Origin of the sequence: Paenibacillus sp. NPDC056579 (genome assembly GCF_042793215.1) — a bacterium.
GTDB lineage: Bacteria > Bacillota > Bacilli > Paenibacillales > NBRC-103111 > Paenibacillus_S.
This window is the reverse complement of sequence record NZ_JBHTVD010000019.1, coordinates 1-57,671: the sequence shown is the minus strand read 5'-3', so window position 1 is coordinate 57,671 and position 57,671 is coordinate 1. Positions and strand designations below refer to the sequence as shown.

Annotated in this window: 47 protein-coding genes, 12 tRNA genes, 1 rRNA gene, 2 pseudogenes and 1 riboswitch (1 of these 63 running past the window's edge); of the genes and pseudogenes, 8 read left to right on the top strand and 54 right to left on the bottom strand. The window is 50.1% G+C overall.

Annotated elements, in window-relative coordinates; translation table 11 throughout:
- On the bottom strand, window positions 1–438 hold the 5' portion of the coding sequence (locus tag ACFQ88_RS37805) for a DMT family transporter (RefSeq protein ID WP_379462916.1). The gene continues 507 nt to the left of window position 1, outside the view; the window shows 438 of its 945 coding nt (coding positions 1–438); the start codon lies at window positions 436–438; the stop codon falls past the left edge of the window.
- 209 nt (window positions 439–647) lie between these two features.
- Between ACFQ88_RS37805 and ACFQ88_RS37800 the strand changes: the two genes are divergently transcribed.
- The gene (locus ACFQ88_RS37800) at window positions 648–1,532 is read left to right on the top strand and encodes a LysR family transcriptional regulator (RefSeq protein ID WP_379462914.1); all 885 of its coding nucleotides are present in this window, start codon (window positions 648–650) and stop codon (window positions 1,530–1,532) included.
- 577 nt (window positions 1,533–2,109) lie between these two features.
- Here ACFQ88_RS37800 and ACFQ88_RS37795 read toward each other — a convergent pair.
- The 15 genes from ACFQ88_RS37795 to ACFQ88_RS37725 form a co-directional block, all read right to left on the bottom strand.
- Window positions 2,110–3,294: a response regulator gene (locus ACFQ88_RS37795; RefSeq protein WP_239631035.1), complete on the bottom strand. Its 1,185-nt coding sequence runs from the start codon at window positions 3,292–3,294 to the stop codon at window positions 2,110–2,112.
- A 2-nt stretch (window positions 3,295–3,296) separates the two neighbouring features.
- Entirely contained in the window at window positions 3,297–5,156 is a 1,860-nt protein-coding gene (locus ACFQ88_RS37790) for a cache domain-containing sensor histidine kinase (protein WP_379462912.1), read from the bottom strand.
- Window positions 5,157–5,538: 382 nt separating this feature from the next.
- Entirely contained in the window at window positions 5,539–6,408 is an 870-nt protein-coding gene (locus ACFQ88_RS37785) for a carbohydrate ABC transporter permease (protein WP_239635262.1), read from the bottom strand.
- Window positions 6,409–6,500: 92 nt separating this feature from the next.
- On the bottom strand, window positions 6,501–7,391 hold the full coding sequence (locus tag ACFQ88_RS37780; protein ID WP_379462910.1) for a carbohydrate ABC transporter permease: 891 nt from the start codon (window positions 7,389–7,391) through the stop codon (window positions 6,501–6,503).
- Window positions 7,392–7,521: 130 nt separating this feature from the next.
- Entirely contained in the window at window positions 7,522–8,823 is a 1,302-nt protein-coding gene (locus tag ACFQ88_RS37775; RefSeq protein WP_379462943.1) for an extracellular solute-binding protein, read from the bottom strand.
- Window positions 8,824–9,477: 654 nt separating this feature from the next.
- A complete protein-coding gene (locus tag ACFQ88_RS37770) occupies window positions 9,478–10,476 on the bottom strand; it encodes a globin-coupled sensor protein (RefSeq protein WP_239631032.1) in 999 nt (332 codons plus the stop codon).
- A gap of 237 nt (window positions 10,477–10,713) precedes the next feature.
- Window positions 10,714–11,826, bottom strand: a complete 1,113-nt coding sequence (locus ACFQ88_RS37765) for an oligogalacturonate lyase family protein (RefSeq protein ID WP_379462907.1) — start codon at window positions 11,824–11,826, stop codon at window positions 10,714–10,716.
- Between the two features lie 37 nt (window positions 11,827–11,863).
- Window positions 11,864–13,663: a hypothetical protein gene (locus ACFQ88_RS37760; protein ID WP_379462905.1), complete on the bottom strand. Its 1,800-nt coding sequence runs from the start codon at window positions 13,661–13,663 to the stop codon at window positions 11,864–11,866.
- Between the two features lie 115 nt (window positions 13,664–13,778).
- Window positions 13,779–15,341 carry an extracellular solute-binding protein gene (locus ACFQ88_RS37755; protein ID WP_379462903.1) on the bottom strand — a complete coding sequence of 521 codons (1,563 nt, stop codon included), beginning with the start codon at window positions 15,339–15,341 and terminating at the stop codon, window positions 13,779–13,781.
- A gap of 40 nt (window positions 15,342–15,381) precedes the next feature.
- A complete protein-coding gene (locus tag ACFQ88_RS37750; protein ID WP_239631028.1) occupies window positions 15,382–16,278 on the bottom strand; it encodes a carbohydrate ABC transporter permease in 897 nt (298 codons plus the stop codon).
- Between the two features lie 11 nt (window positions 16,279–16,289).
- Window positions 16,290–17,261 (bottom strand): ABC transporter permease, encoded by a 972-nt coding sequence (locus ACFQ88_RS37745; RefSeq protein WP_379462901.1) that lies wholly within the window; start codon window positions 17,259–17,261, stop codon window positions 16,290–16,292.
- Window positions 17,262–17,285: 24 nt separating this feature from the next.
- A complete protein-coding gene (locus ACFQ88_RS37740; RefSeq protein ID WP_275590446.1) occupies window positions 17,286–17,420 on the bottom strand; it encodes a hypothetical protein in 135 nt (44 codons plus the stop codon).
- The gene (locus tag ACFQ88_RS37735) at window positions 17,407–19,704 is read right to left on the bottom strand and encodes a helix-turn-helix domain-containing protein (RefSeq protein ID WP_379462899.1); all 2,298 of its coding nucleotides are present in this window, start codon (window positions 19,702–19,704) and stop codon (window positions 17,407–17,409) included. Before ACFQ88_RS37735 ends, ACFQ88_RS37740 begins: the two co-directional genes overlap by 14 nt.
- A gap of 342 nt (window positions 19,705–20,046) precedes the next feature.
- Window positions 20,047–20,361 (bottom strand): metal-sulfur cluster assembly factor, encoded by a 315-nt coding sequence (locus tag ACFQ88_RS37730; RefSeq protein WP_379462897.1) that lies wholly within the window; start codon window positions 20,359–20,361, stop codon window positions 20,047–20,049.
- Window positions 20,362–20,559: 198 nt separating this feature from the next.
- Entirely contained in the window at window positions 20,560–22,386 is a 1,827-nt protein-coding gene (locus ACFQ88_RS37725) for an APC family permease (RefSeq protein WP_239631024.1), read from the bottom strand.
- Between the two features lie 171 nt (window positions 22,387–22,557).
- Window positions 22,558–22,730, bottom strand: a riboswitch (cyclic di-AMP (ydaO/yuaA leader).
- Between the two features lie 273 nt (window positions 22,731–23,003).
- On the opposite strand from ACFQ88_RS37725, the gene ACFQ88_RS37720 reads away from it, so the two are divergent.
- Window positions 23,004–23,360 carry a group I truncated hemoglobin gene (locus ACFQ88_RS37720; protein ID WP_239631023.1) on the top strand — a complete coding sequence of 119 codons (357 nt, stop codon included), beginning with the start codon at window positions 23,004–23,006 and terminating at the stop codon, window positions 23,358–23,360.
- Window positions 23,361–23,990: 630 nt separating this feature from the next.
- Here ACFQ88_RS37720 and ACFQ88_RS37715 read toward each other — a convergent pair.
- From ACFQ88_RS37715 to ACFQ88_RS37655, 13 genes are all read right to left on the bottom strand, one after another.
- Complete coding sequence (locus tag ACFQ88_RS37715) at window positions 23,991–25,838, bottom strand: sensor histidine kinase (RefSeq protein WP_379462894.1); 1,848 nt, start codon at window positions 25,836–25,838, stop codon at window positions 23,991–23,993.
- A gap of 3 nt (window positions 25,839–25,841) precedes the next feature.
- Window positions 25,842–26,945 (bottom strand): response regulator transcription factor, encoded by a 1,104-nt coding sequence (locus ACFQ88_RS37710; protein WP_379462892.1) that lies wholly within the window; start codon window positions 26,943–26,945, stop codon window positions 25,842–25,844.
- Between the two features lie 130 nt (window positions 26,946–27,075).
- The gene (locus ACFQ88_RS37705) at window positions 27,076–27,972 is read right to left on the bottom strand and encodes a carbohydrate ABC transporter permease (protein ID WP_239631020.1); all 897 of its coding nucleotides are present in this window, start codon (window positions 27,970–27,972) and stop codon (window positions 27,076–27,078) included.
- A 30-nt stretch (window positions 27,973–28,002) separates the two neighbouring features.
- Entirely contained in the window at window positions 28,003–28,917 is a 915-nt protein-coding gene (locus ACFQ88_RS37700; protein WP_239631019.1) for an ABC transporter permease, read from the bottom strand.
- Window positions 28,918–29,019: 102 nt separating this feature from the next.
- Window positions 29,020–30,660, bottom strand: a complete 1,641-nt coding sequence (locus ACFQ88_RS37695; RefSeq protein ID WP_239631018.1) for an extracellular solute-binding protein — start codon at window positions 30,658–30,660, stop codon at window positions 29,020–29,022.
- Window positions 30,661–30,867: 207 nt separating this feature from the next.
- Entirely contained in the window at window positions 30,868–33,021 is a 2,154-nt protein-coding gene (locus ACFQ88_RS37690; RefSeq protein ID WP_379462890.1) for a stalk domain-containing protein, read from the bottom strand.
- 232 nt (window positions 33,022–33,253) lie between these two features.
- Entirely contained in the window at window positions 33,254–33,514 is a 261-nt protein-coding gene (locus tag ACFQ88_RS37685; protein ID WP_239631016.1) for a metal-sensitive transcriptional regulator, read from the bottom strand.
- A 70-nt stretch (window positions 33,515–33,584) separates the two neighbouring features.
- The gene (locus tag ACFQ88_RS37680; RefSeq protein WP_239631015.1) at window positions 33,585–34,064 is read right to left on the bottom strand and encodes a DsrE/DsrF/DrsH-like family protein; all 480 of its coding nucleotides are present in this window, start codon (window positions 34,062–34,064) and stop codon (window positions 33,585–33,587) included.
- Between the two features lie 117 nt (window positions 34,065–34,181).
- Window positions 34,182–34,409 carry a sulfurtransferase TusA family protein gene (locus tag ACFQ88_RS37675; protein WP_239631014.1) on the bottom strand — a complete coding sequence of 76 codons (228 nt, stop codon included), beginning with the start codon at window positions 34,407–34,409 and terminating at the stop codon, window positions 34,182–34,184.
- 12 nt (window positions 34,410–34,421) lie between these two features.
- A complete protein-coding gene (locus ACFQ88_RS37670) occupies window positions 34,422–35,561 on the bottom strand; it encodes an MBL fold metallo-hydrolase (protein ID WP_379462886.1) in 1,140 nt (379 codons plus the stop codon).
- Window positions 35,562–35,665: 104 nt separating this feature from the next.
- Entirely contained in the window at window positions 35,666–36,238 is a 573-nt protein-coding gene (locus ACFQ88_RS37665) for a sulfurtransferase TusA family protein (protein WP_379462884.1), read from the bottom strand.
- Between the two features lie 32 nt (window positions 36,239–36,270).
- Entirely contained in the window at window positions 36,271–36,591 is a 321-nt protein-coding gene (locus ACFQ88_RS37660; RefSeq protein ID WP_379462882.1) for a rhodanese-like domain-containing protein, read from the bottom strand.
- Window positions 36,592–37,670: 1,079 nt separating this feature from the next.
- Window positions 37,671–38,765 carry an L-dopachrome tautomerase-related protein gene (locus ACFQ88_RS37655; RefSeq protein ID WP_379462880.1) on the bottom strand — a complete coding sequence of 365 codons (1,095 nt, stop codon included), beginning with the start codon at window positions 38,763–38,765 and terminating at the stop codon, window positions 37,671–37,673.
- 354 nt (window positions 38,766–39,119) lie between these two features.
- On the opposite strand from ACFQ88_RS37655, the gene ACFQ88_RS37650 reads away from it, so the two are divergent.
- Window positions 39,120–39,530, top strand: a complete 411-nt coding sequence (locus ACFQ88_RS37650; RefSeq protein WP_379462878.1) for a CBO0543 family protein — start codon at window positions 39,120–39,122, stop codon at window positions 39,528–39,530.
- Between the two features lie 479 nt (window positions 39,531–40,009).
- On the opposite strand, the gene ACFQ88_RS37645 is transcribed toward ACFQ88_RS37650, so the two are convergent.
- On the bottom strand, window positions 40,010–40,291 hold the full coding sequence (locus ACFQ88_RS37645) for a hypothetical protein (RefSeq protein WP_063184920.1): 282 nt from the start codon (window positions 40,289–40,291) through the stop codon (window positions 40,010–40,012).
- Between the two features lie 189 nt (window positions 40,292–40,480).
- Here ACFQ88_RS37645 and ACFQ88_RS37640 point away from each other — a divergent pair, with 189 nt between their 5' ends.
- From ACFQ88_RS37640 to ACFQ88_RS37620, 5 genes are read left to right on the top strand one after another with little or no spacing between them, the layout of a single operon-like run.
- The gene (locus tag ACFQ88_RS37640; RefSeq protein WP_379462875.1) at window positions 40,481–40,723 is read left to right on the top strand and encodes a spore gernimation protein GerQ; all 243 of its coding nucleotides are present in this window, start codon (window positions 40,481–40,483) and stop codon (window positions 40,721–40,723) included.
- A gap of 12 nt (window positions 40,724–40,735) precedes the next feature.
- Entirely contained in the window at window positions 40,736–41,122 is a 387-nt protein-coding gene (locus tag ACFQ88_RS37635) for a spore coat protein (RefSeq protein ID WP_379462873.1), read from the top strand.
- Entirely contained in the window at window positions 41,119–42,255 is a 1,137-nt protein-coding gene (locus ACFQ88_RS37630; protein WP_239631007.1) for a zinc-dependent alcohol dehydrogenase, read from the top strand. The genes ACFQ88_RS37635 and ACFQ88_RS37630 overlap by 4 nt, the downstream gene beginning before the upstream one ends.
- A gap of 31 nt (window positions 42,256–42,286) precedes the next feature.
- Window positions 42,287–42,490 carry a hypothetical protein gene (locus ACFQ88_RS37625; protein ID WP_239631006.1) on the top strand — a complete coding sequence of 68 codons (204 nt, stop codon included), beginning with the start codon at window positions 42,287–42,289 and terminating at the stop codon, window positions 42,488–42,490.
- 14 nt (window positions 42,491–42,504) lie between these two features.
- Window positions 42,505–42,801 carry a spore coat protein gene (locus ACFQ88_RS37620; protein ID WP_127462733.1) on the top strand — a complete coding sequence of 99 codons (297 nt, stop codon included), beginning with the start codon at window positions 42,505–42,507 and terminating at the stop codon, window positions 42,799–42,801.
- 772 nt (window positions 42,802–43,573) lie between these two features.
- Here the strand turns inward: ACFQ88_RS37620 and ACFQ88_RS37615 are convergent.
- The 24 genes and pseudogenes from ACFQ88_RS37615 to rrf form a co-directional block, all read right to left on the bottom strand.
- A complete protein-coding gene (locus ACFQ88_RS37615) occupies window positions 43,574–43,684 on the bottom strand; it encodes a helix-turn-helix domain-containing protein (RefSeq protein WP_379462941.1) in 111 nt (36 codons plus the stop codon).
- A gap of 245 nt (window positions 43,685–43,929) precedes the next feature.
- Window positions 43,930–45,759 (bottom strand): glutamine--fructose-6-phosphate transaminase (isomerizing), encoded by a 1,830-nt coding sequence (gene glmS / locus ACFQ88_RS37610; protein ID WP_379462870.1) that lies wholly within the window; start codon window positions 45,757–45,759, stop codon window positions 43,930–43,932.
- A 597-nt stretch (window positions 45,760–46,356) separates the two neighbouring features.
- Window positions 46,357–47,697: a phosphoglucosamine mutase gene (glmM, locus tag ACFQ88_RS37605; protein WP_239630991.1), complete on the bottom strand. Its 1,341-nt coding sequence runs from the start codon at window positions 47,695–47,697 to the stop codon at window positions 46,357–46,359.
- Window positions 47,698–47,727: 30 nt separating this feature from the next.
- Window positions 47,728–49,050, bottom strand: a complete 1,323-nt coding sequence (locus ACFQ88_RS37600) for a CdaR family protein (protein ID WP_379462867.1) — start codon at window positions 49,048–49,050, stop codon at window positions 47,728–47,730.
- Window positions 49,047–49,853, bottom strand: a complete 807-nt coding sequence (cdaA, locus tag ACFQ88_RS37595) for a diadenylate cyclase CdaA (RefSeq protein ID WP_239630989.1) — start codon at window positions 49,851–49,853, stop codon at window positions 49,047–49,049. Before cdaA ends, ACFQ88_RS37600 begins: the two co-directional genes overlap by 4 nt.
- Before the next feature lie 137 nt (window positions 49,854–49,990).
- On the bottom strand, window positions 49,991–50,599 hold the full coding sequence (locus ACFQ88_RS37590; protein ID WP_379462865.1) for a zf-HC2 domain-containing protein: 609 nt from the start codon (window positions 50,597–50,599) through the stop codon (window positions 49,991–49,993).
- Between the two features lie 79 nt (window positions 50,600–50,678).
- Window positions 50,679–51,245 (bottom strand): RNA polymerase sigma factor SigW, encoded by a 567-nt coding sequence (gene sigW / locus ACFQ88_RS37585; protein WP_239630987.1) that lies wholly within the window; start codon window positions 51,243–51,245, stop codon window positions 50,679–50,681.
- A gap of 317 nt (window positions 51,246–51,562) precedes the next feature.
- Window positions 51,563–54,355: a phosphoenolpyruvate carboxylase gene (gene ppc, locus ACFQ88_RS37580; RefSeq protein ID WP_379462862.1), complete on the bottom strand. Its 2,793-nt coding sequence runs from the start codon at window positions 54,353–54,355 to the stop codon at window positions 51,563–51,565.
- 202 nt (window positions 54,356–54,557) lie between these two features.
- Window positions 54,558–55,343: a class B sortase gene (srtB, locus tag ACFQ88_RS37575; RefSeq protein WP_379462860.1), complete on the bottom strand. Its 786-nt coding sequence runs from the start codon at window positions 55,341–55,343 to the stop codon at window positions 54,558–54,560.
- A gap of 34 nt (window positions 55,344–55,377) precedes the next feature.
- Window positions 55,378–56,145: pseudogene (locus ACFQ88_RS37570) on the bottom strand (ABC transporter ATP-binding protein).
- A pseudogene (locus ACFQ88_RS37565) lies at window positions 56,135–56,406 on the bottom strand (iron chelate uptake ABC transporter family permease subunit); the annotation flags it as partial. The pseudogenes ACFQ88_RS37565 and ACFQ88_RS37570, both read right to left, overlap by 11 nt.
- A gap of 98 nt (window positions 56,407–56,504) precedes the next feature.
- Window positions 56,505–56,578: transfer RNA gene (locus ACFQ88_RS37560), tRNA-Gly, on the bottom strand.
- Between the two features lie 11 nt (window positions 56,579–56,589).
- Window positions 56,590–56,666 (bottom strand) — tRNA-Pro (locus ACFQ88_RS37555).
- 55 nt (window positions 56,667–56,721) lie between these two features.
- A tRNA-Arg gene (locus tag ACFQ88_RS37550) sits at window positions 56,722–56,798 on the bottom strand.
- Window positions 56,799–56,805: 7 nt separating this feature from the next.
- A tRNA-Gly gene (locus ACFQ88_RS37545) sits at window positions 56,806–56,880 on the bottom strand.
- An 8-nt stretch (window positions 56,881–56,888) separates the two neighbouring features.
- Window positions 56,889–56,968 (bottom strand) — tRNA-Leu (locus tag ACFQ88_RS37540).
- Between the two features lie 15 nt (window positions 56,969–56,983).
- Window positions 56,984–57,059 (bottom strand) — tRNA-Lys (locus ACFQ88_RS37535).
- A 5-nt stretch (window positions 57,060–57,064) separates the two neighbouring features.
- Window positions 57,065–57,139 (bottom strand) — tRNA-Gln (locus ACFQ88_RS37530).
- 20 nt (window positions 57,140–57,159) lie between these two features.
- Window positions 57,160–57,235, bottom strand: a tRNA-Thr gene (locus ACFQ88_RS37525).
- A 7-nt stretch (window positions 57,236–57,242) separates the two neighbouring features.
- Window positions 57,243–57,318, bottom strand: a tRNA-Val gene (locus ACFQ88_RS37520).
- A 16-nt stretch (window positions 57,319–57,334) separates the two neighbouring features.
- A tRNA-Glu gene (locus ACFQ88_RS37515) sits at window positions 57,335–57,409 on the bottom strand.
- Between the two features lie 6 nt (window positions 57,410–57,415).
- Window positions 57,416–57,491 (bottom strand) — tRNA-Thr (locus tag ACFQ88_RS37510).
- A 3-nt stretch (window positions 57,492–57,494) separates the two neighbouring features.
- Window positions 57,495–57,570, bottom strand: a tRNA-Asn gene (locus tag ACFQ88_RS37505).
- A 6-nt stretch (window positions 57,571–57,576) separates the two neighbouring features.
- A 5S ribosomal RNA gene (gene rrf / locus ACFQ88_RS37500) occupies window positions 57,577–57,671 on the bottom strand; the annotation flags it as partial.

Below are 57,671 nucleotides of genomic sequence, written 5' to 3'. Positions count from 1 at the left end.
GGTACCGGGCTGCAGGCTCAAGTGAAAGCCGAACGTGAAGGCGACTCCGATAAAACCGACGGCTACTCCCAGCCACTGCAGCCACCGGTACGATGCGCCGGCGAACATCGTGCCGAGCACGATAACAAGCAGCGGGTTCGTACAGGTAAGGATGGACGATTCGCCGGACGTAATCCAATGCATGCTGTAATAAGCGCAGCCCATGACGCCTGCGGACTGAAGCAAGCCGATGGCAGAGACCTGCAGCCATTGCTTTGCGCCGCGGGGTCTCGGCCTTCCCGCTACGATGAGAGCGAGCACGCTGCCTGCCAGCACAAAGCGGATGCCCATCAGCAGAAAAGGCGGGGCATAGTGCATCCCGATTTTGCCGACCGGAAAGGCAAGGCCCATTAAACAGGTCGTAAAGAGGATCAGCGCGACATAGCGGAACCTACTCATAGGAATCCCTCCGTTACTGTTGTTCTATAGTTCTGTTGCTCTGTAGTTCTGTTTTGCTGCTCTGAGCTTCGTGATGAACTCTATTGTAACGGAGCTTTGGTTTTATGTATAATGAACACTAATGATACTCGATATCATATTTTGTGATACCAACGAAGGAAATGGGTAGTATGGATTCCGGATTTCAAATGAGAAGGAGGCGAATTCAAATGGAAAGCACAGACTTGCGCATCTTCCAAGCGGTTGCCCGCGAGGGCTCGATTACCAAAGCGGCTGCGCGCCTCGGCTATGTCCAATCCAATGTGAGCGCACGAATCCAGCAGCTCGAATCGGATCTGGGCACGATGCTCTTTCTTCGCCATAACCGCGGCATGACGCTCTCGTCGAGCGGTCAGACGCTGCTCGTGTACGCCGATAAAATCGTCGGCCTCCTGGACGAAGCGAGTCGGGCTCTTGCTTCCTCTACGGAGCCGAGCGGACCGCTCAGGATCGGTTCTACTCAAACGGCGGCGGCGGTAAGGCAGCCGAAGCTGCTGGCCGTCTACTACGAACGGCATCCGAGCGTCGTGCTGTCGCTTGCAACCGGACATACGCAATTTTTGATCGATAAAGTGCTGCAGTATGAGCTCGACGGAGCCTTCATCGGAACGCAGTGCGATCATCCCGAGCTGCAATCCATCCCTGTGTTTGACGAGGAGCTGGTGATCGCAACCGCACCGCCGGTGGCCGATCTGGAGGAGGCATTCACGAAGCCGGTCCTTGTGTACAGCATCGGCTGCTCTTACCGCGATATACTGGAGAGATGGATGCAGGGGCAAGGCGTCCGGCAATCCGTCATTATGGAGTTCGGAACGCTCGAGGCGATCGTCGGCGGCGTATCCGCGGGACTCGGCATTTCGCTGCTGCCGCGAACCGTCGTCGCCAAGCACGCCGCGGAAGGAGCCGTCCGTGCGCACGAGGTTCCGGAATCGATCCGGCATATGAGGACGGAATTCATTACGCGGAAAGATTCGTTCATCAGCAGCGCTCTGCATGCGCTCATCGACTTGATGCCGCGCGCCTCCGCGCAGACGAGCACAGATATGGTTCAGTGATTGTGAACGGTGAAGCAGCGTGCAGAGATACGGAGCTTGCTGCAGCATGAAGCCAACTGCATGTGCAGGACACAATAAGAGGCGGTCCCCTAGGAGATTCAATCTGCTTGGGGGACCGCCTCTATGTTTCATTAGTCAGGTCAAAACCACTGGGCCAGAAGTCAACTTTCTTATAATTAGGCAAACCTCAAGCGAGGCATTAATCGACCTTAAAGCTTGGCTTAGGTATAACTCGCTTCATAGAGAAAGGCAGGCTTTATTGCCGCATAGAATCTTGCATCCGATGACCTCGAAATCCAATGAATTCTATTGCCCAATCATTCAATGACTTTTTGGGGCAGTCTCGTTTTTCTCAAGGTGAACTCTAACCTGTTCGGACAGGAGATCCGTTATCGCCTCAAAAGGCGCATTTACCAAGCACGATCGGACACACGATCCGTTATTGGACGTTTTTGCCCTCAACTACCTCGAAATCAGAGCGAATAACGGATCTATGGTCCGATCATCGCTCCGTTCACGGGATTTTTCGACCAATAGCGGAACCACGGTCCGATCGGTGGAATACCACCTGGTCTTACTATTGGCCCTGCATCTCCTGAACCTTAATGCTGCCCCGGTACTCCGTCGGCGTAATGGAAAATTTCTTGCGGAACACTTGCGTGAAATGCCGCATGTCCTGATAGCCGATTCGCTCGGCTACGTCCGCCAGCTTCAGCTGCGGATTGTGCAGCAGCTGCTTCGCCTGCTCCATGCGCAGCTGGATCACATATTCCTTGAATCCGAGCCCCGTCTTCTGCTTGAACAATTGGCTGAAGTAGACCGGGTTCAAAAATACTATGGAGGCTACCTTCTCCAGTGACAGGTCCGCGTGAAAATGCGTGCGGATATACTGCAGCGCGACTTCAATCGCCGTATCGCCGCCGCGGGCGTAATGCTCGTAGACCTGTGTCGTCGAAGCCTGCCTCAGCCGCTGCACCTGCTCGGGCACCGTGCGGAAATCGTCGACGAGGCCCGACGTCATAATCTGAAACGGTACTTTCAGATACGTTTTCAGATGGGTTTTTAGCTCATTCGTCAACGAGTCCAGGCTTAATGGCTCGCGCAGCGTAATAAGCCCGAGAAGGCTCTGGCTGTCGTAGCTGACGACAAAGCCCTGGCCGTATTGCTCTATCAGCTCGGAGAACACATTCTCGATGATGAAATGCTCAAGGTGGACCTTGCGGTCGCTCTCCATCTTCACCATGACCAGATGAAATTGGGGATGACTCTCGATAAAAGGCTTCAAATCGATGCGGCCTATATCAAGACCGGACGCCCATCTCTGAAACACCGCTTCGCGCAAATATTTCAGGTTCGCCTTCAGCAGCTGCGCCTCCTGGGTGCTCTGCGTCTCCTTCTGAACCTCCTCGTGCAGCGTGCGGATCAACTCCGTCAGCAGCTCCTTGCCGATAGGCTTCAGCAGATAGTCTCTCGCCCCCAGCCGAACCGCTTCTTGAGCATAGGCGAATTCGGAGTGTGCGGAGATGACGACCCACTTCACATGCGGATGCCGCTTGCGCGATATGCTCATCAGCTCCAATCCCGTCATGCCCGGCATGAGAATATCGGTCAGCACCACGTCGATGGATTGACTTCGAAGCACTTGTACCGCTTCCTCCGGACTTGTCGCCAAATGCACCCGGAACGACGGGAAACGGGCGTTAAGGGTCCGCTTCACCCCGTCGCCTATAATCGACTCGTCGTCTACGATTAGGATATTCATCGTTACGTGTGGCCTCCTTCCGCTTGCAGCGCGGGATGTTCCGTACACGGCATCGTGATGATGACCGTGGTTCCCCGCCCGGCTTCGCTCAATACTTTCACGCCATACGCATCGCCGAACATCAGCGCAAGGCGACGGTGCACGTTGGCGAGGCCAATGCCTCTGCGCGGCTTCGGCTTCGCAAATGGAACCGCCCGGGTCATGTCCGTGCTCTCCTGCTCCCGCAAAGCCGTCCGCGCCTCCTCGCGCAAGGAGGCTGTCAAGCGCGCGAGCGCCTCGGGCTCCATCCCGCAGCCGTTATCCTCGATGATGATTTGCAGCTCCTTCCCGGTCGATGCCGTTCGGACCTGCAGCAAGCCCGGGCGGTCCAGCGGCTCCAGACCGTGCTTAACCGCATTTTCTATGACGGGCTGCAGCGTCATCTTGGGAAGCCGGAAATCGAGCCACCGCTCCTCGATATCGATAGCCATCGTAAGCCGCCCTTCCAGCCGGACTCCGATGATCGTCAAATAATGCTTCATCTGCTCCTTCTCCTCGCGAAGCGTGACGACGGACTCCTCTTCCCACTGGCTGCTGTACCGGAACATGTGAGAGAGGGAGAGAACCACTTTTCCAAGCCGGTCGTTCTCCTTCTCATCGAGCATCCAGTAAATCATATCCAGCGTGTTATACAAAAAATGCGGATTCACCTGGGACTGCAGCGCCTGCAGCTGCGCGTTCTTCTCGCTGATGGATGAAAGCTTCACCCGCTCGATCAAATCGTCCATCCGGTTCACCATCTGGTTGAACGACGCTACGAGAATGTTGATCTCCTCGTACGATTTTACATGCAGCAGGCCGCGGAAGTTGCCGATTTCCACCTGCTTCATCTCGCGGATCAGCCGCTTTAGCGGTGAAGAAATGGAACGCGACACCGCTGTCGCCAGCACCGTCGCCACTACAACCAGCACCGAGACGACGATGAGGAAAAATTGCTTCGTCTGGTTCAGCTCCACATTCAAATCTTTATCCGGCGTAAGGCTGATGACGGTCCAGTCGGCCATCTCCGGCCGCGCCGCCACCGCCAGCCGGCCGGGGCGTTGATCCACCACCACGTCCCCTTCATAAGAAGGGCGGGGGACGTCGCCAAGTGAAGGCGGCTGCGTCGGAGCCGCCTCCACGTCGCTGTTCGCCGAAGCGATGATGCGGCCGCCGGGCGAAACGATGTACACTTCGCTGTGCGGACCCAAGCTCAAATTCGACAGCGCCGAGAGGATCGGCTGCGGGTTGGATTCGATCAGCACGATCCCGATAGGCCGATGCTCGGACAAGTCGTACAGCTGCCGGCCGTATGCAAAAACAGGCCGGCTCTCCAGCTGATCGATGACGGACCGGGGATACACCCCGAGCCATCTCATCTCCCCGGTGGAGTCGCGCAGCTCCTGGAACCAGGACGAATCCATGTATTCCGGGTCGATCACATTCATGGAATTGCCGTAGCTGTAAATCGCACCGGAATAGGAAATCACGTGAATCCCGATCAGGTCCTCACGTGAATAATAGATAGCCCCCAAAGTGTTCGTTATGGTGCGCTCATTAATATATTTGACCGCCGAATCCTTCGGCGTCGTATCGGCCAGCAATCGCAGAAGATCGAAGTTGCCGCTGATCGACTTGGACATGCTGTCGTATCCTTTGAGCAGCAGATCGAACAGACCGACGGTCTGCGATACGTTTTTGCGGGCGATGTCGCTGATTTTGCTCTGTACCTGCTCGGTTGTCCTAATGTAATAGACAGCGCTTACGATCAATACTAGGCTCAGCATGCCGAAGAGGAAGAGCAGGAACAGACGGTTATGAATTGTATGAAAGCCTCGCGCCATTCCTTCCCTCCTTCCACTTCGCGGCGTCCTTTCTGTATGCTCATCATATCATATGGATTTCCGACGTCACAGAGGATTTGTAAGCTAGAGTCGGCCGGGCACCGCGCGGCAGGTAAGACAAAGCCATTCTGCAGCACCACTAACCGCTACTTCCTCTTCTATCCCGAGAAATGGAGCCTTCCCTCAGCAATCTGGCCGCTTCCTGGTTGCCAGACCAGATGCCGACGGGGACGGAATAACCACTGGCTTCGCCGCCAACAATGGAACTTTTTTTGAAATCAAGCGGGCAATTTTCGCGCTGACAAGGTCACATCGTTTGTAGGCTTCAAAAAGCAACAGCCGACTGGAATGCTTTGCTTGCACTCTTTCCAGCATCGACTGCCTATCCTTTCACGGCACCGGCGACCATGCCCTTCGTAATTTTTTCCGACAGCAGGAAGTAAATGATGATTACCGGCAGCGCCCCCATCACAAGGAACGCCCCGATAGCCCCGTAATTGACCGAATATTGGCTGACGAAGCTGTACACGCCGAACGGCAGCGTCTTCAGCTTTTCCGACGAAATGAACGTCGCCGCCAAGATGTATTCGTTCCAGATCGAAATGAACGTCAAAATGCACACGGTCATAATCGGCGGAACCGATACAGGGAGGATGATGCTCCGGAACGTGCGGTAGACGCTGGCTCCGTCCATGATCGCCGACTCCTCTATCTCATGCGGAATCGACTTCAAAAAGCCGCTCAAAATGAACACCGCAATCGGTGTGGAGAAGGCGATATAAGGCAGGATGAGCGCACCGTGAGTATTAAGGATGCCCAAATGCTTGAAAATAATCATCAGCGGCAGCAGCGTCGATTGGAGCGGAATCATCATACCGATCAGAAAGACGAGCATAACGGCCTGGCCATAGCGCCAACGAAAGCGGGAAATCGCATAAGCGGCCATCGCGCTTAATATGATGACGGCTATCATCGTGACCGAGGTTACAAAAAAGCTGTTAAACAAATAGCGGAGATAATTGCCCGCTTCGTAAGCATCCTTGTAATTGCTCCACTGCGGTACACTGGGAAGTGAAAAGAAGCTGCCCGAAAGAATCTCTTCGTTCGTTTTTAAAGAATAGGTCAACAACCATATCAAAGGATACAGCTGAGTGACGAACAGCACGGAGAGAAACAGAATCACGATCCATTTGACCGGAGACAGCCGCTTCGATGCGGTGCGCACGGCCGATGTTCCTGCAGTGACATTCATAGCTGAATTCATATCGGCTTCCTATCTCCTTTCCTTATCATTAGTAAGTACAAGTGATTTCAAACAAGTACGGCTCCGCCTTTATCCTGAATCTAAGATACTTTGGCTTCCAGCCGGCGGAAGAAAGCATTAATGATCAGCGTAGCTCCCAAACACAAAATTACGAGGATGGTGGCGAGCGCGCTTCCGTAGCCGTATTTCATGGAAAGGAACGACATGTTGTACATATGGGTCGAAATGACGTCCGTTGCGTGTGCGGGTCCTCCGCCGGTCATTACCATGATCATGTCAAACGCCTGCAAGGAGCCGATAAAGGCCAAAACAATCGATATTTTGAAAATCGGAACAACCATCGGGAGCGTAATGTAGCGATCCGCCGTGAAGCCCTCCGCCCCGTCGATTTTCGCCGCTTCATAAATTTCGGAAGGAATGTTCTGAATGCCGGTAAATTGAATCAGAACGTGGTAGCCCAAGTACTGCCACAAAGCTACGATATACAGCGCATAAATAGCGATAGACGGCTCGGTGAGCCATGATTTGGTCCAATCCGATAACCCCATCGCAATCAAGATTTGATTTAGCATGCCTCCGAGCGAGGCCGGATTATAAATCGTTTTCCACAATTGTCCGATAATAACTACCGATAGAATAACGGGCAAGAAATAGCTGGAGACGAAAAAGTTCGGCTTCCTAATATAACGGTTCAATAAAACGGCGACGAACAGAGCTATGGGGATTTCAACCATCGAAAAGACGGCGAACATCAAGGTGCGGCGCACCGCCGGCCAGAAGACCGGATCTGCCGTAAAAATTTGCACGAAATTGTCCAAACCGACGAATTTGGATTCACCGATCCCGTTCCAATCCAACAGTCCGCTGTACATGGACACCAGGATGGGGATAAACACGAGGCTGACGTAGAGCAGCAGACATGGCAGCACAAAGACGGCAATCGTTCTGCCGGGAACCTTCAACACATTCACTTCATGGAGCCTCCTTCACTATCCTGTCTTGAGGCATAAATCATTAACCTCATGAACTATCACGTTCGGTTTCTATTGGAGAGAAAAGGGGACCTGCAACAGTCCCCCGTCTCCCGCCCCAGTCCGGGGCTTATTTATTGTTTGCCTCAAAAGCGGTTTGATGCTCTTTCGCGACATCCTTCGGATCCTTCTTCTGAACGAACAGATTCTGAATGCTGGTCAGGTGTGCTTGAGCCGTTCCTGGATTCATCGTGTTATCGAAGGCCAGATCTCCGCCCTTCACGCTTTTGAACAGCTCCAGAATGTCCACGGCGGTCTGGGAGTAACCCGCGGCTTTGAAATCGCCTTCCACTTTTTGAGCCAATCCTACGGCACCCTTCAGCTCGAACGCTACTTTCGGGAAGTTCAGCATGAAATAGTTCAGGAAATCCTTCGTTTCTTTCAGATGCTTGCTGTTCGCCGAAATCGCGAAGGCGCTGCCCGGCGCGAGCATGAATTCGTCCGGATTGCCTTTGCCGCCTACGGTCGGGAACTTGAACACGCCTACTTTGCTTGCTACCGACGAAGTCTCGATGCCGCCGCTGGCCCAGGAGCCCATATAGTACATCGCAGCTTTACCCGTCTTGAACAGGTTCTCGCCCGCATTGTAGTCAAACGATGTTGCGCCTTCCTGGAATGCCCCCGCTTGAACGAGATCCTGGAATTTGCTGACGGCCTCGGTAAAGGCCGGATCGTTGAACGTCTTTTTCTTATCGACGACATCCTTCAGGAAGTTCGGTCCGCCGTTCGTGCGCAGCAGGATGTTCATGAACAGGAACGATCCGGTCCAGGAATCCTTCTCTCCGATAACCATCGGCTGGATGCCTTTGGCCTTCAGCTTCTTGACGACCTCAATCATGTCCTCGAACGTCTTAGGAATTTCTACGCCGCCCTGCTGGAACAATTCCTTGTTATAAAAGACGACGCCGATATTATTGCCGTCCGGCAGCGCATACAAATTATTGTTGAAGCTGTAGTTGTCCAAAATCCCGCTTTGGAACGTTCCTTTGAGCCCGTTCTGCTCGACCATGTCATTGAGCGGGGCAAATAACCCTGCATCGACAAAAGGCTTCATCTGCGCCGACGGGTTGACGACCGTAATGTCCGGAACTTCCTTGGACGCGGCTTGCGTCTTCAGCTTCAGCTTCTGCTGGTCGGTATTCAGCGAATCCAGCTCGATCTTGATATTCGGATGAGCCGCCATGTAGTCGGCTACTACTTTTTTAAGCAATTTATTTTTGGGATCCGTTGCATCAGGGTATATATTTTGGAATGTAATCGTAATGGCTTCCTGCTTCTTATCCTTGCCGGTGTCCCCCGCCGCTGCTCCAGTCCCTCCGGAAGGTGTGCCGCTGTTCCCTCCGCTTGCACATGCAGCCAGACTCAGTGCCATGGTCCCCGCCAATGCGGCAGTTACGGATTTTCTCCATTTGGCCAACTTCATTTCCCCCTCATTCGTTGTATAGCCTTATTATGATGTAAACGCTCTATATCAACAATGCGGGAAATTAAGGAGTGAGGTTTGCTTTTTTAAGGTAAGCGCATTCCCTGAGGATCTTTCCGAGAAATAAGCTCAGTGATATAATTGTAAAATAATGTAATTTATCTGTGATGAATTCATTTCAATCCGACTCGGGTGATAAACTTGTTCATATTGAGCGATAACAATCCGTTGCTTAACCTGTTCCATTTCCTTTTAGTCTTCTTTGATCACGCCCTAGCTAAATATGTGTTCTCTGCCCTAGCATCAATTATTTTTACCTTAATTTTTTTCAGGAATAGATCATATGGGGAAGAGTCACCCAGATTTAAAGATGCGGAGTATGTAGCTGAAAAAGTGGTTAAAGTTCTTGAGAAGCTCCTAATTAGCGGTGCTATAGGATTTCTAACTATCCAGTTAACACGTATCTATTTGCTGCGTTAGTGCACAACCGTCTATACTTTCTCATACCTCTAGCCGCTTTTCTCCAATCCTTTTCACTAAGCGCTGCAAGTAAACAAAAAACAGGCACCGTCACATCGGACAGCGCCTGCTTTACGATTACGATTATTTCAAGTTTTCCAGCTCGATCGTAACATTTTCGATCATTTTGACGAACGAAGCCAGCTGCTTGGAGCTTTCCACCTGATTTCGCGAGTAGACGGACGTCTGCTCCGAATCCTTTTGGACCTTCTTTAGCGTTGTATGAATGTTTTGCAGCTTATCGTCGATCGTTTCCAGCGAATCTCTTGTATTTTGGGCCAGCTTGCGAACCTCGTTCGCCACAACCTCGAAGCCGCGCCCGTGCTCGCCGGCTCTTGCCGCTTCAATAGCAGCATTCAAACCGAGCAGATGCGTCTGATCCGCCACTTCCCTCATAATGGCGCCGACATGGTGAATGGAGTCGACCTCTTTGGCCAAATACATCACGTTCTGGTGCGTCTGATCCTGGAACTCGGCTGTTTTGCTCGCCGAATCGGCTACCGATTCACTGCTGCCGCTAAGCTGCACCATCATGGCTACAAGGTCTTGTACCGCTGCGCTCACACCGGATAGCAGCTGATTTTGCTTATCCACGAGCCTTTCTATTTTAGCCTTCTCGTCCGCTTCATAGGCTTCCAGCACAAGCTGAGAATCGAGGTTGAACATTTTGGACAATGCGTGAATGACCGGCATCCAGTTGTCCGGGATCACAGCGGCCAAATGGGCTGCAGCAAGATCGAGATACAGGACGTAGGTTCCCAAATACCAGTTCGTAGTCAAGCCGATACGTGAATGGACTTTGCCGATAAAGAGCCGCTTCTCGATAAAGGCTTCGTCGATCACCCCTGAGGTCATGGACATGAAATACCACCGCTGCGTTTCCTTTAACCGGTCCAGCGTACTGTGCCGCTCAATAATTTGAAGAAGCTCCGGGTTATCCGTCAGCTGCGCATACAATTCATCCACAAGCCGGTTGACGATGATCCCGAACTCCTTCTCATGCTTGCTCAATAACTGCAAATCGTTATCCGTGATGCCGATAAAATCGATTTGCTTACGACGCGATAATCCAAGATTTATCATAAGAACAGCAACCTTCTCGTTGTGGAATTTGAAAACGCTGTTATAAGCCTGTGATAAATATCATTGCACTTCGGCTGAACAGAGTTTCTAGTTATATCGGCATAACCTGGGCGAGATAATATAGGTACTTTTTCCTATTACTAATTCGGCCTGTTCCCTTGCACAGGGCAAAAAAAGAAGAAAGCCGCGAAGGCATCTCTGCCTTACGGGCTTCCTTTTGTTAAAGCAACTCCACTACTAAAGCATGACCCGATAAATGCACGGCTTGCCCGCCATATCGGAGGTGAAGACGACGAAGGAGCCGTCCGGCGAAAAAGCCGGATGCGGATGGGCATCCTGCGTATTGCCGTAGCTTCGCCAGCTCGTGCCGTGCGAGCAGAGCTTCTCTTCGCTGCGCTTCCCCACATCAACGAGGTAGATGAAATGCTCCTCCTTCAGCTGGCCGTCTCCAACAATCCGGGTATTGTCATGATTGGAGATAAAATGACAATATTTCGAGCATTCCATCCACACTTCCTCGTGTAAGGTTACCGGATCCATGAAGCGGATGCTTTCGCGAGGCCCGCCATCCTGGCTGCGGTACACGAAAGCGAACCGCGAGCCGTCGGCGAGCCAATATTCGTGGGTGATCAGCTCCTCATGCGTCTGCAGCTTCGCGCAGCGCAGATTGGAGCCGTCGGACTGCACAAGCCACAGTCTTGCATCGATCCGGTTCCACGGACCTTCATGGCAAAACAGGACCGTGTCAGGGTCGCCCGGCCGCAGCTGCGGATGGCCCAGCCAGCAATGCGGCTCCTCATGGACGACATGGCTGGACTTCCGCTCGATATCGACATAGACGATCCGACAGTGAGGCTTGGCGGCCCATTGCGGCTCGAAGGTCGACCAATCGCCGCGGCTCGGGACGACGTCCCGCTCGTTCGTTTCGACCAGCACCAGGTAGCGGTCGTCCGAGCTCAATCCCGGATTCGCATTCGGCACCCAGCCTGTCGGCGATTCATAGAACGGCTCCTCGGCTAGCGTCACCATGTCCATGCGGATGATCTGCCGGTCCCGGCAGTAGATCAAGTACCGGTCATCGCTCGTGAGCGAGCAGCTGAAATCGTGCACTCCCGTTCCTTCCGTCAGCTGGACAGCCAACCCGCTCTCCAGATCCATCTTGTACAGATTGCGCTGTCCGTCCCTGTCGCTCGCATAGATCAGATACCGGTTGTCATTCGTGATCATCTTGTAATAAAAGTAAGGATGATGCTGAATATGCTCCGGCGTCGTCAGACGGGTTACCGTTCTGCCGGTGTAAGGATCCTCGAAGCTGTGAAATGCGTTCTCCACTACCGTACCCTTGGCCATAGTCTCTTACGCTCTCCTTCCCGCTGCTCCACTCGCTCTATCGCAGCATCTGCTGCTTCGCCGCCGGCTTCAGCGGCAAGGTCAACGTCAGCACGCTGCCGCCGGCGGTCCGGTAAGCTGCGTGTACTTGCGGGCCATCCGCTTCGGCCGTCTCCTCCGCCAAGGTGCCGCTGCCGTCAACCGCGGACGAAGCCTCCGTCACTGCTTCCCCGACCGCACTGCTTCCGGCGGCGATCCGATCGGCCGACGCCTCCAAGGCTGCGCCTTCTCCGCCGCCCAGCCGGAAGGCAAGCACCAGCAGCGCCTCCTGCAGGCTGCGGAAATCAAACTGCTTCGCCTCTCCGGCGTAGACGACATAATCGACGTTGAGTTTTTCCCCGTCTCTTGCGATCTCCCATCGCGGCGTCTCGCCGTCGAAGGCGGCGAACAGCACCTCCGCCTGCATCGCAAGCGCCCCGCCGTCCAGGCTGACGCGAACCGCTCCCGCCTCCTCAGCGAGGCGAGCCTCCACTCCTTCCAGCCTGCCGCCGATTTCGAACCGCAGCCGGAGATCGGCTGCCTCGAGTGTGCCGTCTATCGGGTCGAGCCCGATATGCGTATCCCCGCCGTCCGTGCAGAAGCCGATGCCGAACAGGGCATCCGCCCCCTCCTGCCGGCAGGAGAACACAGTCGATGAATAATCGTATCCATCGTGCAAAAACCGCAAGTGGATATAGCTGAAGCTATCTCCGTTCGGGACATAAGCCAGCAGGTTGCGGCGCTGGTTCCACATGACATCCTTGCTGAACGTCCCGAGGCTCACCCGCTCGTCCTTGTACGTCGTGGCGGTATTGACCGCTCTTCCATCGGCAGCCCGATGGATAACTTGGCGGTATTCGCCGCCTCGCCCATCATGGAATGCCGCCCTGTAGTCCGGCGGGCATTGAATATCGTTGCCGTACCAGTCCAGACTGTACGTCATGGTGTCCTCGGGCTGCAGTGTTACAGCGTCGCCGCATGCCATCTGCAGGAACGACCGTACGGAATCGGTCATGACCGTACTGTAGCTGCGGCTGTGCGGACCGGACCATTGGCCGGTCGGCGCATGATAATGCTCCGCAATCATGCGCCAAGCCACATCCAGCATGTCGGCGCTGAGCCGCTTCGCCTCGGGCAGCTGCGTCGACGTATGAATGCTCGACAGCTCTTGGATGGCCACGACCGTATACGTCGGGCTGTTGAACTCCTGGAACGTCCCCAGTTCCCGGGTGTAGTCACTGAACTTGCGCAGCCGCTCCAGCCCGTAGTCTACATACCGCTCCTCGCCGTAGACTTCTCCGGCTATCAGCGTCACGAACGCCCCCATGATGGCTATATTCGTATAGCCGGGGCCGACATTGCGCTTGATGATCGCGTCGCACGCGCAATAGACCGCGTTGCGAATCTGCTCGCGCAGCGCAGGCGACAGCCGCTCGCCGTGCCTTTGCTCTGCCAGCACAAGCCGCTTGCCGCAAAAATCCGCCCAGTTCCAATCCGGCGGCGACATCATCGTGAGCGGCTCCTCCATGAACCACGACCAGATGCCGAAGGTCGCATGGTCGCGGTTTTGATCCTGCAGCCCGATCACCTTCTGCAAAATGTCCGACGCCCGCTCCGCATAGGCTTCCTCGCCGGTATCCAGAAGCGCCAAGGCATAGATGCAGGCAGCCAACGTCGGGTGCGTATGCGTCACTCCCTTCAGCGTCGTGTGATATCCTGGCGAGCTGAACGGCCTTCTTACCATATGCAGCTCGGCATTGTAGTCCTTGTGCCAGCTTTCCAGCTCTTTCATCAGCATGATTCGGTGATCGATCGTCACGGGATTCGCTCCTTTATCTCATGAAATATTCATGCCATGAAGCAGGCATGTTGAAGAGCGTCTCTGCTCCCTCTTTCCGGATGAGAAATACGGGTCAGGACGCTCCCGCTCCTGGTTAGTTCGTTTTCACATTTTTTTGGTACCATTCCTGGGCGAGCTTGTCGACGTTATCTCCGCCTAGACGCTTCCACTCCTTGCGAAGCTGCTCCACTCCCCATTGCGGCGTATACTGCGCTCCGCCCGTAATGACCTTCGTCTCGATTTCCTCCGACAACGGGGCGAACGAAGTCGTGATTTCGCTTAATTCCGGGAATGTCGGGTTGAACGGAATGTCGCGGCGGAACTTATTCTTCATCGCTACCTTCAGCGATTCGCCCTGAACCTTGGCGTATTCCTGCGATATTGCGTCCGATGCCGCCATGATGGCGAAATCCTCCGGCTTCGGACTGTATTGATCCAATACGGCGTATTCCCCCGCATACCCGATTTCCTTCTTGTTTTTCTCCGCATCGATCGCTTGCGGCACTCCGTTGACGAGCTTATAATGAACCCCTTCCTGGCCGAAGCGTACGTCGAACCAGTTTTTGTCGATCAGCCAATCCAACAGCTTGATGGCCGCCTTAGGATCCTTCATATCTTTATTGAATACAATCAGCCGGTTGGCTGGCGGCTCCTGGAACAACCCGAACTTGCCGTATTTCGTAGCTACCGGCTCGAACGGAACCAGCTTCGCGTCAGGCACATTTTGCTTCAGCTCGCGATACTCCGACGGAATGTTCCAGCTCGAGAAATAGATGCCGGCTTTGCCTGTAACGAACAGCTGCCGTTCCTTCTGGAAGTTTTTATCCGTAATGTATTCCTTATCGATGAGCCCTTCTTCAAAAAACAATTTCAACGTTGTCAATACATCGGCATACCGGTCGGTAAAGTTGCCTTTGACGATTTTGCCGTTCTCCAAATACCATATTCCGCCTTGCGCAGCAAATAATGCCTGAATGATGCCCGTATAGTTGAAGTTGAATGCCGCGCCCAGCGTGTCCGCCTTGCCGTTGCCGTCCGGATCCTTCTCCTTGAACGCCCGCATGACGGTTATCATCTCATCCATCGTCGTAGGCATCTTCAAGCCGAGCTTATCCAGCCAATCCTGCCGAATCCACATTGCATGGTTGGCTATGGCGTCGATACCGCGTGCGCTGGTAGCCATATACGTCTTGCCGTCAAACATCGTGTACGGCTTCAGCTCTGGATGCGCTTGCAAATATGCCTTGTAGGAGGTGCTGTATTTCTCGATGTATTCGTCGATAGGCTGAATCGCCCCCTGATCCTTCAAGGTGGACATGTAATCCCGCCCGAATTCCCACATCAGGTCCGGCGCTTCGCCTGCCGCAATCAGCGTATTGAGCTTTTGCGTCGACTGCGTCCGCAGGACAGGCACCCATTTGACGTTGATACCCGACTTTTCATTAATGTACTTCGTCACCCGGTTGCTCTCATAGGTCCCTTCATCGCTTGCCACCTGTCCCCGGTCGAGGATCGAGATGCTGACCTCCAGCTTTTGGTTATCGTTATTGCTCTTCGTGTCGCCGCTCTTGCCTTCTTCACCGCCGGAGCAGGCCGCCATCATCGTCGTAGTTAAAGTAATCCCAAGCAGCACAGCAATAGGCTTGCGTTTTTTCATCAACTTTTCCGCCTCCTCAATTTCCTGTACTAGGTATTCCTCAGCCTTTCAGCGAACCGATCAATACGCCTTTGACGAAATATTTTTGCAGGAACGGATACACACACAAGATCGGAGTGACCGAGATGATGATCGCCGCAGCCCGCACGCCTTCCGGAGACAGCAGCGTTTGCATGGTCGCCCCTTCGCCGCCGTTCGTCGCATTGGCGTTCAGCAGACTCTGGCTCGTCGTGTCGATCATTTGCAGCAGCTTCACCATTAGCGACTGCTTGCCCGAGCTTGTGATGTACATCAGCACGTTCATATACGAATTCCACCAGCCTACGGCGTAGAATAAGGTCAGCGCCGCGATGATAGGAAGCGACAGCGGAAGGATGATTTTCCAAATGATGTACAGATCGTTCGCGCCGTCGATGGATGCCGATTCCTCCAGCTCCGCAGGCAGATTCTCAAAGAATGTTTTCATGACGAAAAAATTGTAAGTGCTGAGCAGCCCCGGCAGCCATAACGCCCAATACGAGTTCATAATGCCGAGCGATTTGATCAAAATGTAGTTCGGAATCAAGCCGCCCCCGAACAGCATCGTGAAGGTGATAATCATCAGGATGAAGCTGCGTCCCTTCAGCCGTCTGCGGCTGAGCGGATAGGCCGCCATAATCGTCGAAACGATATTTAGCGCCGTCCCCACCACCGTAATGAGAACCGTGTTTTTCATCGCTACGAGCAGTTGTCCGTCCTCGATCAAATTTTGAAACGAGGTGAACGTCACATCCTTCGGCCACAGGAACACTTCCCCGGAGCTGATTGCCCGTGAGCCGCTCATGGACGTAGCCAGCACGTTGACGAAAGGAAACAGAGTCAGTACGGCGAGAAACGCCAGAAATACATACAGCAAACCATACAGCAGTCTTGATGACAATGTGGAACCGCCGTTCATTCGTCTCCCCCCTACCATAATCCGTTTTCGCCAAGTGCTTTGATGATTTTGTTGACTGAAACGACCAATATCAGTCCGATCACCGATTGAAACAGCCCGAGCGCGGTCGTATAGCTGTATTGGGAGCCTACCAGACCGACGTTGTACACGTACGTGCTGATAACGTTCGATACTTCATACACCGCTTTGTTCTGCAGGATAAAAATATGCTCGAAGCCCACATCCATCATCTGGCCGACCCGCAAAATCAGCAAAATCGCGATGGTGCTGCGAATGCCCGGAAGCGTCACATGCCAAATGCGCCTAAGCTTGCTGGCTCCGTCGATTTTGGCCGCCTCGTACAGCTGGGGATCGATACCCGCCATCGCCGCCAAATACAAGATCGTCCCCCAGCCGGCGCTCTGCCAGATACCCGACAAGATGAACATGATCGGCCACCAGAAGTTGCTTGCCATGAAGTAGATCGGTTCCAAGCCGAGCAGCTTGATCACCGTGTTCACAATCCCTGTCGATGGCGACAAGAGCGCAATCACGATCCCTCCCAGCACGACCCAGGAGATGAAATGCGGAATATAGAGCAAATTCTGGATCGTCCGCTTGTACCACTCGATCCGTACCTCATTGAGTAAAATCGCCAGCACAATAGGAACCGGAAACGCAAACACGATGCTGTATACGTTAAGCAGCAATGTATTTTTCAATACGTTGAAAAAATCCGGGCTCGTAAACAATCTCTCGAAATGCCTCAGCCCGACCCACTTGCTGCCCCAGATGCCGTCGGCAAACCGGTAGTTTTTGAATGCAATGATTTCCCCGAACATGGGCGCATACTTGAAGATCAGATAGTAGGCCAAAATCGGGACCAGCAGCAAATATAAGTACTTATCCCGCTTGATGTATTTCCAGGCCGCCTTCGTCCGCAGGGCCAGCGCCGATTGCTTCACCCCGGTCTGCCCCGCAGCATCGCCGATTTGCGAATTCATAGCTCCACCTCCCCTCTTTTCGCTTCAGCCGATTTCACCGCTATCGTATACGCTGCCTGCACGTTTTGGATATATTCTCTTTTTACGCTCTTCACTTTTTTTAATTGCGGCTTGGTTTACGCGCCATGCACCGGATTTAATGTATTCACCTTTTTTCATCTGCCGGGTTTTCCCTGTATTCTCCGGGCGTTTGGCCCGTATACTTTTTGAATATGCGTATAAAGCTTTGCGCGTTGTTATAGCCTACCTGCTCGGCTATCGCGTTGATCTTGAGCCTCGGGTCAAGAAGCAGCTGCTTCGATTTTTCCATCCGGATCTGAATCAGGTAGTCCATGAAGTTCATCTCCATCGTTTCCTTGAACAGCTTGCTCAAATAAGGCACGCTTAGATTAAAGTCGGACGCGATCAGATTGAGCGACAGGTTGCTGTCCATATAGTTGCGCTCCAAATAGTCAATAATTTGATGGACTGTATCGTTCGGGCTCCTGCTCTCCCGCCTCTCCTCCGTCCGGATGATCAGCTCCTGAAGAAAAGAAGAGATGTAGTGTCGGATATCCTCCACATTGGCGCACGAATCGATGCGGAAATAAATATTTTCCTTCGGATCGAGAAACTGCTTGATATCGAGGCCTTTGTCCGATATCGCCTTGATGGACTTCATAATGAGCTGGATGCACATTTGCTTGATCATTTCCGGCGGCACGTTGCTCTTGATCGTCTCATCGAACAGCTTTTCGAGCTGGAGCTCCAGCTTCGATTTATCGGTGTCGCGGATCAAGCCGACAATCGTATCGCTCATAGCCCAAATCCGGTAAAATTTATCGTTATGATTGCCTGCGACATCGTCGATGGAAATGACCGTATTGTCGCCCATGATCAGCTTGTATTTCAGCGCGTTCTGCGCTTCCTTGTACGATTCGTGGATGCCCTCGAGCTGAAGGTGCGGGCTCCCTACGCCGATGGTGACCGTCTGCTTGAAATGTTCAGCGACATAGTTTCTCACGAGATCGGCAATTTGCAGCGCCTGAAGCTGATTCCCCTGCGGGTCGTCCTCCTCGAAGCTCATAATGACGGCCACGACGCCGTCGTTCACTTCTACCGACACTCCCCTGCACACGCCCGCTACCAGCTCCTCGGCAACGTTGCTGATCGCATAGGTGAACAAATATACGTCGCGGGGCGAGGCAATATGCTGCTTGCGGTCCAGTTCCATGACCAACACGACGAAGCGCGAATCGTTGAAATGAATGCCGAGCATGTCGAAATATTTTCTCATCCGGTTATAATTCGTCCTGTCGGCCATGAGCAGGCTCATAATCAGCCGCCATTTCAGCGCAGGCAAGCTTTCGTGCATTTGCTTTTGCAGCGATTCATTGTCGGACATCATCTGCTTGAAAAACTTCTCAAGGTACGTCAGATCGTCGTGGGCACCGAGCTTTTTCCCGGCGAATGCTTGAAAAAAACGCTCCAGCGGACGAAACGTATAGCTGCTGACTGCATACACGAGAATGATGGCGACTACAAACATCCCGGCGGCGAAGGACAACAGAATGTTGCGCACCACTTCCAGCGGACGGTTCATGACCGGGTCCGGTACGATGCTTATGTATTTCCAGCCGTTATATTGCGAGGACACATAGAAGGTAGTAAAGCTGCCGTCCCCGATATCCTTGGTGATATACCCGCTTCCCTGCAGTTTGTCCAAGTCGGGGGCCGATTCGATGCTGCTTAGAGGCTTATACAGCTGGTCCTTGTCTTTGGAGGAAATGATCATGCCCCGGTCGTTAATGACCATCGTCTGCCCGAGCCGCTGTTTATCGACATCCTCCATCAGGTTTGCCACGGTGCGTTCGTCGATGTTCACAATAATGGCGCCTTTGCGGAATTGCGGGTTGCTGATCAAGGGGAATTGACGGACGAGCGAAATGACGTTCTTATCCAGCTGCAGACCGGAGCTGACCGTAGTAATTTTGCGGACATCCAGCCACTGGTGGTACCGCTGCATATTATTGAAGGCGGGCAGCCAATCCATATCGTAAAAATCGGCTTCATCGGCAAACGTATTGTCCGTCAGCATGCTCTTGTTCTGAAGCGAATACAAGTAGAAGGAGGAAATGTTGCCGTTCGCATTCATTAACACCTTGAACTTCGTATTCAGGACGTTAAAGTGGTTGAAACGCAAATCGTCATTCGCATACCTCCCGTTCAAGAAGAAGGCGACCTCCGGCTCCTGAATGAAATTGATCGTGTTCGTGTCGATTTCGCGGAGGATCATTTCGATTTTTTGCTGAACCAGGTGAAGCAGCGCGATATTCGTATTTTTCAGCTGCCCTTCAAGACTTCCCTTGGAGCTGAGATACGATAGCCAGGCCGTGGTAGAAATGATCAGCAGAAATACGATCCCGTAAATCATCTTGAATCTTGCAGAAATGGTTCCTTTCAACAAGCTCGATCTCCCCTTTTTTTGCTGGTGCCGGATGGTCAGGAGTCCTTGGAGTCCCTCACCTTTTTCATTGAAAGCGGATACATGAATCATTTCGTTTACGGACATCATTTCCTTTGCTTACAAAAGCATACCACACATCCGGCAGGCACATAGTGCAAACAAGCGACATCGCTCATGGAAAAAATAAAAATGCAGCTCAAGCCCCGGACCCGGGACCCGAACTGCGCTGCTGGCGGAGAGGAATGGATAGCTTTTTGATCAGGCCATGATCTGCTCAGATCTCTTGTAACTTATGTATGAAATACAGCCCGCACGAAGGCGGGCCGGTTCGTTCTTCTCTTAAGCCATGGAATGCCGGGCTCGGATCTGTTCCTTGGCTAGATCATTCATCTTCGCCGGACTCCATTTAGGTTCAAAAACTAGCTCAACGTCTACCTTATGAATCCCCTCTGCTTTTAAAGCCGCTTGCTTCACATTGGATACAATCTCATCGGCCAGAGGACATTCCGGGATCGTTAACGTCATCTTAATGCTCGCGGTTCCTTCTTGATCTGCCTTTACCTCATAAATCAGCCCAAGATCGACTACATTTACACCAACCTCCGGATCAATAACCTCTTCCAGCTCTGCTAAGATAAGATCTTCCTTGCTCAAGAGATCACCCTCCGTTCTATATTGGTTTCATAAGGGGAATTCATGGACACGATGCATCAGGATAGTTCATTTTCGTTACTTATTTTGTTCAAACCTTACTTATTCATACAGAAGATCAATACAATCCATTTCTTTCCGAAAATTCTGCCGCTTGCAGCAAAAAAGCATCCCCTTTCGCAGAGAATGCTCTTGTCTTGTTTATTTCTTTAAATGATATGGAACCGTCGAAATAATAACGTCTCTCCGAAACAGCAGATGAGCGCGAATCAACAGGCTCGATTGGTTATGCAGGATGTTGTGCCAGCCTTTCTTGGGAATAAACTGGGGGATCACTACGGTAACCTGGTAATTCGATTCTTTCGCTTTGCGCTGAACGGTATCGATAAATTTGGTCAACGGATTAATGATGCTGCGGTAAGGGGAATGCAGCGTGACCAATCGGATATCCGGCTGCCACTTCTCCCATTTTTCCTCAAAAATAACTTCATCTTCTCGCTCAAAAGGTACATACACCGCAATAATCTGCTCGGGCGAAAGAGATTTGACGTAGTTTAAGGAATTTTCTACGACATGAGTGATGCCGGCTACAGGGACAATGAACACATTTCCTTCTATAGGAACAACCGGCTCGCAGGTGGACAGTCTTAGCTGGTCGCCGACGGCCTCGTAGTGCTTTCTAATGCGATGGAACAAATAAATGATTAATGGCAGAAAGATTAGAACAGACCACACTTGCGCGAACTTGGTTAAGAAGAACATCATGGACACGATAAAGCTGATCGCCGCACCGATTGTATTAATGATCAGCTTCGAAATCCAGCCTTTGGGCTTTTCCCGGATCCATTTGACGACCATCCCCGTCTGTGACAATGTAAAAGGAATAAACACGCCGACAGCATAAAGCGGAATGAGGTGCTCCGTCTGCCCTTTAAAGGCGGCGATCAGGATAATGGAACAGAAGCCCAGCATAATAATCCCGTTGGAATACCCGAGCCGGTCTCCCCGGACCGTAAACATTCTGGGAATAAATTTATCCTTGGCTAGATTCACCGCAAGCAAAGGAAATGCGGAATACCCTGTGTTAGCAGCAAGAATCAGTATCAAGGCCGTCGTTCCCTGGATGAAGAAATACATGAAGCCGCGGCCAAAGGTCTGTTCGGCGATTTGGGAAACCACCGTTACTTCTTCTCTCGGCGAAATCCCGTAGTAATAGGCCATATACACAATTCCGGAAAATAATAGTGCCAGTAACGTCCCCATCGCCATTAATGTCTTGGCGGCGTTATTAGGTGCAGGAGTCTTGAAGTTCGGAATAGCATTTGAAATGGCTTCGACTCCCGTCAAGGCGGAGCTTCCGGATGCGAATGCTCTTAACAATAAAAACAGGCTGATCCCCGCCACCGGTGTACCGATCGGAGCATGCAGTTCAGGCGGAACCTGCCCCGTCCCAATTTTGAATATCCCCACGCAGATAAGAATGAATAACGCAAAGACAAATAAGTACACGGGATACGCTAAGATGGACGCCGATTCCGTTACGCCTCTCAGGTTCAGGATCGTAATCAGGATAACAAACGTAATGGCAATAGCTACATTGTGGGTGTGAAGGCTTTGAAACGCTGACGTAATGGCATCCGTTCCCGCCGATACGCTCACGGCAACCGTTAGAATGTAGTCTACGAGCAAGGAGCCTCCGGCGATAAGTCCGGGGTACATGCCCAGATTTTCCTTGGAGACAACGTACGCTCCGCCGCCATGCGGATATGCAAAAATGATTTGCCTGTAAGATAAAATGAGGGCCGCCAGCAGAATCAATACTCCTATTCCGATAGGAAGCGAGTACCAGAAGGCCGTTGCTCCAACCGTAATTAACACCAGCAAAATTTGTTCCGGACCATAAGCAACGGAAGATAGCGCGTCGGAGGAAAGAATGGCCAGCGCCTTCGTTTTATTAAGCTTTTGTTCACCTAGCTCGTTGGATTTTAATGGCCGCCCAATTAAAAACCTCTTCAAGGAAGTAAACATTGCATTCACCACCAGTGATTTATAAAAGTAGATTACCCTATTCGCAGAAACAAAAATCCCGGCAGATGACAGCGGTTATAAGTTCCCTTAATGCCTCTCTATCCCTTGAAAAGCAGCAAAAACCACAGGTGCATGCAGCCCTGCGGTTCCATTTAGAACACAAGCTTCACCCTCTACTCTCCAATACGCTTACGAGGTTAGCTGACGGATTCGGGCATGGTGAGTTGCCCTACCAGAAGCATTCCTGGATTCACCCCAAGTGAAAAAGAGAGCCGCTTGCAGCCCGCTTTCGACCTGTTTGGTTCCCCCGCTCTTCATTTCTGAAAACTCAGCGATATTAGAATAGAAACTGTATATATGGATTTCACAAAAATGAATGATACGCCTTTTGCCTCAGGCTGTAAAACTACAATGGGAACAGAATAGGCGAAATGGTTTAATGATAGAAAGTAAAATCGCTCTTTTCTCGGAAATACTTCATTCTGCTTACTAAATCGCTCATTCTCTTGCATTTTACTTTGGACAGGGCAGGTAATCATTGCATGACATTCCCCTTTTCGGGTAACCTAACGTTAAAATGGTGAATCCATCATGAAACTTAATTTAAGGGGATGCACATGAGCACGTTATATGAGAAATTCGGCGGAGAAGAGACGATTGGGAAAGTCGTCGACTATTTTTACGATTTGGTATTGGCGGACGACACTGTAAATCACTTTTTCGAGCATACGGATATGGAGAAGCAGCGCAAGCATCAAACGAAGTTTATCAGCTATGCGCTGGGCGGTCCCAACCAGTATTCCGGCGGAGCTATGTCCAAGGTTCACGCGGGGATGAATCTGCAGCCCGTCCACTTCGATGCCATCGTTAGACATTTGCGCGCTGCGCTGGAGCATTTTGGTGTCGGTGAAGAGGATATTACTGCTGCATTGCAGAAGGTAGCATCGCTGCGGGAAGATATTCTGTACAAATAGCCGAGGAGCAAGCATGTCATGGCTGCTTGTGGGGATGGTGGTGGTAGGCGCGATGAACGAAGCTGTCCAATTGGATGAGCGTAGCTTGGGCAGTTGTACAGTATGCAACACCATTACGTGTCCCGTCGATTTTTCCTAAATCGTGCTTGATGTTAGAGCTCCAGATTCGGATCGGACACTGGTTCCGTTATTTGTGCAAAAAGACCGAAATGGCGAGTTCATCGGACACCAGATCCGTTATTCGCTTCATTTCGGGCCATTTTATTGAGAATATCGCTCAATAAGCGCATCTGTATCCGATAAGGTACCCATTTGGCTGCATTTCATTGAAATAGCGGATTGCCTGTCCGATCGCTCGTCCCGTTCGGAGAGTCATAGCCCGGGTAGTAATACGGATTGTTGTGCACAAGGTACACATGCTTACAGCGTGACGTTAGGCAGTAATTCGGTATGTTATGCTTCAGTTACTCCATTACCTGTCCCGTCGGTTGTTCCTGATTCATACTTGACGCTAGGGTTCCTGATACGGATCGGACACTGGTTCCGTTATTTGTGCAAAAAAGCCCGAAATGGCGAGTTCATCGGACACCAGATCCGTTACTCGCTTCATTTCGTGCTTCCGCCGCTCATCTATTCCGCGGGAAACGTCATCCTGACGAATGCCCCGCCTCCAGGGTTATTGCCGATGGCCAATTTGGCGTCCGGCCGGTTGTAGCGCATGTTCAGCCTGTGTTGAATGTTGAGCAGTCCGATTCGGGTAAAATCGGCATTCTGCTCCTCCGCTTGACCGATCCGCTGCGTCAGCTCCGCCAGCCTGTCCGGATCGAAGCCCATGCCGTCGTCGGCTATGTACACCTCGACCCATCCCGACTCATTACGCAAGATTCGTATCGTCAGCTTCAGCCGCTTCGCCTTCATCTCGAAGCCGTGACGAACGGCATTTTCCGCAATGGGCTGCAAAATGACCTTCAAGCAGTGCACTTCCTTACATGCGTTGTCCATGGTCAGCGTATATGCGAAGGCGTCTCCGTACCGGATCTGAATAATTTGCAAATACCGTTTCAAATGCTGGACTTCCTGCTCCAGCGTCACGTCGGTTTGCCGGAAATTGGCCGTGTAACGGAACATGTGGGCGAGCGAGATCGTTATTTGCTCAATGTCGTTATGGCGAATTTTCGTAGCCATGGAGTTTATAATTTCCAATGTGTTGTACAGAAAGTGCGAGTCGATCTGGGATTGCAGCGAGAACAGCACCGCCTGCTGCTCGGCAAGACGGGCTTCGGCCAGCCGCTTAATATGCTGCTGCAAATCCGACAGCATCTCGTTGTACGACTGCGCCAGCGCCGAGATCTCATCCTCGCCCTCGACCTCTATGGGGGCATCGATATTTCCATGCCCTGTCTGCTTGATCCGCTGCTTGAGCACGCTGATTCGCCGGGTCACCGAGGTGGAGACCAGCACGATGAAAATGCCCGAAGCAGCCAAACAAATAGCGGCTGTCACCATGATGATATTGCGAATTTCGTATACGCTTCCCGCCACTTCAACATAAGGAATGACGATAACGGACTTCCAATCCGTCCCATGGATCGACCGGTATACGACAATCTCGTTCGTACCCGGATGAATGAACGAGCCGCTGTCGGCTTGGCCGATTCGCCGCTGCATATCTGCGTCCATCTGCGTCTGCAGCAGCTCCCGCTTCGGATGGGCGACGATCATCCCGCTGCCGTTCGTAATGAAGCCGACGCCGTTTTTGCCGATATTCATTTCGTTCAATATGCTCTGCATCAAATCCGGCTTGATATCGAGTTTAATATAGGTAGCGCCGTTAAAGCCGACCCGCTTGATTATGCTGATGACGGGAAGCCGTACCTCGTTCAGCTGCGTATCGACGTAGTCCGAAGTAATCTCGGCAATATACGTTGCCCGCTGTATCGGGTTAATGCTCTGGAACCACGGTTCGTCGCTCATCCGGTATCCGGGCTTGATCCCGAGCTCCGTCGTGATATAGGCCTGGTTGCCCAGCTGATGGAACAGCACGACCGAGATCATCTCCGGGTGCGAGTTGACGAAGGGCTTGATGAAATCGCTCTCCAATACATAAAAAGGGACGACCGACTGCTTTTGCCGGTCGACGCTTAAGCTGCTCCATGACTGCAGCTGCTCGCTCGAGCCGAGTGTAAGCAGAAATCGCTCATACTCTCCCAAGTACCGCTCCAAATTCAAATTGGCCTGCTTCAGCACCAGGCTGCTGAATTTCATATCGTCCTCTTGAATTTTGAACGCCGCTTCCCTGCTGACGAAAAAGCCGATCACCAGCAAATTTGCGAACACAATAAGGGCAAAAATGGAAACCAGCTTCCATTTAAAAGACTTCCGCCAAAACGAAAAGGCCGACCTCAGCCTATCGGCGCATCGTCCCAGCCTATCGATAACTGCGGCACGCTGCGGCGTGCCTTTATTTAGCTTCGGCATCGGCTATACCTCGACCGTCATGCCCATAAGCCTGCGGTATTCCTTCGGTGTAATCCCCCAATGGTCCTTGAACAGCTTGGCGAAATGCTCCCCGTTCTCATAGCCGACGCGGTTCGCCACCTCATAGACCTTCGTCTGCTGGTCGAGCAGGAGCAGTTTCGCTTTATTCATGCGAACGTCGGTTAAGTACGACGAAATGGTCGTTCCCGTACCTTGCTTGAACCGCACCGCCAAGTAGGAGCGGCTGATCGGGATTTGATCGGCCAGCTCGGCGACGTTGATTTTCTCATGATAATGCTGCTCGATGTAGTTTTTCACCTGGTACACGAGCTTGGCGTTTTCCGATCCGAAGTCGTTCTTCATCCGGTCGAACAGGCTCAGCACGCTGTTTTCCAAGCGGTGTACTGCTGCAAGCCGGAAATAGACGCGCTCCTCCTCATGGAGCAGACATTCCCGGTCGAAGCCAAGCTCCCGGTCTATAATCTCTGCACAGCCCGGAACGGTAAGCTTCGCCTGCTTGGCCACCATATCGATCCAGGCCGCCGATAAGGAGTCGAGCATATAATACTCGTGCTGAATCCAGCTTTCCATCATCAGCAGCGTATCGACAACAAGCAGCGGATATTTATCCGCCTGCCGGGTTTGGATCACGTCGACCCAATGCTGCATTAGCCCGTGAGACTGGTTCAGCCGTTCGGCGACAATTTTATGCGCACGGTCAAGCCGTTCCCGGAATAGACCGCCTCTGGCATCTTTCACTGCTTCTCGCAGCATCTCCCGTTCTACCGGCTTCAATATATATTCGGAAACGTGCAAAGCCATCGCCGTCTTCGCATAATTGAAATCGTCATAGCTGCTGACGATAACGCTTTTCATCCATGGATACCGTTCATTGATATGGCGGATCAGCTCAAGACCGTCCATGATCGGCATCCGAATGTCGGTGATGCAAAGGTCGGCATAATGCCGGCCGAGCCAGTCGAGCGCTTCTTGGCCGTCCGACGCCTCGCCGCAGACAGCAATCGAGCTGTCGCCGCACTGCTCCAGCTTGGCCCTGATGCCTGAGCGAATATGCAGCTCATCGTCGACTATCAGAACACGCAACATGCAGGTCACTCTCCTCCGTAGCTAACATCCTAAGTAAGTTCGCAATACAGCCGTAATCTGTATGACTCGTTCTTATTATAACGGAGGGATAGCCTGATGCAACCAGGGTCGTTTCCTTCCAATTTTCGGATTAACCTTTAATCGAGCCGATCATCACGCCGCGAACAAAATGCTTTTGAATGAAAGGATACATCACCATCAGCGGCAAGCTGGAAAAAATGATGAGCGAATACTTCAAAAGCTCGTTCAAATACAGACGCTGATTTTGATCGGCGATGCTCGTCGTCAATTGATCGGCCGTATTCATCGTTAAAATTTCGCGCAAATAAATTTGCAGCGGGAACATCGACTTTTTGTTCAAATAGAGCAATGCGCTGAAAAACTCGTTCCAATGCTCAACCGCATAAAACAGCGTAATAACGGCGATAATCGCTCCAGAAACCGGCAGCACGATGCTGACGAGAAAGCGGAAGTTGCTGCAGCCGTCGATTTTGGCCGATTCGAGCAGCTCGTCCGGAATATTGGAGCGGAAAAACGTCATCGTCATAACCACATTGAACACGCTCATCGCATTAGGAATAAGCAGCGCCCAGCGCGTGTTCAGCAAGCCCAGCTCTTTGACAAGCAAATAGTTTGGAATCAAGCCGCCGGAGAAAATCATTGTAAACGCGAACGTCATCATTATAAATTTGCGTCCGGCAAAATCTTTGCGCGACAGCGGATACGCCGCTGCAATCGTCATGACGACGTTAATCAGCGTACCGACGACCATATAAAAAATACTGTTCGAATAGCCGACCCATACGTCCTTGTACTGCAGTACCGCTTTGTAGCCTTCGAAACCGAAGTCGACAGGCCACAGCCATACTTTACCGGCAACGAGAGCTTGCGGGGAGCTGAAGGAAGCGCTGAGCGTGTACAGTATCGGGTAGAGCACCAGCAAAAAGATAATAAACGTTACGGCATAGACCATCCAAGTAAACAGCTTGTCGGCCCCGGAGTCGCGGATCAGTCGGTTTTCGTTCATGTCATTCACCTCAGCTTGTTAATTGGATGTCTACCAAAGACTCGTATCGTTCACTTTGCGTGCAATTTTGTTGGCCGTAATGATCAGAATAAGACCGATCAGCGATTTGAACAGCCCGATCGCCGTAGCGTAAGAATAGTTGGGCATCCCGGTAATGAAGCCGATTTTGTACACGTACGTGTCGATAACCTCGGAGGCGTCGACGTTCATCGGATTTTGCAGCAGGAGCACCTTTTGGAATCCGACCGTCATGATTTTACCGAACTCCAGAATGAGCAGCATGACAATCGTCGGCATTATGCTCGGAATATCGATATGGCGGACCCGCTGCAGCTTGGATGCTCCGTCCACGATAGCCGCTTCATGCAGCTGAGGATCGACGGATGACAAGGCGGCCAAGTATATGATCGAGCCCCATCCGATATGCTGCCAGACGCCGGACCAGACGTACAGCGATTTGAAGTAGGCCGGATCCCCGAGCACATTGATTTTTTCGCCGGTCAACCATGTAATCAGTTGGGAAAGGATGCCCGTCAGCGGGGAAAACATCTGAATGACGATCCCGACAAGAACGACGACGGAAATGAAATGCGGCGCGTAGGTGACGAGCTGAACCGCTTTTTTGTAATGCTCGTTGCGGATGTAATTGAGACAAAGAGCCAAAGCGATTGGCGCGGGAAAGCCGACCACCAGATTATATAAATTAAGCAGCAGCGTGTTTTTCAACACCAATATAAACTCATACGAGCGAAAGAAACGCTGAAAATGGTCGAAGCCGATCCATTCGCTCCCCCATATGCCTTTGACGATATTGTAATTCTTGAAAGCGATCTGAATGCCGAGCATCGGTACGTAGTGAAAAATAATGACGTAAAGAAACGGAATCGCAACAAGCGCATATAACTGCCAGTTTTCAAGGATTTGCTTACGCTGTACTTTGATCATAGTTCTCATCCCCTTCCGGTGGTTTGTGGCAAAAAAAGAAAAACCGGGCATCGCAATTGTCGAATTCCGAATGACCCGGGTCTTGCGGGCTTTCAAGCCTGATTACTTTTTCGTTTTTTCATAGTTGCTTTGCAAAATTTGAATGTATTGCTGCAAGCCTGCGTTATCCAGCTCTTTCAAATACTTGTCCCAATCCTTGTCCAGATCGAGGTTGCCAGTAATGAATTTCAGCATGAACTGCTGAACGGTGTTCTGAATGTTCTTCGTCACGTCGCCATACTTGGTCAGATCATCACCCGACATGAACATGAACGGTACGTGGCTGTCCGGCTTGGCGAACGGCTTATAGTACTTGTTCGTAATGTCCAGCAATTGCGACTCCAGCTTGCTGTCCGGAGTCACCACTCCGCCCTCTTGAACGTCGCGCGCCGTAAAGCGTGCGGCCGTCTGGCCCCAGCGGATGTTCGTTTTCGTTCCGAACGGCACGATCGGTTCGACCAGCGCCTGCTTGCCGTTCAAGCCGAGAACGCCTTGAGCAGGTCTTTTCCAGCCTTGGCCTTCAATCCCCCAGCTGGACGATGCGCCCTCTTGAATGCCCGTACGCTCATCGTACAGCCAGTCAATCCAGCGGATGGCGGCAACCGGATTCTTCGCATCCTTCGTGATGACGAAAGATCCCGGAAGCGGCGCATAGCCGCGGTCGTAGCCGTAAGCTTCGCCGTTAGGCCCTTTCAGCACCGGTACAGGCACGTAGTCTTTGTACCGTCCGCTAGGGCCGTTATCTACCGTGAACTGTCCCCAGTACAGTGCGGATGCCGCACCGAGACGCGAGCCTGCAGGGTCTTCCGCCAAAGCGGTCAGCGCCTTGCGGTCCTGAATGAACGCTTCCGGCTGCATCAGCCCTTCCTGAACGAGCTTTCTCATGAAAGCAAGTCCGGCTTTAAAGCCCGGCGTATTGGCGGAAAACTGGATTTGTCCATCCTTCACCTCAACGTAAGTTCCACGCTCATAATAAGTGAACGCTTGCATGAGGGCGCCGTCGATCTCATTGTTCGCCTGGTTCGCTCCGGAGAGCGGAACTATTTTCGGATCCATCGCCTTAAATGCTTTCAGCACGTTGTACAGCTCGTCGGTTGTAGTAGGAACCTGGAGACCGAGCTTGTCCAGCCACGCTTTGTTGATCCACAGCTTGCGAGGCATCGTGGAGTGAACCACTTCGCCCATATTCGGCAAGCCGTAAATGTTTCCGTCCTGCGCGTAAAAATACGGTTTGGAATACGAAGCCGTTTCTTCCATAACCCGTTTGATGTTCGGCGCATATTTATCGATCAAATCGTTCAACGGCAGGAAGACGCCTTGAGAGCCCAGAGCTACCAGCTGGCTGGAGCTGATGCCCGCGTTCATGAACACGTCCGGCAAATCGCCTCCGGCCAGCGTCACCTGCAGCTTCTCATCCTTGGCCGTCGTCGGAACGACCGTCCAGTCGACATGAATGTTCGTTTTGTTCTCGTACCATTTCGTAAATTCATTCGTGTTCAAATCTTCGATGTTCGGATCGCCGACGTTATACACCTTTAACGTTTCTTTGTCTTTCACGATCGGGAATGTGCCGGGCGGCGATACTTTTTCCGCTGCCGCTTTGCTATCCGCCTGGGCCTTTTCGTCTGCGCCGCCGCATCCGGTAAGAGCCACGGTGGTGCCCAGCGCAACGACGAGCGAGGCTGAGATTACTTTCTTTTTCATCGAAAATCCTCCCCCTGTATGTATCTGTATAGGACTTAAGTACATCTATTATTATGTGGAACCGGGTCCGGATTCACAATCGGGGAATCGTTTAAAAACCATAGTGATTGTTCGAAGTTTGCGGATGATGTCGGAAAATGAAAAAAAGCCGAGCCAACAGCAGGACCATCGTCCCGCTTCAGCTCGACCTTATCATGATTAAAATTCCTATAACTCCACTAGCGGCCAGAAACGCTCATTGCGTATTTTAGCCAGCTCTTGCTCGTTAAGTACCGTTACAAACGCAGATTGATCCATTACAACTACCGCAAATTGATACCCGCTGCCGGCAATCTTGGCATTAATCTTCTTGACAATCCCGACATCGATAAAGTCGTTCAAGTTTTGGGGATAGAGAGTAACCTCTTCCCCGTTTAACGTAAATGTAACCTTGACCGGTCCGTTTTGGCTATTCCATGTCTCCTCAATGTTGGTTGGCTGGAAGGCTCCCCGCGATATTTTCGCCCAATCCTTCAGCACTCGGACGTAGACATTATTGCCTTTGCCGACATCCGCCTCCGTATCCTCCATCCAAACCCGGCTTTTGTCGTGCTCCAGGATGAACAGGTCGGCGAACACTTGATAGTATGTATGGTCCCGGTACGGGTCATATTCCTCGTCCACTGCAAATTCTTTGGCATAGTTATCGAGGAAGGTCTTCTCCGCAGCGCCTGCATCCACCGATTGGAAAAAGCCCATTTGCTTATAAAAGGCAAAGGTCTCGCGAATCCGCTGCTCCGCGCTCATTCCTTTGAACTTCTCCGCTACTTTTTCTTGGGGTGTCGGAAGTTCCCGGAATGTTTTTGCTATCTCCATGAGCTCGTTGGAGTAATCATCGAAATCTTTTTCTAGTGATCCAATTCCGAGTCTGTAGAATCTGTGCTTGCCTTGGATAATGATCATATGAACTTTAGCCTGATTATTAAGTGACTTTGTAGTGAAAAATACTTCTATTGCATCCAGCCCATTAATAGAAAATGTCTTGGGATCTGATATAAGAGTGATACCTTCATAAGCATCATACTTATTGATTGCTTCAACGTATTCGTTTAAATTCTGGGCTGGCGAGTACTTATCCTCGAAAAAAATGAATTCAGCTTTATTGAATACGGCATAAACATCAACATAATATCCAGGAGGTTGGGAACGAGAAAGATCTTTCCACTTATGACTTGCCTTAAATGACCAAGTGCGATCATCACTTGCAAACTCTTGCCATTCAGTATACATATTTATCGTTTTGGTAACTGCATCCCACACGACATCATAATGTAACGCTTCGCTAATAAACCGGACGGGGACGAACGCATTACCGTTAATGATCATAGGGGCTACCGGCAGCATTTGTTTCACACCGTTAACCGTTGCCGTGGGATTGTTCATCTTAAGATCGATTTGCAGCCCCTGCTTCTTGCCTGTAATCTCTTGTTTGGATTCGTCCCACTCAATCTGTACTCCAAGCGCTTCGAACAGTGGGTGAAACTGCACCATCGTGCTTCCTTCTACAATTGTTGGATTCTCATTGAACACTACACGTTGGCCATCAACTTTTACCGTTATATCTTTCGGTGCTTTTGTACCTGACTGCATTTCGTTTATAGTAACTCCTCGTGCCGTCAATTGATCAATAATCGGCTTTCCTGCATCCTTCAGAGGATTATCTTTAAGAACTACCGTTTTTAGATTCTTGATTGACGTAAGGGGGCGAATATCCTGAATGTTATTGTTGTTAAGGTAAACTGTCTCTAAGGTAGCATGGTCCTCCAACGGCTGAATATCCGTAATCTGATTATTTTCGAGGCCAACCCATTTTAAAGGCAGGTGTGCCAGCGCCGTTATATCTTGAACTTTGTTTTTACCTATTAATAAATCCGTGAGATTGTAATTTTGCGATAAGCAGTCGATGGATTGGATGTTATTTCCTGAGATCACCAACTGCTTTAACTCGTACATATTTGCGATGGGACAAATATTTTCGATCTGATTACTGTTTAAACCAAGCCTAGCAATACTTGTTAACTTCTCAAGAGGAGCAATATCCTTTATTTCCTGGTTAGGCAAGTATAGCCCTGTAAGATGCTGCGCATATTCCAGCCCTTTCAGACTCCGGATCTTCCCCTCCCCCTTCGGATACAAGGATGTCAATTGAAGCAAGTGCTCCTGGGTAAGCTCTGCGTCTTGCGTAAGCTTCAGTTCCTGCTTAATAGCTGCTTCCAATACCGGGTCTTCGATAAGCTTCTCTTCGGCGTATCCATTGCCTGCCGGGAGCGATAACCCTACTGCTATCCCGAGGATCAAGGTAAGCCATGTCCATCTTTTCATTTCTCTAATTCCCTCTTTTCTCTGTCTGCGTTTGAAGTTCCAGTCAGCCACTACGGACTAGTCCGTTAGTCTTATTCCACAAACATTGGAAATTTTCCTTTTTTCGACAATATTAAATTAATTGCGCTTCTATGAATAAACAAAAAAATCATTAGCTGACGAAGCTAATGATTTCTAAATAATTGAGCCTCCACAAAAAAGGGAGGCTCATCTGCAGTATGCTTTTATAACATCAACGGCTTTTCACCAACAGCTCTACGGCTTGCTGAACGATTTTGCTGCTGTCTCTTCCCGCTTCCATTTCCTCCTTAATGCACTGCTCCAAATTGACGGCGACGATATAGGCTATAGCTTTATCTGCGGCGCTTCGGACAGCGGACAGCTGGCTGACAACGTCCTTACAGGGCTGTTCTTCCTCCATCATTTTCAGCACGCCGCGAATTTGTCCCTCTACCCGCTTCAGTCTTCTTTTTACATCATCATCGTATTGCATCCTATAACCCCCATCCATGATACCGGTATAGGTATATTATTGCTTATCCAAACGGTGAAAACAACCTGCTTTATATAAACAAATTGACCTTAGCTTCGGTGGCATCTCCCAAATACGCTGCAACTCCTGCATATTCAATCCCATCCAGCAGTTCTTCCTTCTGCAAGCCAAGAAGATCCATCGTCATCGTGCAGGCGACCAATTTGACTCCTTGCTCCTGAGCCAGCTCGATTAATTGCGGCAGCGACAAAGCATTGTGCTTCTTCATCACATGCTTGATCATCTGAGGCCCCATGCCGCCGAAGTTCATTTTGGACAACCCCATCTTGTTCGCACCGCGCGGCATCATTTTGGCGAACATCGTTTCTAGCCAGCCTTTTTTGACAGTTATGGGTTCATCTTTACGTAGAGCGTTTAATCCCCAGAATGTAAAAAAGATCGTCACCTCATGATCATAAGCAGCTGCGCCGTTGGCAATAATAAAAGCCGCAATGGCTTTATCCATATCCCCGCTAAAAAGCACTATCGTTGTTTTCTCTTTCTCAGCCATGAAATCAGCCCGCCTTTCCCAAATTACCTATACATGTATAGGTATATAAAATCGTTAGAATGCCCCCTTAAAAAGAAGGAAACCACAGCACCGAACATCGTTGTTCCCTACCGATCGCTACGCCTTTTTAATCCAAAACTTGAATACACCGTCTTCTGCCGTATGGTTCAGCAGCTCGTGACCCTGGCTTTTGGTCCATGCCGCAAGATCGCTTTGGGAGCCTTTATCCGTCGCATGGATTTCCAGCACTTGACCCGATTGCAATTGGTCCATCAATTTTTTCGTTTTTACAATCGGCATCGGGCAGGCTAATCCTTTGGCATCCAGCAGTTTATCGCTATTCATCGTAGTTCCTCCTTATTTATCGTGAACGGCGCACCGATTCGGACCGATTTCCATTTCGCGCTGTTCCCCTTCATTCGGATTGATTTTTCCCATATTCGTTTGACGAATTTCCTGATACGCATTGGGCTGCGGAGGCAGGTTTTCGGTAACCGTTTTGCGGAATTCTACCTCGTCATGAAGATTGAGCCCCGGATTATGCTGATACAGCTTCCCTAGACGAGCAGCCACCAGTCCGCCTTCTCCAAGCTCGGAACTATTGCCGAAATGGGCAGGGAGCACAAGCAAAGCCTCCGATAACTCGGCGAACCGCGTATACAACGTTTCCCGCAGGTCACCTACCCAGTCTTCCGCCATACCCGCCAGATCCGGACGACCGATCGATTCGACAAAAAGAATATCGCCGGACAGCAGGTAAGTATCGTCGATAATGAAGGAGGTGGAACCAATCGTATGCCCAGGCGAGTAGATTGGCTGGACCTTGATCGCTTGTTTTCCGACGTGAATGTCCTTGCCTTCCTCCAGCTTCTCATAATCAAAGGTCACTTCCGCTGCGTCTTTTGGCGGCAAATGGTATAGGGCTCCATGCTTCTCTGCGAGCGTTCTTCCGCCCGAGATATGATCGGCATGAAGATGCGTATCGATAGTGTGAACAAGCGTGACTCCTTTTTCCTTCATGAAGTCTTCATACTGCTCCGTCATGCGGCTTGCGTCGATAATTGCAGCTTCCCCGCCTGAGAGGACCATGTAGGATAGGCAGCCTTTCCCCAAGCGAACGAACTGGTACAGCTCCCCGTCTCCCGAGAGGTCGGCTACCTTCACCGGCTCAAGATGCTCGCTCCAAGCTTTCATCCCGCCTTGCAAATAAAAGATATCGCTCCTTCCCGTCGCGACGAGTTGTTCTGCAACGAATTGGGATGAGCCTTCCTTGGCGCACACCACGACAACGCTTTGCCCGCTTGGAATCCGGTCGAGCGCCGGGTCGACTCCGTCCAATAATTCGAAATAAGGAACATTGGTGATCTCTACGCTTTCCCCTTCGATTCTCCAATTGTTGTAATCCGCTTCGTTTCGGACATCGAGGATGAACAGCTTTTCTTTCTGGAGAATCTTTCGAGCGATTTCTTTTGCCGTTATAATTTGAGCCGATTCCATGTCAATGTAGACCTCCTTCTGTTAGTATGTTTATGTGCTTAAACGCGGCTATCGATGAAGATGAGTGCATTGAAATCCGATATTCTAGATTCCTCGACCTATCGTTACTCTTTCTCCATTTCGCCGGTCCAGCCGCTCATTCCAGGCACAACATTTTTTACTTGCTGGAAGCCCTGTTCATTCAACATCTGGCACACCATGTCACTGCGGGTCCCCGTACGGCAAACTACGAAATATTCCTGATTCGGGTCGAGTTCATGAATTCTGTCGCCAATCTCACCCGCAGGAATCGATACCGCTCCGGGAATTCGGCCAAACGCATATTCGGCAGGCTCACGGACATCGATAAGGTGCAGCTTCTCTCCAGCAGACAACTTAGTAAGGATTTCTTCGTTGGTTATCGTATGTGGATAGATGACTTCCTTCTTCGTTTCCGAAGCGTCCGCTTTACGAATGAAATGTCGAAACACGCCGTCCTCTTCTTTCAATCCAATGTATTGGTGCCCTGTTCGCTTCGCCCAGCTCTGCAGGTCGGCAACCGAGCCTTTGTCGGTAGCTCTGACTTCCAGCACCTCGCCGGATTTCATTTCATCCATCGCTTTTTTGGTTCGAACTACTGGCAGCGGGCAAGCCAAACCTTCACATTCCAATACTTGATTCACATTCACAGTGTTCATTAGAATAAACCTCCTATGTTAGGTGCACCCTATTATTTGCCGTACTCGACCGGGCCAGACCATTGACTCATGCCGCCGGTCATATTCACTACGCTATAGCCGAATGAAGATAAATACTCGCAAGCTTTGCCGCTTCGATTCCCGCTCCGGCACACGATAATCGCTTCTTCCTTTCTATCGAGCTCGTTCATCGCTCTGGCTATTTGGCCCAGTGGGATATGTTTGGCGCCTGGAATATGCCCTGTTTCCCATTCATCGGATTCACGCACATCAATAAGTGTCACTTTCTCTTGTCGAAGGATACGCTCTTGAACCTCCTGCGGAGGCAGTTCTTTGTAAAATGCCGCACTCATTTGGATCATCCTTTCTTTGGAAAATAGAATGGTAATGTAAACATGATAACGGACTTGATTTGATCAAAAGGGCCGTAGCTATTGTTTCTCTTAAGCTCCGATCGGTGAAGCAAGTGTTCTGGTAGGTTAATCATTGCTTCAGGTACCGGAAGCCAGTACCATCATACCCCATAGGGTATTATTTCAAGCAAAAAAATAACCTCAAGACAGTTAGTACTTTCGGTGTTCGCGAACATACACATACCCCTATGGGTATATAACTACTATAATAATTTCATTCTGTTTCGTCAAGCCTTGCTTATCGATACGGGCATGCCAAATTGTGTGTTTTTAGGTATAACGCCAGAGTGCAACAATATCTATAGCGCAGGTAAATACTTGAATATAATGCCTCGTGCCGTCACTTTCGCACATCCATTTCTCAGTAAACGCATTTTCACTCAAGCTTCACTGCCCATCGCTTCATTAAAGTCACACCCCGTACTTCGGTTTGTTTGATCAGGTACTTCCTCAACTCCGTTCCATATCAGTGTTGCCAACAGCAATGCCGGCTAATTATTCACTTGATTTTTCGGGATATGTAATAATGGTTAAGAAGATAGGTGATCGGGAAATAAGCGCTGTGATTGGCTCCAGGTTTGGTGGGTTCCTAGCTGATCGAATCGGTACCACTCGTATGCTTTTCGGCACAATGTCTTTCATGTTCTCGCCCTCATACTGCTATCCATCATCTCTGGTTCGTTAATGGTCTCTATCACATTGCTCATAATCTGGATGATTGCTGCATGGTCGTTCGGGGCGGTACAGAATTATAACGTTGTCTCTCTTGCTCCGGAAGCGCCCGGTATTATGGGTAAACAGCTCTTTTACCCAGCTTGGCATTGCCGAGGGCGATGGTATCGGGGGATTGCCGCAAGGAGCTCATCGATGCTGGCGATTACTTGGGTTGGGGCTTCAACTAACGTTCCCCGATAGCTGAACAGGCTGCCGAGCGGCAGCCTCCAAATTCTTAATAACCCTAAAGTCATAAAATACATTTTCTATGCAAATAGAGTCAACTTTGTAAAGCGAAATATTTACTAAAAGGTAGGAGCAGGCGGTTCGTCTATTTTCATACGGAGTAAACTATAAGGCTTCTGCCGCAGGTCATTTCCATAATGAAATCTTGCCTGCCGATGTAATTGGTTCACGATGAAATATAAGTATTGATCTGGACCAATTGAAAAAGTATCCGGCCATAAAATCCTCGGATCATGTGCAATGGTTTCCATTATTCCATTCGGCAATATCTTTCGAATACTATTGTTTTCATAGTCTCCAGCATAAACGTTTCCTTTTGCATCGGTGATCATTCCATCTGAAGCACCTTTTTCTCCCCAATACTTCACGTGATCCTGTAAATTCATATCCGGTATCGTTCGGTCTCTTAGGGCTTCCGTCGAAATCGAGTACAGATGACGACTGGAGAGAGGACAAAAATACAACATCTTGCCGTCCGGGGAAATCGCTATACCATCGGATGCCAATCTAAACGGTGAAGTAGATCCGTCTTTGTTTCGATTCATCAGGATTTTACCTTCAACTTTCGGTAAGAAAAAGAGATCGGGCGAGGTTGAATTTGCTCCGTTTAACCGTCTCCAGGCATAGCCCGTTTCTAAATCAACGACAATAATGGCTCCTGGTCCTCGGGAAGACGAATCCGTTATATAAGCATAACCTGCTTTACCAACTCGAAAATCAAATCGGACATCATTCAGATATGTGGTTGGCAAGACAACATCTTCCGTAAATGTATATACACTTCTTATGGTATTTGAATTTAAATCTACAGCGACTAACTTAGCCCCCCCTTTGATGGGTTCTGAGAAATTAGGAGCCCCCGTATCCAGTACCCAAAGCGTTCCCTTTCCATCAGCAACGACACTTTGGACACTAATGAAGGACGTTGTGATATTCGATTGGCTTACCAAATTAGCGTCTAAACTAGGATAAGGCTGTAATGTACCGCGAACGATTTCAGCCACCGTAAATTTAACATCGTCTCCCCATCTTGGAAAGCAAATAAAAATGCGCCCAGTTTCAGAAACAGTAACGCCTGTAGGCATGGCTCCGTAAAATAAAAAAAACGCCTCAAACTTACCGAAATACTTTTCACTCGGTAACATCACTTGCATAAAATCCTCCTCAACAAGTTCGAACTGCTATTACCTATTTATATGACTGAATGTGGTTCAAGTGCCTGGATAATATAATATTTTTACGGGAACCCCGAAAGTTCGTGTATACCGACTTGGTGGATTATGTACATTTTCACTGGAGTTTGATGGCGATCGTGTTATCGATTATATTCCTATCCGTCCACGGCCTAGCGGGTTGGTTCTTTAGGGATCGCAAAGTTTTCAGGAAGGAAGCGAGCGAGCGATAAGTTTGCTGCTGCAATACGGCATTATCGTTTCAGTGTGGATCCTTTCATTGTTATTGATTCTCATCATCCCGCGGCAGAAACGTCGATTGGCGATGGTCGTTTATTGTTCAAACAGTGTATTACGTGTATTTTCGGTCATGCCGTGGTCGAGCTCAAACTTCTCGCCTATCCCGTAAGGGAGCTTGCCGACGTTAGCCGGACGAGCTTCACCTACGAATATATGGCCTATCCGATGACATGCGCGGTGTTTAACGCGTATTATCCGAGCCATCGGAGTGGCTGGATTCAATTCGGCTATTACGTGTTATTCACTACTGTACTGACGATAGTTGAGGTGCTGCTCGTACAATATACCGATCTGATTCGGTATGTTCGTTGGAACTGGTTTTGGTCGTGGGCTACGATTTTCCTCACATTCCTGATGACTCGAGCGTTCTGCGTGATCTACTTCGGAACCATGACACGAGTGGAAACGGCAAAACAAAAGAACGCATCCAGTACGACACGTTCCTAAATGTAGGGCTATGCTACGCTGGCCGCGCTCCTGCTGCCGCCGCGCGTAGTGCTGAAGAAACATCGGCATTTTAACGACCAATCCGTAATAATAGGAAGCAGAAGAAAGAGGGAGGGCGCCTTAAAGGGCCTCCCTTCCGCTTGTCATGATTCGCTGCGCTGGTCCGCCAAATCAAGCGCGTTCGCCGACGTACAAAAGTGTCTCATTGAAAGGGGGCAATTTCCGTAGTCTGCTATTATCCACTTAAAAATATGCTCTTCAACATTAAGAGGTTAATTACGGTGACTCTCCGCGTCTATGGCAAATACGTTCCTCCAAGCGTCAACGCAGTTCATTTGCCGGAGAGTATCGGCGTAAATTCGGAAAACATCATACGCAGCGTCTACATAGACAGACGACCATACCTCGACATTAGTGAGCTTGATTCCACTTGTATCCGACAAAGAAGGAGAATCTCTGCCACTACCAAAGCTACCGTTTTATTGTTGGTCCGGCAGACGTAATGCGTTTGCTGAAGTTTGCGCTTGATCTAAAAATTCCTCTGCTTGGGTCAATTGCTGCCGGGCTGTCTCCAAAGCTTGTGAATTTGTTGCCGCATTAGATTCACTTATTGAGCTTATCGCCTGATTTAAAGCCGTTTGCGCCTCAGAAACCGCGTTAGATGCATGCTGCTCTAGCGTATTGCCGCTCGAGTGAAGTGTACCTTCTGCCGGTTTTCTTGCATTTTCGGTGGCTAGATCAATTTTGTTTTCATTGGGCAAGGTGAGTCCTCCCTCCTTAGAGCAAAGATCAATAACTTAAACAGAAATAAGTATGCGGTTGAGATTTTGTTTATATTCTTACGACTGCATGGGAATATTCGGACCCCAGATTTTCGGCAATCCATTTTAGTATAGGATCCAATGCGTAGGAAAGTCTAACTTTGATGAAAGAAAGGAGATAATTACTCAATGAATACGCCAACGCTAGCGCCGCACGAATCGATGGAACTGCATGAAGCGTTAAACTTCAAAACGCTCTGCCTCGCTAAGTCAAAACTTATGCAAGGCTTGGTCTTTGACCAGGAGCTGAAAGCGTTAATGCAGAAGGACGTCATTCTATCCACGCAACAGATCGCCGAGCTCCAGGCCATCTACGCAAGAGCTCCATTCCAAACGCCTGTTCCGAATAGCCCGACACCTATCACTCATTAAAGGGGAGCGCCAATGAACACCGATTATTTAGACCCGATTAATTCGTTAAATATGCCGGAGATGGCAGATATGACATTTGCAATGGACTTCCTTATTCGTGCCAAGGAGGGTGTGCGAAATTTGTCCATCGCCCTGACGGAAACGGCTTCTCCCGATGTAAGAGCGCTGCTGCGAAATCATCTTATGCAGGGGATTGCACTGCACCAAGAAATCACGGAGCTTATGATTCGCAAAAAATGGTTCCATCCTTGCGAGCTGAACGAACAGTACCAACTCGACCAGCTTTCAGCGAAAAATACGGTGATGATCGGGCAGATGAATTTGTTCCCGGATGATACGTCGCGTAAAGGGATGTTTGATCGGACCCCAGATGAACATATTGGAGGACATAAAGCATGAAGGCGGTAACGTATCAAGGGATTAAAAATGTCGTGGTCAAAGAGGTGCCGGATCCGAAGATTGTGAAACCGGACGATATGATCGTAAGAGTCACCAGTTCCGCCATTTGCGGTTCGGACCTTCACCTGATTCACGGGATGATCCCTAACCTTCAGGAGAACTATGTCATCGGGCATGAACCGATGGGGATCGTAGAAGAAGTAGGTCCTGGAGTGACCAAGGTAAAGAAAGGCGACCGGGTGATCATCCCTTTTAACATCGCATGCGGGGAATGCTTTTATTGTAAGAATCAGCTGGAAAGCCAATGCGACAATTCAAACGAACACGGGGATATGGGCGCATATTTCGGCTACTCCGGAACGACCGGTGGTTACCCTGGCGGGCAAGCCGAGTATTTACGAGTTCCGTTTGCTAATTTCACCCACTTCAAGATTCCTGAAAACTGCGAGCAACCGGACGAAAAGCTAAGCTTGATCGCCGATGCCATGACGACGGCATTCTGGAGCGTAGATAACGCCGGTGTCAAGAATGGAGATACGGTCATCGTGCTCGGCTGCGGTCCGGTCGGACTTCTGGCCCAGAAATTCTGCTGGCTGAAGGGAGCAAAGCGAGTCATCGCCGTTGACTATGTCGATTACCGCTTACAGCATGCGAAGCGAACAAACAATGTGGAAATCGTAAACTTCGAACAGGATAAGAATATCGGCAACAATCTCAAGGAAATGACCAAAGGCGGCGCCGATGTCGTGATTGATGCGGTAGGAATGGACGGCAAGATGAGCGATCTCGAATTTCTAGCCAGCGGTTTGAAACTGCAAGGCGGCACCATGAGCGCATTTATCATTGCGTCTCAGGCTGTCCGCAAAGGCGGGACCATCCAAGTCACTGGGGTATACGGCGGACGCTATAACGGATTCCCCCTCGGCGACATCATGCAGCGCAACGTGAATATCCGTTCCGGACAAGCCCCGGTCATTCACTACATGCCGTATATGTACGAGCTGGTAACGTCGGGCAAAGTAGACCCTGGAGATATTGTTACGCACGTCATTCCGCTTAGCGAGGCCAAGCACGGCTATGAAATGTTCGATACGAAAACGGACAATTGCATCAAAGTCATCTTAAAGCCCTGAATATGGGTAAATACAGGGGAGGACAATCCGAATGAATTCCAATTACGCTTTGCATGAGATGCTGGAGGTTCATGAAATGGCTGCGTTCAAGACCGTTTGCATGACCAAATGCAAAACCATGCAGGCTCTGGTAACCGACCCGGAGCTCAGGCAAATTTTGCAGCAAGACGTGCAATTATCACAGCAGCAGCTTCAGGAGCTCGGTGGAGTGCTGTCTAAAGTGACCCTAACCTAAAAGGAGATAGAAACATGAACACCCTATTAGAACACTTGACAGGGCTTCATACGCTGACCGACGACGTGATCGCAATGGATTTTTTGATGAACGCCAAGAGCGGAGTCAGAAACTACGCCATGGCCGTAACCGAATGTGCCACCCCCGAAATCAAGCAAATTTTGATGAAACAGCTCGACGAAGCTATAGACTCCCATGAAAAGATAACAAACTACATGATGCAGCGGGGCCTATACCATCCCTACCATATTCCGGAGCAAATTCAGCTCGATCTGAAAAATATTCAGACCGCTATGAACATCCCGTCCTGACACCGTATTTCGTCCGACAAAACGCGCAAAGCCACCATGGTTCAGGCGCGTTTTTTGATTTTAGCCGAAGACTTGAGAGAATCAAATATTCCCCGTGTCAAGAATCCAACAATACAACAAGGGCAGACACGCTCCGCACTTTTTTTGGCTTCGTCACAAACACACTTAAACAAGCGTTCCTTCGTTTGTTTTGCTTCAGACTGTCATCACCACGCACTCTGTGCATCTCTGCTCTCCCGTCTCTTCTCTATAGGCATTTTTTTGTTTACAATTCTTTCCAGGTAACGTCTGATTTGTGATTTTAAAATACTCAATCCCCCTGGCATTCTGTAGAATTAATTGAACTATTCTGCTAGTTTTCTTAAGGTCCCTGCTGATGTTTTGTCCGCTTATGAACGGCGGGAGTTTGAGTAACTATACTGCCGGTTAGCGTAACGCCGCAGTCGGTCTAGTCCTTTATTTTCTGAGTCTATACCTTTATTTTCATAGTCTACAACTATTTCCGAGTCTATCACTTTATTTTGCAGGGACAGCATGAGCTATGAATATTAATTTGACGAAAGAGTTTCTTTGCCAAAGAGCTCATTTTTATTTGTTTATTTAGCTCATTTGTTTTTCTACAAATACAAAAATACCGTTCCACGGAAAGTTTCCGTGAAACGGTTTGCTCATTTGGTATGTAGCATGTAAAAAACCACTCGCTTGGGACCCACTAATTAATATTAGCTTCGTTTTATTGATCTTAATCTTTCTTTAAGTTGCATTATCTCAATTATTTCATTCTTGTTATAGATATAAGTGTTTCCGCAAAGGGATTACTAATTCCCATTTCAATTTCACTCAGGCTTCCTTGTGATATGCCTATACTTTTTGCAAACTGAATTTAGTTTTAAATTATTCTCTTTGCGGATACATTTGATTCTATGCCAATGTCACTCATCAATTTCACCACCGGTCTTGAAGTTCTCTGTAAATCAACTTAAACGCAATTTAAAAGGGAGCACCGAATTATTCCTCTCGGGCTCCCTTCTTTTACTGGTTCCATAGATCTTTAACTGGTTCCAGACATCTTCCACTGGTTCCAGACATCTTTATCACCGGACACTATCCCCCACAAAACAGACAACCTTACTCTACCGTCACGCTCTTAGCTAAGTTACGCGGTTTATCGACATCGTTGCCGCGCGCCAAGGAGGCGTAGTAGGACAGAAGCTGCAGCGGAATCACGGACAAGGCCGGTGTCAGCAGCGGCAAGGTGCGAGGGATCGTGAATACGCCGTCCACTGCTTTGCCGAGCTCAGCTTGCCCTTCGGACTGAAGCCCGAATACATGAGCGCCGCGGGCACTAACTTCCTTGATATTGCTGATCGTTTTTTCCAATAGGTCTTCTTGCGTGCCGAGCGCAATGACCGGAATGCCATCTTCGATCAACGCCAGCGTACCGTGCTTCAACTCGCCTGCAGCATAAGCTTCGGAGTGAATGTAGGAAATTTCCTTCAGCTTCAAGGAGCCTTCCAGTGCAACTGCGTAATCAAGACCTCTACCGATAAAGAACAGGTTGCTGTGTGTCGAAATTTGCTCAGCCCATTCTTTGATGCTTTCGGATTGCTCCAAAATTTGCTCAACCTTCTCCGGAAGCAGCTTCAGCTCGGAAATCACATTCGCGATAAAGCTTGCTTCTTTCGTTTCCAGCGTTTGAGCCAGATACAGACCGAACAGATAGAATGCGATCAGCTGTGAAGTATAAGCTTTCGTAGAAGCAACGGCAATCTCCGGACCGGCCCATGTTACGATAACATGATCGGCTTCACGAGCAACCGAGCTGCCTACTACGTTAGTAATGGCAAGAACCGCAGCACCGTTACGCTTGGCCTCGCGAAGTGCAGCCAGCGTATCGGCCGTCTCCCCGGATTGGCTCACTACGATAACCAAAGTGTCTTTGTTGATGATCGGTTCACGGTAACGGTACTCAGAAGCAACATCGACTTCCACAGGGATTCTAGCCAGCTTCTCAATGACGGTTTTTCCAACCAGACCTGCATGATACGCGGTACCGCATGCGATAATATGAACGTTGCGGATCGAGAGGATCTGCTCAGCCGACATATTGATGTCATCCAGAACGACTTTGGTTCCGGACGCATCCAGACGGGATCCCATCGTATCGCGATAAGCCTTCGGCTGGTCATGGATCTCTTTCATCATAAAGTGATCAAATCCGGCTTTTTCCGCCGTCATAATGTCCCAATCGACATAGAATAATTCCCGGGAAATAAAATTCCCCTCCAGTGTCATTAATTCGACACCATCTTTCGTCAAAACCGCCATTTCTCCGTCATTCAAAATATACACATTACGCGTATAGTCCAAAATCGCGGGAATGTCCGAACCGATGAAGTTCTCGCCTTCGCCTACGCCGATAATCAACGGGCTAGACAAACGAACGGCTACCAGCTTCTCCGGCTCATATTCGGTCAAAACACCAAGTGCAAAAGCGCCTTTCATGCGGGTAACAGCTTGCTGTACCGCTTTAACAATATCGCCTTGATACAGGCTTGCAATAAGGTGCGAAATGACTTCCGTATCCGTCTCCGATACGAATACGTGTCCTTTGGCAATCAATTCTTCTTTCAAAGAAATATAGTTTTCAATAATGCCGTTATGAACGACGGAAAATTTATGCGAGTTATCCGTATGAGGATGAGAGTTAATGTCCGAAGGCTTGCCGTGTGTAGCCCAGCGGGTATGGCCGATACCGATATATCCGTTCAGCGGCGCTTCTCCCAGCTTCGACTCCAGGTTCGCAAGTCTGCCCTTCGATTTTTTCACTTCCAACCCGTTCTCGGTAAATACAGCAACACCTGCGGAATCATAACCGCGATACTCCAGTTTCTTCAAGCCTTCAATCAATATATTCTGAGAATTACGTTTTCCAACGTATCCAACAATACCGCACATAAGGGATAGAACCTCCTGCTATTTTAGGAAATGCGTCCTCTGCGAACGCACTTTTAGAATGAGACCGACACAATTGGTACATTTTGTATCAGCAGCAGGAAATGAATGCATCTGGCTATTGACTGAGACGCCATTCCCCTGCGGAGTGATACAACGTCCGTCCGTCTTTTCGTCATGCCGGATCTTTGTCCATCCAGTCGCCCGGATGATTTCCAATCGCGGCTTGTACGGTAGTGATCGTCTACCGGAAGGTCCCCGCCGAATGTTTCGAACACCTTCACCTCGTCAACTTACAAGCGGCTTTCCAAACGCTAGATCCTGTCTAGTCCTATGAATCGGACTCCCAATCTATGTAGAAACCCTCGTAAGTTCTGGCGCTATGATTGTTGTAACCTCTACCCACCTTTCCATTTCGGAATCAAAATGCATATAACCATCATATTCATTTTCGTACCGATGTGCAACACATATTTTCATGATGTTTTCATGCGTCAGTTTTAAGGAAAAATTCTCTAACAGGCTTCCAAACCCATTAGAGAATTTCTACTAATAAATCTATGATATGGATATGATTGCATCTACAATGCCTATTATCTATTAGCCAAGCTCCTGCTGGATGACTCCGGCAATATCCTGTACGTAGGCTTCTACTTGAGCTTTGTCCGGACCTTCCGCCATAACCCGAATCAGCGATTCCGTACCGGATGGTCTTACCAGTACGCGGCCGTTATCTCCGAGCTCTTCTTCAACCTTGCGAATGGCCTGGCCGATAGCCTCGTTCTCTTTCCATTTGCTCTTATCAGCTACGCGCACGTTAACCAGCTTTTGCGGATATTTGCGCATAATTTGCTTCAAATCGCTCAGCTTCTTACCGGATTGAACGAGCGTATCCATCAATTGGAGCGCCGTCAGAATGCCGTCTCCCGTTGTGTTGTAATCCAGGAAAATCACGTGTCCGGATTGCTCACCGCCCAGGTTATAGCCGCCCTTGCGCATTTCCTCCATCACATAACGATCGCCGACCGCCGTCTTCGCCGCCTTCAAGCCAACCGCTTCAATCCCTTTGAAAAAGCCGATATTGCTCATTACCGTCGTTACAATCGTGCTGTTGTTCAACAAGCCCGCTTCGTTCAGCGCGTGTCCGCAAATGCTCAGAATGAAATCGCCGTCGACTTCCTCACCTTTCTCGTCGATAGCAATCAACCGGTCCGCATCGCCGTCGAACGCCAAACCGATCGAAGCTTTATGCTCCAGCACTACCTTCTGCAGTGCTTCCGGATGCGTAGACCCGCAATGGTCGTTGATGTTGCGGCCGTTAGGCTCCGCTCCTACCGTAATAACCTCGGCACCTAATGCTTCGAATACTTTCGGCGCCAGCTCATATGCGGAACCGTTAGCGCAATCGAGTGCGATTTTGAAGCCTTTGAAGGACGACTTCACCGTCGATTTCAAAAAGTCCAAATATTGATATTTAGCCTGCTCGTTGTCTTCAGCCGTTCCGAGATCGCCTCCGACAGGACGAGGAAGCTCGTCCACCTCGGCATCCATCAGACGCTCGATTTCGAGCTCGGTTTCATCGGACAGCTTATAGCCATCCCCGCCGAAAAATTTGATCCCGTTATCTTCTACCGGGTTATGGGAAGCCGAAATCATAACTCCGGCATCCGCCTTCATCGTACGGGTCAAGTAGGCAACCGCCGGCGTCGAAACGACTCCAAGTCGAATGACGTTGGCTCCGATGGACAAAAGTCCCGCTACAAGCGCGGCTTCCAGCATCGTTCCCGAAATCCGGGTATCCCGGCCGATCAATACGTTCGGCTTCTCCACTTGCCCTGCCAATACATAACCGCCGCAGCGGCCGATCTTATATGCTAACTCGGGAGTCAGCTCCTGATTCGCGACTCCACGTACTCCGTCAGTTCCAAAATATTTCCCCATGAACGAAATCTCCCTTTCTTCTCCCGTTGGCTATGGTTGCTTGGCCGCATCATTAGCGTTTGCATTTGCATTCGTGTTCGCATTAGCATTCGTGTTCGCATTGGCGTTAGCGTTCGCCTGCTTGGCGCTGATCTCGACTGTCGCTTTAAAGTCTTGCTGCGGACCTTTCTTAATAAAGGTCGGCAAATTCAGCGTGACCGGCAGCTCGTGACGACCCGGCGGCAAATTGCTGACGTCCAGGATTGCTTGCACATCCTGCGCCTTCACTTTATCCAGAAGCGCCGGAGCACCTTCCACGACCAGGTTCAGCTTGCCGCTTTCCGGCAGCACCACCTTCGTGTCGAACCCGTCATTTTGCCCTACAATGGACAATGGGATTTGCTCCAACGTTTTCGTTGCCGAAGCAACAATATTGATTTTTACTTCCACCTTGGCAGGGTCCAGCTGAGTGGCTTTGTTGCGCAGCGGAATATCCAGAGAGAGCGTATATTCCTTCTCTTCCTTCAAATCCGCCAGATTGACGCTCGGCCCCTCGTAATACTCCATGCGGTTCAGGACATCCTGCGACCCGTACACCGTCACTTTATCCGTATTTTGCTGCAGCGAAGCTACGCTGAAGCCCCGCGGCGGTTCCCCTACCAGCTTTAGCTGAAGCGGTACCGTCGTAAACGGACTCGTGATCGGCACCTCCACTTCGACTACAGCCGGGTTGATGGCCGCCATCTCCATAACCTTGCCGTTTTTGTCGTAGGCTACGAGACGCGCCTTGCTGGATACCGGAGATTGGGCTTTCTCCACATTCACGTCCGCTCTTACCGACTCTATCTCCTCGATGCTACCGCTAGGAACCGTGACGGTCACCTTGTTCGGCTTCACGATCGGCTGCCCCGCCTTCAATCCGACGGCAGGGATCCCGGTGACATTGACGGTAACCGGCATTTGCTTGTTCGACTTCTCGTCTATTACAACCTTCGCATTAGGCGGGCTTACTTTGACCGTCACGTTGGAGGGAAATCCAACCGGTGTCAGCGGCAGTATATGCTCTCCCTTGCCAACCTTCGTCAAATCAAGCTCGACGGAATAGTTGCTCGTGCTCATGGCTTTCTTCAATATAGAATCTTTCCCTGATATGGTTAATACTACCTGAGCAGGGTCTATGGATTCAACATAAAACTGATTATTGTCGTATTTTGGCGTAACAGAGACGTTGGAGATTTGCTCCTCCCGTACTCCCGTTCCTCCCGTGCCGGGGACCGTGCTGTCATCCATATGGACAACTGCCCACAATAAAATCCCGATGACGAGAGCGACCACCTTCACTACATTCGTGTTGCGCAGCCATTGGTCCATCATCGCAGCCTCCATTTCCAAATGGAGCTTTTTTCCTTAGTCTTCGTCTTCGACTTGAGCTCCTCGAACAGCTTGGAGAGAAGCGATTCCTCCTTAATATCGCGGACGATATGCCCGTTCATAGCAAGAGAGACTTGTCCTGTTTCCTCCGAGACAATGACGCAGATCGCATCGGACACTTCGCTCATTCCTATCGCCGCGCGGTGCCGTGTACCCAATTCCTTGCTTATAAAAGGATTCTCGGACAGAGGCAGGTAACATCCCGCGGCCATAAGCTGATTTTTGCTTAATAGGACTGCCCCGTCATGCAGAGGCGTATTCGGTATAAAAATATTGATCAACAGCTCGGAGCTGATGTGCGCTTCAATCGAAATCCCTGACTCTATGTAATCCTTCAAGCCGGTCTCCCGTTCAAAAACGATTAATGCCCCAATCTTTCGACGTGCTAAATAATTAACTGCCTTAAGTACTTCGCCGACCCGCCGACTTAACTCTTGATCGTCCTCCGTTGTGGTTCTGCTAAACAAAGTTCCGCGGCCCAGCTGCTCCAGTGCTCTGCGCAGTTCCGGCTGAAAAATGATGATGACCGCAAGAACCCCGAAGGTGAACATCTGATTCATCATCCACTGCAGCGTGTTGAGCTTGAACCAAATACTGAGCGCCCATGTAACCACGACTACGAAAATTCCTTTTAGCAGCTGAATGGCTCGGGTGCCCCTGACCAGCAAGATCAAATTATATATAACGTAGCTAACGATTAGAATGTCGACAATGTCTTTGATACTGATGGCACGAATGAAATCCATATCATTTGCCCCCAAACAGGATCCAGCTTATATATCTATAATCCCTTCTTTCCATCATACCACATAATGAAGAAAAAACCCTCCCTTTCACACTGTCAATTAGGGAGGATTTTCGAAAAATGGTTCATACGAACTATTTATTTATGCGATAAGGTCGAAGCCCAATCGTTCATTTTATACCAGAGCCAGCCGAACGCCTCGTCGATCTCTGTAATTTGTCCGGAAATATGCGCCGTCGACGCCATTACGACCGATCCGTCAATCACGACAATATTTCCTTCAATATCTCCGTCCACCTTCAGCTTCCCGTTCTCGACCGTCAAATTACCGGCAACAGTCTTCCCTTGAGGAACGTAAACCGTATCCCCTTCTATTACGACCGACCGAAGATCTGAACCTTTCACCAAGAGCTCGGTATCCTGATTCCATAGTGACATGAAACTGCTCATCATCACGAGCGCAAATACTGCCGCGACTGATGCGGCCGGGTGTCTGCGAATCCATTGCCACCAAGGATTTTTACGTTTCTCAGGCGGTAGAGCCTGCATGATGCGCTCTGTCAGCCCTGAGGGCACTTCCTGCTTAGGCCACGCTTGAATGAGCGCTTCGACTTTTTCGAACTGCTTCAGACGCTCTCTACAAGCCGGACAAGCAAGCAAGTGCTCTTTTAATGTGACGGCCTCTTTGCCCTTCAATCCGCCATCCAAATATTCATGCATCAAAGGAAGGGCTTCATTGCAATCCATATAGAGCAACTCCTTTCCGTTGTCCTTGTACGCTTGTGTGTTACTTTACGTACGACATTCGATTTTGTTTCAAAAACATTTATAAAATATGCTCTAATTTTTTGCGCAAATATTCCCTGCCGCGGTGCAGCCTGGTCTTGATTGTGGTCACCGGCATCGAGAGAACATCGCTGATTTCCTGAAGGGACAAATCCTGCAAATAGCGTAAGATGACTATCGATTTATATTTATCCGGCAGCGTATCGATGGATTTGCGTATTTCCGACTGCGTCTCGCTTAGCACAACCTGATCGTCAGGCGTATCCTCTTGGCTCGGCAGCATGGCATACCAATCCGTACCTTCCCCATCGCTCATCTCGGCATCCAGGGAATAATTCGGCTTCCGCTTGCGCAGACGGTCAATACAAAGATTCGTACCGATCCGATAAATCCAGGTGGAAAACTTCTGGTTCTCATCGTACCGTTCCAGGTTCGTATACACGCGCAAAAACGTTTCCTGGACAATCTCCTCCGCCTCATGGCGGTTATGCAGCATCCGGTTGGCCAGATGATAAATTTTGTCCTTGTACAGCTCCACTAGCTCGGCAAACGCAGCCCTGTCCCCATTTCGGGCCAATTTGGCGAGCCTTACATCCATTTCACTCAAACGACACTCCTCCAGACTTCCGGTCCTTGCTTCAGGCTATGGTGGCCGGACTCGTCAGGACGCTCCCCGTTCATGGTATCTTCGGGAATGATTCCTGCCAATATGAAAATCATACCAAACCATCGCACCTCATGTACAGTTTTTCATAAAAAACCAGAGCGAATACTATGCAGCTGCACATTGGCTTCAATATTGTTTTTATTTTATCCTACGGGGTAGGAACGATTTCGTTTCATAGCAAAAAAATCAGGCGTCCTGAGTCCAGGCCGCCCGATGGGGATTACATTATGCAATTTCCGTATGGGATACGAATACGATCAGCCCGTATTCCGGAGTCCCGCAGCAATACCGTTAATGGTCAAAAGCACTTCCCGAAGCAGCAGCGCATCGTCCTCGTTCAGTTCCCGCTGCGCTCTCAGCTCGGAAATCAATTGAACCTGCAAGTAGCTGAGCGGGTCGACGTAAGGATTGCGCAGGCGGATCGATTCTTGAATAACCGGCACATTGTCCAAAATTTCCTGTTGTCCGGTAATCATCAAGATCAAATCCGACGTACGGTCGTACTCGTCCTTAATCAAATTGAAAATACGCTCCGCTATAGCGTTGTCCTTGATCATGTTGCCATACTCTTTGGCGATCAACAGATCCGCTTTGGCCAACGCCATCTGTAAGTTGTCGATCAAGGAACGGAAGAACGACCAGTTCTGGTACATCTCTTGAAGCACGGTCAAGTTCTCCGGCTTGCCTTGGTAGTAGCTGTAGAGGCCGCTGCCGGAAGCATACCATGCAGGCAGCAAGTAACGGCTTTGCGTCCATGCGAATACCCAAGGGATAGCGCGCAGGTCCTCGAACCGGTCGCTGCCTTTACGCTTGGACGGTCTGGAGCCGATGTTCAGCTCTCCTACTTCCGGCAATGGAGTCGACTCTTTGAAGAAAGTCATGAAATCCGGATCGCGGAAGATCAGATCCTGATACTTCGTCTGCGCCTGCTCCGAAATGTCCTTCATGATTTCTTCCCATTGCGGTTCGATCTGCTCAGCTTGAGGATTGCGTCCGTTCAAAGCAGCCGTGATCAAAGCCGAAGTAGCTTGCTCCAAGCTGCGGTACGCGATCCCTTTTAGCGAATAACGGGAGGACAGCACTTCGCCCTGCTCTGTAATTTTGATGCCGCCGCCAACCGTATCCGCCGGCTGCGCCAAAATGCTGCGGTTGAGAGGCATACCGCCGCGGCCGAGAGCGCCCCCGCGGCCATGGAAAAACTTCAGCTTCACGCCGAACTCTTTGGCCGCTTCCGTAATGCTGCGAAGCGCTACGCGAAGCTCCCAGTTGGCTGTGATTACGCCGCCGTCCTTGTTGCTGTCGGAATAGCCCAGCATAATTTCCTGCAGATGGTTCGTGCTGATCAGGCTGTTGCGGTAAGCAGGAATTTTGTACAAGGTGCGCATAATATCCGGTGCTGCGTGCAAATCGTCGATGGTCTCGAACAACGGCACGGATTGCAGCGTACAGACGACCGAGCCGTCCTGCTCATGACGGTATAAGCCTGCTTCTTTGCCGAACACAAGCACCTCGAGCAAATCGCTGGCGCCCTGCGTCATACTAATCAAATAGCTGGAGATACATTGGCGTCCGAACTCCTGCTGCGCTTTCTTCACGACGCGGTATACGTTCAAGCATTCCTGCGTGGATTCGGAATAGTTCATGTAAGGCGAAGTAATCGGCCGCTGTTCATTCAGAAGGCTGCTCAGAAGCTCAATTTTCTCGTCTTCACCCAAAGCCGAATAATCTGGACAAATGCTCATTTTGGCTAGAATTTCCGTCATCGCCGCTTCATGCTCTTTGCTGTGCTGTCTTACATCGAGCGATGCCAGATGGAAGCCGAACAATTCAACCTGACGAATTAGCTTCGTCACGTAGGTGTCCGCGATGAAATCGGCATAATGATTACGCAAGCTGCGCTCGATAATCTTCAGGTCCGCCAGGAATTCATCCGGATTGTTATATTTCTGGGTCGGGTTCACGCGGGAATTGCCGGATTGCTGAATTTTCTCAATCATGTAGGACACTTTAATCCGATACGGTTCCTTGTCATTACGCCATACTTCATCGGCATTGGACAGCTTTACATGCTTGCGGTCATGCTCCACCGCATCCAACAGCTCCTGCGTTACTTCAACGATGTTTTTGCTGAAGCTCATATGCTTAATGAAGTCTTGCAGCAGCTCCGCATATTTCTGAAGAGCCAGCTCCCGGTGCATCGTCAGCGTCTCCCAGGTTACATCGGATGTTACCGAAGGGTTGCCGTCGCGGTCGCCGCCGATCCAGGAACCGAACTTCATATAGACAGGCACATGCCACGATTCCTCAGGATAGTACTTATGCAGACAGCGTTCAAGCTCTTGATACACTTCCGGCAGTACATCGAACAGCGTCTCGTCAAAATAGTACATGCCGTTCTGCACTTCGTCGATAACGGTCGGCTTGCGGTCTCTAAGCTCGTCCGTTTGCCATAGCGTAACGACTTCGCCAAGCAGATTGGTCCGCAGCTGTTCGCGCTCGCGGAACGTCAGACTAGGGTTGTCCAGCTCCATCATGTCGTTGGCAATCCGCTGATGAATATCTAGAACGACGCGGCGGCTTGCTTCCGTAGGATGAGCCGTCATTACGAGCTCGAGCGAAATGCCTTGAATCATATCCTGCACTTGGGCTGCAGGAATCGCCTGGTGCTTCAGATCGCGGACAACGTCCTCAATGGAGCCCGGCTGTACATTTTCCCCTGCAGAGCGCTCGTAATCGCGTTTGCGGCGAATACGGTGATTTTGCTCAGCGATATTGATCAATTGAAAATAAATTGCAAATGCACGAATAACCTGATGTCTCTTATCAGGGGCCAAAGAGTTGATCGTCTCTTTAAATTCCGCGTACATTTCGTGACTGTACTGGGCGCGCAGGTTCTTGCTCATCTCTCTAATTTGCTCTACTATGGCCAGTAGCTCGTTACCGCCTTGATGAACCAGAACCTCTCCCAGAATGTGTCCCAAGAAGCGAACATCTCTGCGCAAAAGGTTGTTTGACGTGTTTTTGTTAATCAAGCTGCCTGAATCCGACATGGTTCTCCTCCATCCCTTACCTTGGTCATAATGAATATTTTAACACAATACCGCGCTACCATGCAGTAAATTTATAAAGGAAATGTTAGACTTTCTTACTTTCCCTTGTAAAAACAAAGAAAAAAGACCCCCCGGGGGCTAGTAAATAGAAGCTTTTTCCTATGCTGGAAAAGTCGAATAATCTCGAATACTCTATAAAGCATTATTCGGATCTGCCGGCTCCATCCTCCTTCGCGAGCTTAGTCAGCTTCGCATGTACCGCCAAACGTCCCGCTTCCTTATCCATTGTACTATCGCACGTAGATAAGGTAATAATTAGACTATCCGCAGAAAGCGACACATCCGAAGGATACAACGACCGTTCCCGAATGTCTTGTACAAAAGCTTCATATTCCGCATCGGTATCGAACTGGGTTCGGATATAATCGACATCGGTTGTCGTGTAGTAGACGGAGAACACCTCCGCGACATAACTCTCATATAAGGTATCGAAGGTGAATGCAGGGTGGGTGCGGAAAAACTCCAGGTCCGCGTACCGCTTCAGCTGGCCGAACATCGAGCCGTCTTTCATATTACGGCCGTAGATAACCGTGTGCCGATTCTCTTCTTCTGCCCTATTGCGATAGTCCATAAAAATGCTTCTGGACTTCGATTCTTCATGCTTGTAATTGCGGTTCAAGTAATACAGATTATCTTGCGCTTGAACGATGGGGTAATCAATCGGGGTGTCATGCAGTCTTAGCCAGCCGACAACGTCCGGAGTAATCTTTTTCAAGCTGTCTAATCGGGAAGTTGTCTTTGAAGGCATGGCAGGGATGGCAGGGACTCGGGCCTCCGCCCGTTTGGCTTCCGGTGGTTTGGCTTCCGCTGGCTCCTCCGAGCTCGAATAATAGATTTGGCGCGCCTCAGCCGTAGCCTGGCTGCCTGTTGCATAGCTGAAACCAAGCTGATAAGAGGAATAAGCTATTCCGATTATACTTAGTCCCATTAAAGCTCCCCTAAGTACTTTCTCCCGCTACTCGTCATGAGATGCCTAGCGGTACCAGATAGAATCCGGTATCATATTTTACAACCACATCTACCCCGTAGATCGATTTGACCGCATTGGCTGTAATGACTTTCCTCGGCTCACCCATCATCTCGATGGCTCCATCCTTCATCACGATCAGCCGGTCGCTATAACGAATCGCTTGATTAATATAATGGAGGACCATAACAATCGTCAGCCCGTAGGTCGCGTTAAGAGTCTTAATTAACTCTAATAGTTCAATTTGTTAGTATATGTCAAGATACGCTTTCGGCTCATCCAAAAACAGTATTTTTGTTTTTTGCGCCAATGCCATGGCGATCCACACTCTTTGCCTCTCTCCGCCCAATAATTGATCAATGGTCAATTTCCTCTTGGACAGCAAATTCGTGCACGACAACTCCCACTCCACTGCCTGCTCATCCTCTTCATCCGGCTGTGCGAATAAACGCCGGTGTGGCATCCGTCCGAAGCCGGTCAGCTTCTCAACCGTCAGATCCGACGGAGCTTCATTTTGCTGATGAACGACAGCCAGCTTTCGTGCAAGCTCCTTGGGCTTGTACTCGCTCAGCAGCTTGCCGTCCAGTACGATTTGCCCGCTCCGGGGCGTAAAGTTTTGCGACATGACGCCGAGCAGCGTCGATTTGCCGCAGCCATTCGGTCCAATGATGGTTGTAATTTTGCCGGTGTCGATGCTGCCCGTTATCGATTTCAGCTGATCGTTTGCTTTGTCGTAGGAAAAGCTGACATCTCTAATTTCCATAGATGCGATCATTCTTTCTAAAGTAAAAAAGGGCCGCCGATCACCGTCATAATTATCGATGCCGGAATTTCGGCAGGAGCGAGCAGCGTTCTTCCGAGCGTATCGGCAGCCAGTATAAGCAATGCCCCGGCAAGGGCCGAGAACGGAAGGAGCGCCTTATGATCCGAGCCGACCAAGCAGCCGGGTAATGTGGGGGATCAGCAGTCCGGCAAAGGCGATCAAGCCGCCGATGGCCGTAGCTGTCACAGCTAGCAATTTCGCTTAACTTCAATTTGCCATCTTCACTTCATCAAATCAACGTATTAAAGTAATTTAATATAAAAAAAACCTGAGCAATCTCAAGTCGTCGTTAAAGATTATGGAGCGGGTGATGGGAATCGAACCCACGCTACCAGCTTGGAAGGCTGGAGTTCTACCATTGAACTACACCCGCGTAAATAAAAATGGTCGGGACGACACGATTTGAACATGCGACCCCCTGGTCCCAAACCAGGTGCTCTACCAAGCTGAGCTACGTCCCGATGGTATATGAAGCAAACTTTTAAAAGTTTACAGCATAAGCTTGTATTTGATTAATGGCGTGCCCTGAGAGATTCGAACTCCCGACCTTTTGATTCGTAGTCAAACGCTCTATCCGGCTGAGCTAAGGGCACATAATTATGGAGCGGAAGACGGGAATCGAACCCGCGACCCTCGCCTTGGCAAGGCGATGCTCTACCGCTGAGCCACTTCCGCAAAAACAATGCGCGTAGAGGGACTTGAACCCCCACGGTCGCCCGCTAGATCCTAAGTCTAGTGCGTCTGCCAATTCCGCCATACGCGCGCTTTAAGAAAAACATGGTGAGCCATGTAGGACTCGAACCTACGACACCCTGATTAAAAGTCAGGTGCTCTACCAACTGAGCTAATGGCTCATACATGGCTGGGGATCTAGGATTCGAACCTAGGCATGACGGAGTCAAAGTCCGTTGCCTTACCGCTTGGCTAATCCCCAATATGCATTGAGTGTAAAGATGGTGCCGTCGAGAGGACTTGAACCCCCAACCTACTGATTACAAGTCAGTTGCTCTACCAATTGAGCTACAACGGCATATTCATGGTGGAGGCTGACGGGATCGAACCGCCGACCCTCTGCTTGTAAGGCAGATGCTCTCCCAGCTGAGCTAAGCCTCCATATGTATAGAGAGAATGGTGACCCGTAGGGGATTCGAACCCCTGTTACCTCCGTGAAAGGGAGGTGTCTTAACCCCTTGACCAACGGGCCGTGCACTGGAGCTTCCAACCGGGATCGAACCGGTGACCTCATCCTTACCATGGATGCACTCTACCTACTGAGCTATGGAAGCTTATGGCTCCCCGAACAGGACTCGAACCTGTGACAACTCGATTAACAGTCGAGTGCTCTACCAACTGAGCTATCAGGGAATGTCCGCTTGGCGACGTTCTACTCTCCCAGGACCCTTCGGTCCAAGTACCATCGACGCTGGAAGGCTTAACGGTCGTGTTCGGTATGGGTACGCGTGGTT

Coding starts and splice junctions, on each gene's coding strand:
- ACFQ88_RS37800 (WP_379462914.1), top strand. CDS start 648: ATGGAAAGCACAGACTTGCGCATCTTCCAAGCGGTTGCCCGCGAGGGC.
- ACFQ88_RS37795 (WP_239631035.1), bottom strand. CDS start 3,294: ATGAATATCCTAATCGTAGACGACGAGTCGATTATAGGCGACGGGGTG.
- ACFQ88_RS37790 (WP_379462912.1), bottom strand. CDS start 5,156: ATGGCGCGAGGCTTTCATACAATTCATAACCGTCTGTTCCTGCTCTTC.
- ACFQ88_RS37785 (WP_239635262.1), bottom strand. CDS start 6,408: ATGAATGTCACTGCAGGAACATCGGCCGTGCGCACCGCATCGAAGCGG.
- ACFQ88_RS37775 (WP_379462943.1), bottom strand. CDS start 8,823: ATGGCACTGAGTCTGGCTGCATGTGCAAGCGGAGGGAACAGCGGCACA.
- ACFQ88_RS37770 (WP_239631032.1), bottom strand. CDS start 10,476: ATGATAAATCTTGGATTATCGCGTCGTAAGCAAATCGATTTTATCGGC.
- ACFQ88_RS37765 (WP_379462907.1), bottom strand. CDS start 11,826: ATGGCCAAGGGTACGGTAGTGGAGAACGCATTTCACAGCTTCGAGGAT.
- ACFQ88_RS37755 (WP_379462903.1), bottom strand. CDS start 15,341: ATGAAAAAACGCAAGCCTATTGCTGTGCTGCTTGGGATTACTTTAACT.
- ACFQ88_RS37750 (WP_239631028.1), bottom strand. CDS start 16,278: ATGAACGGCGGTTCCACATTGTCATCAAGACTGCTGTATGGTTTGCTG.
- ACFQ88_RS37745 (WP_379462901.1), bottom strand. CDS start 17,261: ATGAATTCGCAAATCGGCGATGCTGCGGGGCAGACCGGGGTGAAGCAA.
- ACFQ88_RS37740 (WP_275590446.1), bottom strand. CDS start 17,420: ATGAAAAAAGGTGAATACATTAAATCCGGTGCATGGCGCGTAAACCAA.
- ACFQ88_RS37725 (WP_239631024.1), bottom strand. CDS start 22,386: ATGTTTACTTCCTTGAAGAGGTTTTTAATTGGGCGGCCATTAAAATCC.
- ACFQ88_RS37720 (WP_239631023.1), top strand. CDS start 23,004: ATGAGCACGTTATATGAGAAATTCGGCGGAGAAGAGACGATTGGGAAA.
- ACFQ88_RS37715 (WP_379462894.1), bottom strand. CDS start 25,838: ATGCCGAAGCTAAATAAAGGCACGCCGCAGCGTGCCGCAGTTATCGAT.
- ACFQ88_RS37710 (WP_379462892.1), bottom strand. CDS start 26,945: ATGTTGCGTGTTCTGATAGTCGACGATGAGCTGCATATTCGCTCAGGC.
- ACFQ88_RS37705 (WP_239631020.1), bottom strand. CDS start 27,972: ATGAACGAAAACCGACTGATCCGCGACTCCGGGGCCGACAAGCTGTTT.
- ACFQ88_RS37700 (WP_239631019.1), bottom strand. CDS start 28,917: ATGATCAAAGTACAGCGTAAGCAAATCCTTGAAAACTGGCAGTTATAT.
- ACFQ88_RS37695 (WP_239631018.1), bottom strand. CDS start 30,660: ATGAAAAAGAAAGTAATCTCAGCCTCGCTCGTCGTTGCGCTGGGCACC.
- ACFQ88_RS37690 (WP_379462890.1), bottom strand. CDS start 33,021: ATGAAAAGATGGACATGGCTTACCTTGATCCTCGGGATAGCAGTAGGG.
- ACFQ88_RS37685 (WP_239631016.1), bottom strand. CDS start 33,514: ATGCAATACGATGATGATGTAAAAAGAAGACTGAAGCGGGTAGAGGGA.
- ACFQ88_RS37680 (WP_239631015.1), bottom strand. CDS start 34,064: ATGGCTGAGAAAGAGAAAACAACGATAGTGCTTTTTAGCGGGGATATG.
- ACFQ88_RS37675 (WP_239631014.1), bottom strand. CDS start 34,409: ATGAATAGCGATAAACTGCTGGATGCCAAAGGATTAGCCTGCCCGATG.
- ACFQ88_RS37670 (WP_379462886.1), bottom strand. CDS start 35,561: ATGGAATCGGCTCAAATTATAACGGCAAAAGAAATCGCTCGAAAGATT.
- ACFQ88_RS37665 (WP_379462884.1), bottom strand. CDS start 36,238: ATGAACACTGTGAATGTGAATCAAGTATTGGAATGTGAAGGTTTGGCT.
- ACFQ88_RS37660 (WP_379462882.1), bottom strand. CDS start 36,591: ATGAGTGCGGCATTTTACAAAGAACTGCCTCCGCAGGAGGTTCAAGAG.
- ACFQ88_RS37655 (WP_379462880.1), bottom strand. CDS start 38,765: ATGCAAGTGATGTTACCGAGTGAAAAGTATTTCGGTAAGTTTGAGGCG.
- ACFQ88_RS37640 (WP_379462875.1), top strand. CDS start 40,481: ATGAATACGCCAACGCTAGCGCCGCACGAATCGATGGAACTGCATGAA.
- ACFQ88_RS37635 (WP_379462873.1), top strand. CDS start 40,736: ATGAACACCGATTATTTAGACCCGATTAATTCGTTAAATATGCCGGAG.
- ACFQ88_RS37630 (WP_239631007.1), top strand. CDS start 41,119: ATGAAGGCGGTAACGTATCAAGGGATTAAAAATGTCGTGGTCAAAGAG.
- ACFQ88_RS37625 (WP_239631006.1), top strand. CDS start 42,287: ATGAATTCCAATTACGCTTTGCATGAGATGCTGGAGGTTCATGAAATG.
- ACFQ88_RS37620 (WP_127462733.1), top strand. CDS start 42,505: ATGAACACCCTATTAGAACACTTGACAGGGCTTCATACGCTGACCGAC.
- glmS (WP_379462870.1), bottom strand. CDS start 45,759: ATGTGCGGTATTGTTGGATACGTTGGAAAACGTAATTCTCAGAATATA.
- glmM (WP_239630991.1), bottom strand. CDS start 47,697: ATGGGGAAATATTTTGGAACTGACGGAGTACGTGGAGTCGCGAATCAG.
- ACFQ88_RS37600 (WP_379462867.1), bottom strand. CDS start 49,050: ATGATGGACCAATGGCTGCGCAACACGAATGTAGTGAAGGTGGTCGCT.
- cdaA (WP_239630989.1), bottom strand. CDS start 49,853: ATGGATTTCATTCGTGCCATCAGTATCAAAGACATTGTCGACATTCTA.
- ACFQ88_RS37590 (WP_379462865.1), bottom strand. CDS start 50,599: ATGGATTGCAATGAAGCCCTTCCTTTGATGCATGAATATTTGGATGGC.
- ppc (WP_379462862.1), bottom strand. CDS start 54,355: ATGTCGGATTCAGGCAGCTTGATTAACAAAAACACGTCAAACAACCTT.
- srtB (WP_379462860.1), bottom strand. CDS start 55,343: ATGGGACTAAGTATAATCGGAATAGCTTATTCCTCTTATCAGCTTGGT.